The sequence below is a fragment of the Trinickia symbiotica genome (assembly GCF_003028655.1).
GTDB lineage: Bacteria > Pseudomonadota > Gammaproteobacteria > Burkholderiales > Burkholderiaceae > Trinickia > Trinickia symbiotica_A.
Genome location: NZ_PYUC01000026.1, coordinates 1 through 57671, shown reverse-complemented (window position 1 = coordinate 57671; position 57671 = coordinate 1). Strand labels below are relative to the sequence as shown.

The following is a 57671-nucleotide window of genomic DNA, read 5'->3' as shown; positions in this document are numbered from 1 at the left end:
GGTACATTGAAGAGAGCGAGGTCCGGCGGGTTTCCGACCCGGTCCCCGAAGGGGGGCACAGAAACCGCATCTTCATCGGGCTCGCGCCGACGGTTGCCCAACGCACGGCACTGTTCCGCACGGGGAGTTTTGTTATGCAAGCATCGGCGCTCATCGTCGACACCCGCTGAAGAAAAAGCGCCGGCAGGAAGCCTGCCGGCAAAAAAGGTTCCGGCATCCGAGGGTGATGTATCGCCGGAACCAGGCACTAGCTGTAGCGTTTGCAAGCTTCGTCATCAGCGCTGCCATTTTCTCCGCATCGCACCTGCGACCCCATGCGCCCTTTCCGATTGCGCAACTGGGCGGTGTGACAGCATTCATTCGACGTTGTTCGAGTCGTGAAGGGTTGTACATTCATCATCCAGCACTTTCAAGCAGGCTTTGAAAACTGACGTGCCGATCAGGCCGGACTGCAGCAACGTGACCAATCGCTTGCGGCGAGTGTGGGAGGGGTATGAATCGCCGCCCACGATCTGCCAAACGGACGCGATTAGGGCCCGCCGTGCAGCACGTCGGAACATGAGATAGACGACACCTGCAACCGGGCCCGAGCAGATACACGCGAAAGTCCATCCGCTACGTGAAAGCCAAACGCGGTTGGCGGCCAAATGGCGCATGTCGATTGCGATCGACGCTGCGATACCGGCCGCCGCTAGCACCCACACGATCACCATCAGTTCCCGCACAGAATATCCCAAATCCGAATCTGGGATATATGATATCCGAATTTAGAATGTGTGGATGGCCCACCCGATACATGACCGCCGCTACCGTCAACTCGCCGCGCTGCTTATGGAGACGCGCAAGCAGCGTGGGCTGCTACAACAGGATCTTGCCGAGCGCCTAGGACGACCACAGTCTTTCGTCTCGAAGTACGAGAGTGGTGCGCGACGCATTGACGTCATCGAATTGCTCGACATTTTGCGCGCGCTCGAAGCCGATCCGCACGAATTCATCGATCGCATTCGAAACCTGCCGCTTGCGGCACTACCGCGTTAGACTGCCCGATCGATGTGATTTTGCGGCGCGCGGCTCGTGCGAGCTATTGCATGTGCAGCCTACTTAGCACAACAGTTAAAGTGCCCGGTTGTGACGTTTTGTGAATAGCTATATGGCACTAAGAAGCAGTACGCGCGCGTCGACCGCCCGACGGGTCTTCAATCAAGAATTCTGCGCGGTTCTTTGCGTTCGCCAACCACGCGGGAGCACGACCGCGTCCACTCCAAGTTGCACCGGTCTCAGGGTCGCGATACTTCGCCGGCTGCTGCCCTCGGATATAGTTGCCCCGCTTTTTTTCAACGTTTCCGCCAGTCGTCGATACATCCGACGAATTGCCATCAACGAGAAAGCGCGTACGGTTCTTCGCATGCGCAATCCATGAGGGAGCGCGACCGCGTCCAGACCAGGTAGCACCAGTTTTTGGGTTTTGGTATTTCGCCGTAGCAGGAGCCGTCTGCGCAGCAGCCTTCTTACCGGGCCTCCCGCCACGTTTCTTCGCGTCAACGTGAGCCTCGATGTCAGCTAGCGTAACCCCGCCCTTTCGCATGAGTTCGACAATGCGATCGAGCGTCGCCGAGAGTTGCTTTGCTCTGATGGCTTGTGCCTGCTCTTGCAAACGCCTTATCTTTACCTCAATTGCTTCCAATGTTGCCATGACACCCTCCCGATCTTCAAAGATGACACACGATGCTACGAATCTACTTCGAGCCGACCTCCAGGGTTTGAGCATGCGATAGAAGCTCGTTGCGTTTCCGTTTCGAGAGCCTGCCAAAAATCAAAATCAAGCGGGCGAGTTCTTCATCTTCCGCGTAGAGAAACGCAACCGGTACCCGAAGTACTGCCGCGATACGGATAGCAAAGGTGTAATCCGCCTTGTGAACGCCGAGCTCATAGCGATTGATGCGCGTGCTCGCGACAAATGGATCCAGGCCCGCCTCAATCCCAAGCTGCTTCTGCGACAGCCCGGCCTCTAGGCGAGCCTCCTTCAGTCGCGTTCCAAAGATTGAAGGCGGCGCCGCGGACATTCACTGGTAGCCCGTTACAAACAGAACTACGAATATCGTTGCAAAGCGCTCGCTTAGATACTACGACTATCGTAGTATACTCCGATGCGCCGGAAATCCATGGGGATCTCAGCGGGGACACCGGTCGGAGCACTGCCCTGTGGATAATCGGCATCGCCCCCCCAACACCTCGTTCAACAGGGGTTTCCTCAATAGACCGGGGAGCACTCAATGCAAGAGATGCCGGACAAATGGCCGCCGCCCGGCCCCTCCACTGACATGAGCGAACAGGACTACCGCCGGCTGCGGATGCTCAACGAGCATCTGCAACAGGCGGAACAGTGGATTGATCGCCGCAGCAGGAAAATGTTGACCGCCTATGGCCTTGCTGCAGCTCAGTCCCGCCACACCGAGCATCTGGAGGAAGACGTCGCATTGGTCGGGACCATATTGTTCCTGCGGCGGGATGATCAGCCGCGTCTACGTCCGGAAAAACACAACGTTGTAGCACGGATCGATATTCCGATCCTATCCACGGCCGGGCGCGTTGATGAGCCACGCGTCGCCAACGCAAGGATAGTCTGCCCGCCCGCGAACGATCATGCGAACTGGTGTTCACTGTTTGTGAACCTATACGAACAGGCCTTGCAACGGAACCTAACGGAGCTTCTCAGCATAGGCGCATTGTCCATCGACGTCGCGCTTATTCAGCAGCACGTGCGCTCCTGGTAACGGCGTCCACTTGGTCCGTGCATCGGCGACGAACTTTTGCACTGCCTGTGCGGTCCTGAGATGAGAATATGAATCGCCACGGCGACTGCTCCTTGCGTTCGTCTAACGGACGTCTATCTTGATTAAGAGATAGCGAATGCATCGCGCCGAAAGTTGACGCTTTTTGGGCAAATGGCATAGAACCGTAATACACATCGAAGGAGAGAAAAAGATGGTGCTACTGAAGGTAGCCATCACCGTAGGTATCCTGCTTGCTATCGCCAGAGGCATCCGGCAATTTGATCGCCACTGTCGGCAGCGGTTTGGTCGCAACATTCTCACGGTACGAGGGTTCTGGCTCGCGGCCGTCGCGATCAATTTTCTTTGGTGGGGATACTACGCGTGGGTGACCGCGCCACTCCACCACGTACCGGCCTATGGAGGACTTATTCTCGTCACTCTAGGCATTGGGACAGTGGCGAACCTGATACACGAAAACGTTCGAGGCACGAACGTTACATACGGCGTCGGTGGGACATCACTCCAGCTTGTGCTGTTTTTCCCAGTGGCGCTCTACGGCGTACCACTGCTGGCCATCGCCTTCGTTTTCCTGCTCTTCGCAACGTACAAAAGCGTGCCCGCTTGGCTTGCTGATCGCTAGACTCTCACCGCGCGCGGGTCTACTGCGTCGAACCAGCACGTTCCTTCATCAACGATAGTCTCGGCGGCCGATTCGGTCGCGTATAGCCTACGCCCGCTTTCCCCTCATTGCCGCTCGACGTCCGGAGGCAAGCCACATAGCTGCTCGGCGCGCGAGGGCATCCCGCGATCTCCGCGTGCTAGCGCCTTTTCGGGTTGTGGTGCAGGACTGGGGCCGTCCCTCTGAATCGGCATAGCGCGTACAAAGTCCGTAATGTCGATAGCCATGGCTCGGTCCGCCCTCAGCGGCGACTCCGCCATTGCTTGCGCCACTTCGCGCCACGCGGCAAGTGCACAATCGTGAGCTCTGCATTCTGCCTGCCGCTGCTTTTCGCTGCTTGTGGCGTGCCAGTACATCGGCGCTTCACCGCGTGCGAGCATCTGCGCGACACTTTGCTCCGGGTACCGCTGGCTGACGCCGCGCGTCAGTCTAGGGGTCGCATTTGCATCGACGCCATGCTCACGGAGTTGTTCAGCAAATCGCTCGCGCCAGCGCCGTATGTCTTCCTTTCGAGGATTGAGTCGTCGTCCGTCGGGGCCGCGCACCTGCACGCTCAGATGTACATGTGGGTGAGCTTCGTCGTCATGGGCTGCGAAGACGTACGCACGTCCATCTCCGAACTCGAGGGCCGCAAAGCCTCGGGCGGCGTCCCGCACTGCCTGCCGATTCGTTCCCGGCGGCATCGATAGAAGGATGTTGAATACCTCGCGGCGATGACTCGTCTCCGGTATTCCCCACCCGCCCAACTGCCAGCTACGCGCTAGCTCGCGGACGGCGTCCGCGCCTGCGATTCTGTCTCCGTTCTGATCTTCGAGCTCCACCTGCCCGTTGCGCGAGATATAGCGCATGTGCCGACGTACCGCACCCATGCCTTGCGCGCTCGACGCCTTGTTGGTGATTTTTACCATCACTTCAGGGGAGCGCCGTAGCGTCCGCGCCACGCGATCACGCATCCGCGCTGCCTCATCACGAATTGCTGAGCGCGAGAGCCGCTGTGCCCGGGCATGCCAGAACGGCTCTGTGAACAGACGATCACCCCAGTTCAGAAGCATCGCGTCAATGTAGGTCTTCGGATAGGACATATTACCGGCTCCATCTATCCAGGTTGGCACGGATCACAGCCGCGACAGCGTGCATATGTACGTCGATCTGTTGCCGGACGGCCGCGATGTCCGGTCGATCATCGTGCACCAGACGCCCGGCGCCTCGGTTACGCCCGAGTTGCGCGAGCCAGCGGTTGATTGTCGCCAGGTGCTGGTTCGAGTCTGACAGCAAGCGCAGCTCGTTTTCGCCGAGCTGTGGCGCCTGCGTCAGATGAGCACGGATCAACGCGGCAATCCAGCGATTACTGGTCAAGCCCGAAGCGGCAGCCCGTTGCTCTACCGCTTGAAGCTCGGTGCGCGTCAACCTGACTTCGATTCGCGCGTGTGGGTCTTGGACGGTCCCCGGTGGCATCGCAGCCTCGACGTCCAGATCGCTATGCACGCCGCCGGAATCCAGCGCGACCGCGATCAACTGCCGCACGCCCTCGCCCGCTGTCACGCCGCGGTGCATACACCACGCCTCCCATTCCCGACGCGTTCCGACCAGTTCAACGCACAGACGCTCCCGGATACGCATTTGCCGAAGCCCTTCTATCGTGCCGGCAGCGAAGGCTCGGCGGCCGCGCGCTCAATCTCGCGTGAAAGCGTGCGCTCCGGGGTGGAACGCGTGCGCCGGTCACGCTCAGACGGGGCCTTTGGATCGAAAACCCTCGGGCGCGGAAGCTGAACGCCATCCTCGCCGAACGCGTCGAGCATTGCTTCTGCACGCTGCCGGACGCGCGAGATCGACCGCGCACTGAATCCCTGCTCCCGCATGGCTCCGGTCAGTACAGCGAGGTGCAGCACTTTATCTTCGTCCGATACCGTGGAGCGAAGACGTTCCTGCCCGCGGTCCTGCGATGGCGATTCGATTGGCGCACTCGAGCGCCCGGATGCATCCTCGGGCTGCACCGTGGATCGAGTCGACGACCGCGTGCGGTCGATGACATCCACCTGCCAGGTGTTGCGATACACATCTTTTTCCTCCTCGCCCACCATCACGCCGCGGGCATCGACGACCGGCACTTTGACCGTCACGAGCCTTCGGCCGAGATTTTCAAGCGTCACTTCCTGGCCGGGCTGCGCTCGTGACTCCCGCACGGCGCGCGCGAGATCGACGCCCCAAACGATATGCTCGTCGCCCCTCGCATCGCGAAACACTACGTAGTACGAGTCGCTTCGCGCGGGATTGTTCTGATACGGGGCTCGGCCATGCTCACGCAATTCACCGGAATAACTGCGCGGTGCTTCCTGCTCGTCATTAGCGGCCTGTTGCGGTACGACCTGATCAGCACCGCGTTGAGCGAATGGTCGCGAAATGCCCCCGGCGACAGAAACCACTTCATCGCTTTTCGCCGCCTGCATCGGCGGCCTCCCGCCGTCTGCATGCGCAGAAGCTTGCGCCCGCGCCATCGATGCATCAGCCTCAATGCGGTTATTCAGCCGCGTTTGTCGCGCGTCGGCGAGACGTGCGAGATCAGCAGCCTTCGGCTCGTAGCCACCCACGTCGATACCGAGCACAGTTGCCCGCAGCCATACTTCGCTGCGGAATGCCTCGTTACCGGACACACGGATGCGCTGCCACGACTTGGCCGCCGCCATATCGACCATCGATTCGACCACGTCCGGACGGTTGTGCTCGGTGACGAGGTACGCCCCAAGGTCCTCGAACGCCAGCTGATACGGCGCATCTTTCATGAAATACTGGTTGCCCGCGCGCAGGTACCGCTTGCGGACACGCTCGGGCGGCTGCTCCACCGGCAGACGCTGCGAGTCGGTGGGGCCCCGCGGCTCATTCATGACCGCACGCGAATCGGGATCGAGTCTTCGAGCATCTTGCGGACTAGCCATGTCGCGCAGGCGCGCCCGAGCCGAGTCGAACTCGCGTCGGCGCCGTGCCGCCACATCGCTCAACGCGGCCGCGTCAAAGCGACCGGCACGGCTTTCATCGGTTGCGAGCCCCGCTAACGGGGAACCGCCTGGGACATCCTGCTCGATCAGGTTGATCACCGGATCGGCAGCAATTGAGGTCTCAGCCATCGTCTGACTCCTTTCTGACCGGTACGGATCGCCGGCGATACTTCCTTCATCTATCGGGTCCTGAAGGATCTTGGGACGCCCCCTTTTCCTTGGACTGCTCCAGCGCCGCCGCGCGGGCTTCGCGTACACGCGCCCACGACCTCGCCTGCAACTGATCGAGCATCACCTCCAGGTTAGGGCTGTAGTTCAGCTCGCGCGCCGACTTCTTCAGCGAGCCCACGGTGCGTTGCAACAACTCGCGGGCGCGATCCCACGGATAGACTTTAGGACGATCACCGTCATATCCGATCTGCAACTCAGCCCCATTGAGGCGTGCGTTTTCATCCATCCAACGCAACCGCTCGGAGACGAATTGCATTTGAGCCTTCGGGTGAAAGACGACGCTGCGCGTCGCGACCTCCTGGATCACGTAGTGCTCTGTGTTGAACACTTCTCCGCGGTACGGCCCTCCGTTCTCACGTGGCGCCGCCACGCGCAACGGTGCACCAAAGCGATATTCAGCTTGCGCCCGTACCTCGTCAGGCACATCCGACACTGCGAACAACGGCTCGCCAACTGCCGCACGGGTTGGCGCAGTTGGTCTTTCATGGGCCGGCGTGGCAGCGATAGGTTCGGCGGTGACTGATCCCTCCGCGACGGTCGGAGATTCCGGCGCCGCCGCTTGCTTTGAGGCACCGCGCTTCGGCGCACGACGGCGCGAAGCGTCCTCGGCCTCGTTCACCAGCTTTGCTTTCACATTGCCCATGACTTGCTCCTTTAGTTCGTGCGCCTCGGCACCGGTCGCGAGCTCTTCTGCCGCCGCATCCGCCGCTGGCTCGGTGCCCGTTCGCGTTTGGTCGATAGTGCGAAATGCAATGTCGCGCAGGCGTTCCCTGACATATGCAAATCCGGAGAGGACCGCCATGTCGTTGAAATCAGTGGGTGTCTTGTCGTCAATCCGGGCATCGCTTGCGAATATAGGCAGCGCCAGACGTGCGTGCGATTCTTGAGCCGCCTGTCTCGCCTTAGCTTCCCCAGGGCCGAGGTCGCCCAGGACAACGAGTTCCGCGTCGGGATAGCGGTCTCGCAGAATGGCGCTCACCTGTGGAAGTGTTCCGCTCGAAAGTGTCGCGAGCGCCATCCACTCCGTCGCGCGGTACGCGGACAGAACCGTGGCCATACCTTCGCCGATCAGAATTGGTGTGGTCGGCTGATCAGTTGTCGGTAGCAGGCCGGCGCTCCAGTAGCCCCCCTTCTTGAGGCCTCCCGCCAGTGACGACTTTCGGCCGTGCTCGTCGATCAGCTCGAGCGTCGAGATCGCTTCGCCGATCCAGAACGGCACCACCAGCACACGACCCGCGAGCGGCAGCTCTTCGCTCGTCGGTGTATAACCCAGCAACGCATGCAACTCCGGGGCCTCCAGCTCGCGCAACGTCGAGACGGGGGCGAGCTGTTTGCGGATGAGATATGGGTGTTCGGGACCGACGGGCCGAGCCCATTGCCAGACGGCTTGCGCCTCGCGCGCCACTGCCGCGTGTCGCGCCCGTTGCTGCGCTTCCTCGCGCGTGCGGCGCACCACGGTATCGGCGTTTGGCAGAAGCGCTGTCGCCATCCGGTCCGGATACTGCGTGCGCGTCAGGTCGAAGCCGTGCTGCCGGGCAAGCCAGAACAGCGACGCAAGCGTCTTGCCGCCCGCTTCGTTCGCGGATCGCCAAGTGGTACGCGCGGCGCGCTCGTTATAGTTGCTGGCCGTGCGGCTCCATTCGTCCCAGATCTCAAAGCCCGCATCGCCCAAGCCGTTCTTGAGTGCAAACGCCATATCGACCCACGTACCGTAGTCGTCCGCGGGAATGACCGCGAGCGCGGCGCGCACGCGCGCGGTCTCATCGAAGTAGGCCGCACTCATTGTCGTGCTCCTGCTGCCGACACCGCATCCGACGCGCCACGCACTGATCTGTGTTTCGCTCTGGAAGGACTCGCGAATGTCAGCTCTGCCACGTCAAGATCTGCGACCGAAAGCCGACGCGTCGCCCGCCGGACGCGCTCTGCAGGAACACCGAGGAGCATGAAGTGCTGCTCTACATAAGCGGTCACGTCATCCTCGCTCAGATCGTTCAGCGACGCCGGCAGATTCCGCGGATCCCAGCCCTGCAGGACTTCGAGGTATTCAGCCGGCACATCAAGTAGCCTTGCGCCTTCTGTATCGACTTCCTCCGGCTGCAACTCACGCAGCCGTCGCTCGGCTTGCGCTGTAAAGCGTACGAGGTCCATGGTCGGTACAGACGGCGCCGCGCACACGCGCGAGGCGAATACCGGATCGCGCCAGTAGCAGATCTTGTCGGCCAGGATGGGCTTCGTATTCTCGAGCACGATGATCTCCTTATCGCGGCCGAGCTCCTTTAGCTCCTGCGGCAGCAGCAAAGGCCGACGCTGCTCCGACAGGCTTTCAGACGCGCCGCCGCGGCCACCGAACATCCCGCTTGGGCGGCTGATGCTGCGCGAATGGCCGGTAAGCGTGCCGAGCATCTCGGAATAGTCGTTCGCGTCCTTCTGCTCGCGCGGCGCGTACAAGATTTGCATTGCGTGATTTGTGATGAAAGTGCGCGAATCGGCCCGGCCGTAGACGGATTCCAACTGCGCAATCGACTGGACGATCGAAAGCAGCCGCAGGTTGTAGCCCGCCATGTAGGCGACCGCTCGCGCGATGATCTGAATCTTGCCGATCGCCGTCATCTCATCGAGCAGCAACAGGCACTGGAAGTGCAACGTCGGATCCGCATCTGGCAACTGCTTCGTGTTCAGATTGACCAGTTGAGAAAACATGAGATTCACGAGCAGCGCCGCCTCGGACAGGTGGTCCGGTGTGATGCCGATATAGATGGACATGCGCCGTCGGCGCACGTCGCGCAAATCGAAGTCATTGGCGCTCGTCGCCGCGTCGACAATCGGGTTGGCCCAGATCGTAAGCGGCGCATTGAACGTCGCCAGAATGCTGGCCAGCACCTTGTCGTCGTTTGACAGGAAGCGATTCAGTGCATCGACGCAAGCGCCACTCAGGAGCCCGCGATGCTGCACAAGCGCGAGCTGCAGGTAAGCCTTGACTGGCATCCCATTTCCTGATGACTGCCTGAGCACCTCGCCCATGGTGACGGGATAGTCAGGAATCGATGTCCCGTTACCTGCTCTTCGGGCGTCGCGCCACTCGCACAACAGCAGCGCTATCCCGAGGAAAAGATTGCGCGCCTGGTCTTTCCAGAAGTCATCATGCCCGCCGGGCGGATACAGTGCGTAGCCGATCGCAAGAATGTCGCCCATGCGGAAGAGCCCGTCCGAAATTGCCGACAGTGGGTTGTATCGATGTGTGCGGCCATCTTCGGCGAACGGATCGAACAGATACACTTCTTGCCCATGCGCGCGACGGAACCCCGCCGTCAGAACGTAGTTTTCGCGCTTGATATCGAGCACAACGACCGAATCGGGGTAGCTGAGCAGGTTCGGAATGACAATGCCCACGCCCTTACCCGAACGCGCTGGCGCGGCGAGCAAGACAAACTGCTGTCCGGCGAAGCGCAGGTATCGCCCCCGCCATAGGCCGACGACGATCGCGGGCGCGCTCGCATCCATCCGCCCGCTCATAGCAACCCCGCCGCGCGGATTTCGGCTCCGGTCGCAAACCGGGCGCGGCCATAAAGACGCCGGCGCCCGGTACGCTCCCACAAGGCGTACAGCCCCATTGCGGGACCGCCCACGCCGACCAGTACGCCAAGGAGCGCCGCACCCGCCAGCCGATTCCCTCCGCGAGGCATCAGACCGTCACGCCAGGCAAGCAGCGCGTCAAGCCAACCCGCAAGTCCTCCATGCAGAGGGTTGATCTGCAACGTCATGTACAGAAAAAACGATGCGAGCCACAACGACGCCAATCCGCCAGCGGCGACCATCAGTAGTGCGAGGACCGTAACCACCGCTACTCGCAGGTGATCAGCGACTGGACTGGCGACTTCGGGCGGAATGCGAAAGCGATCATCCGTGTCCATCGCGACCTCACACGATCGCCGTGCGCAGCTTGCGCACCGGATCGAACCAGATTTCCGTCATCGCCCAGCGCTTGCCGACTTGCTCTCCAGCTTCGTCGAATATGGAACGCGCCTCCATGTGCGCCACGACATCGATGGCCAGAAAGAGCAGGCGCTTGAGCGCTGCATCGTCGTATGCGGCAGCCTCAGGATGCTCCTTTGCCATCAGCGCGAAGCGCTCGACCGCGACCGTCGCGTTCGGGGCGTGATAACTCGTAATCGAGCCAGCATGGCCCGTCGTGAGCAGTTTCAAAAAGTCATAAGCTTCCGCGCCGCGCAGCTCGGCTAGCAGCACCCGGTCGGGCCGCATACGCATGGCGCTCGCGATGAGGTCGGCCGGCGCCACTTGTGCCTGGCCATGGCCGCCCTTGCTATACGTCAGATGAACACAATTCTCGATGTGCGGCAGGAAGAGCTCGCGGACGTCCTGAATCGTCACGATCCGCTCGCTTATGGGAATGGACCGGCAAAGGGTTTTCATGAAGCTGGTTTTGCCTGAACCGGTATTGCCCATGATTACGATGTTCAGCCGCTCCCGAACGGCCAACTCAAAGAACCCGCAGCGGTCACGTGCCTGCAAATATCCAACAAGCCGGCGATCGTGCGAACGCAATGCCGGCAACGCCGCGTCGAGGCCGTCGGGCTGGCGCCATACCGTTTCGTCAAAGAGCCCCTCGTTGCGATAGTCGTCAAGCGTCTTTTCGCGCGCCGACGGACGGCGGATCGTAATCGAGACGGTGCGCGGTGGTACGACTGGCGGCACGACGACCTGGATACGGGCGTCGCCGGGCAATAGCGCGGACAGCACCGGATGCTGTGCCGATATCTCCTGATTCGTCAGTGTGGCGACGGCCACCGCGAACGACATCAGGCGGTCATAATCCAGGTCTGCGTAGTCGAAGCTATGCCATCCGCGATGCGTCTCCGTCAACACACGCTGTGGCTGGTTAATGACGAGCTCCGTCACATCAGCGTCGTCGAGCAACGGCGCAAATGGCCGCATGAGTTCGTGCACAGACGCATCGTCCGGAAGCCGCGCGACCGTGGCATCGGGCACCGAGTTCGGCATGTTCGGATCGGCAATCATTGCGCGCCCTCCGGCTGCAGCGCATAGACCGATTCGAAGTCGATATCGCGCGCGAGCACGATCGTGAATTCGGCTCCCTGGTTCTGCGTGAGGGTTGGTGGGATGTTGATGGTGCTGCTCAGCACGCGCGTAGCCATGTCGTTGCCTTGCTGCTGCGTATTCTCGTAGACGACGGAGCCGTTGCTGTCGCCACCGCGCGTAGCGAGATACCCGATGGCGTCCTGCGTCATGCCGAGCAGCATCGCCGCACCGATACGCTGCCTCCAGTGGTTGTCCACGTAACCATCGATCCCCATGCGACCGAGCGCATCGGCTGCGGGCGAGTCGATCTCGACGGTCACACCATGGGGAGTCTTAATGCGCGCCGCCAGAATGAACGCGCGCTTTTGCCCCGGCGACAGATTGGAGCGGTACTGGCTATTGATCTGCGAGCCACGTTCGATCAGCACCACCTTTCCGTCGTCGGAATAGACGTTCTTCGTCACCGTGCAGGTGGACAGTCCCGCCTCAGTCGAATCGAAAGCGGTATCGCCTACGCAGTCAATCTTTGCGCCCTGAGCCAGAGTCAGGTTGCGGTTACCGAGCGTGCCTGCGACTACGCGCGGTGTGGGCGTCGGTGCGAGGGCCTGCGCAAGCGAACCCGTTTCATTCTGGTCAGGGGAACCTGCTTTTCCTCCGGACGACCACGACCGCATCGACGAAGCCGTTCCTGCGCCGCTGCCAGCAGCATCTCGCGCTGCCACGCTGCCTTGATCGTTGGCGGAGGACGTCCCACCCGTTACGAGCAGCGGCGCATCGTAGTAGCTGCGCACGGGCGCTGCGGGCATGACCGGAACCGGCAAGCGATTCGCTACGGGCGCGGATGCCACGGTCGCGGCACTCGCTAGAACCGGCATCGAAGCCGAGTTGGCAGGTGATGAAGGAACGTCCTTGAATAGCCGTCCCTGGGTTGGCGTTTGTGCTATCGCGTCGCGGCGCGCCTTCGCCTGTGCGTCGTGACGTGCAAGATACGCGTGAACGGTCCAAACTGCTCCAGTGCCGGCTACGAGGATGATGAGAACTGGTGTCAACCACCAGGCGCGTGGCCGGGCGCTGCGGTATTGGCCGAGCGCCGGCATACCACGGTCCCCGACCAGTTGCGACGTTTGACTAGCGTCAGGATCGTCCGCACGCGGGCCACGCTGGGCAGGCTCGTCCGGTCCGACTGCGTTGCGACGCCCGTCCTGACTCAGTGGATCATTCATCGCCGTGGCTCCGCAAAACGCGCATTACTCCGTCAACGGCGGTGCCGTCACGCGGCGGCACGCCGTCCATGTCGTAGGCGTCGTTCCAGATACCGACGACCTCGTCGCCCAGTCTCAGCACGAAGCGCTTCGCCACCTCGTGAACAACGATGGTGTCGCCATCCATGTGCTTATCGACCGTGCTCTCGGTGCCGTCATCGGCAACCCGAAAGATCGCCGGAATGCGCCGGTTCGCGGGAATACGGATATAGGTGAAGCGGCCGTCGTCCCACGCTGCCGTCGGCGCGATATCGTCCGAATGCCGCATGACCTGCATGGAATATCGGGAATTGCGTATCACGGGCGACTGCTGAAGGCGCTGAACGACGAGCACGTTATCCGTCTCGGCGCGCGACTGCGCCTTCAGTGCGTCCGGGTATACGAACGTCACCCGGTATATCTCCTCGTCGTTACCGAACTTCGTCTTCAGCGGCAGCACGATCAAATCGAAGCTGTAGCTGCGCTTATCGGTCCTGATTTCAAGGTTCGAGTCGTGCGCGGCTAACTGCGGCTTGAGATAAACGTCGTTATCGCCCTTGTTGGCAACGACCTGCCAGCCACCACGGTCGCCCGGTGCGACGACAACGATGTGCTCTCGCGGATCAAGGGCGATGTGTGTCGCAAATCCGCGCTGCGCGATGATGCGCACGACAGCGTCGGGCTCGTACACGACCTGACGCACCCGCGAATCGCCGGACCAGCCCGGCACCGTATAGGCGCAGACAACAGGGCTACCGATCATCAGCAGACAGCAAGCGATCACAGAAGCGCGCTTCATGGTGCACCTCCCGCAGTGGCCGACGCCGCCGCCGGCGTGTACTCTGGATCGCGGCTGTAGGCCGTCACCTTGAAGCCAAGCGGATTCGCAACCGCAACGCTCTCGCGGGTGAACATGGGTGGCCGATACCTGTAAGCCAGCGTGATCACGAAGCGCTGAGGCGTTTCCGCGTTCGCCTGGCCATTCTTGAACATCGTGCGTTCGATATGCACGACCGCGTGCCCTGGTTCGTCGGGTGGCAATGTCGTGGACATGATCCGAACGCGCCCTTCGGTGTTCGCGCCGAGCTGCCGGTCGAGCGCGTCCGGGCCGCTGTAGATCGCGCGGTAATCGCGTGCGACCACGTCATCGCTCATCGCGAGCACGTCGTCGTAGTCCATCTGCAGCAGTCCCCAGTTGTAGCGTTCGCGCTCGCGCACATACGCCTCAACCCAATGCTTGTCCTCGATTTCCCTCGTATGTACGTGGCGTGCGTCAAGCACATCGATAACCTGCGATTCGCCTGTCAGGCGATCAACCTCGATCGGCAGCGGCACGACACGGTAGAACGGCACCATGACTGCCAACGCGGTTACGCTCAGCGTTGCTACACCCGCAGCGGCGTAAGCGACGTGCCAGGCTCGCCGCTCGGATCGCTCCTGCAGATGCGTGAGCGACGCCTCGATGTCGAGCACGCGACTGTAGTCGTCGGGGGCACTCATCGTCCGCCTCCGATTACCGCGTCGGGCCTCGCAGATGACGCGGCCGCTGAAGAATCCAGTGACACACGGTTGATCGGCACCCGATGCAAACCCTCAGGCAGGACGGGTTTCGGTGGGCCCGAAGTGCATCCGCTGACGGCAATGACGAAACTGATCGAAAGCAGCGCCCGAAGATGTCCAAGCATCGCCGTCTCCTCAGTTCCCGAACGAGGCCGGGACCATCTGATCCTGCAATCTGGCGGTATTGCCGGCTCGACTGAGGACCAGTTCGCTCTGCTGCTCGGCGACGAGCTTGTCTTCCGTATCGGCGAGCATCCTGAAGAGCTGTAGCTTCGTCATTTCGTTACCGACTGCAGTACTCTCGGCCTGGATACGCGCCTGCAGTTCTGCCACGCCTTTCGGGTCCTGCGTTGCATCGATCTGTTGCATCAGGCTCTGGATCTGGTCTAGCTCCTGCAACTCCGTTTGATAAGCCTGCAGACCGAATGCTTTGTCCTGGAACGGCTTGTTCAGCATGCGCTGGCACACCCGTTGGTCGACGCCCACCTGGTCCCCGCAGTCGTATGCCTCGCTGGCCGAGCGCAACGCCTGGGCACTTCCCGTCAGGCCGGCGTAACCTCCGTTCTGGACCGCCGTATAGACGCTTTGCCAGTTCGCGGGCAGCGAGTTCGCGATCACCGGGTTACTAAGCAACGCGCCAAAGCCGCGCGTGCCGACCGTCGACTGGTAGATCTGGATCTCCTGCTGGACTTCCTGCTCCAACTGCGCGACCGTCGCAATAGCCTGAGCGACGTTCTCCGCGTCAAATACCGGGATGCCCTGTGCATGCCCATTCGAGGAAAGCACCGCCGACACAATGGCAGCGCTCGCTACCCTAAACTGTCCTGTCATGATCACCACCTCACTTCAACTGCTGTGTTGCCCGAGATTTGCGCGCGCAACGCGCTCGTACGCTGGCACGGCTCCACCGCCTGAGGTCCCCGATCCGCCGCGTGGCCCGCCTCCCGAACCCGTGCGGTCGCGGATCGTGCCACCGGAACGCGGCCCCTTTCCCCCGCCGGTGAGCGCTCGTGCAAGGGCAGCGGTGACCCGACGCGATGCGACACCTGCGACGAACGCTCCGAAGCCGGATAGCGTTGCGCCTCCGGATAGGCCTGCAGCAACAGACGGCAACTGCCAGCCGACCATCGCCAGAAAAATCGCTGTTGCAAACATGCCGAGCGCGGCGCCCCACGCGGCCGACGCCTCGAGCGCTGCCTGGCCTGCCGCCACGAGCGCCGCTGCATTCGCGCCGGGCGGCGATGTCGTCACCTGAAACGGCGCGAGTTCCGCCGAAAACGCCGTCAGGGCCATGCCAAGGAACGCAGCCACGAGGATCTGCAGGAGGGCATAGTTCGCGACCTTGGCGGTCCACGCCTCGAAGAAGCGCGCCGTCGGGGCGAATGCCGCGCAGGCGATGAAGACCGGGCCGATGCCCAGCACAAGATCGAGCAACATCCGCCCCATGACAACTTCGAAGGCAAGTACGATCAAAAATATCGAACCGCCCAGCGATGCCACGAAGCCGCACACGATGTCGCCAATCCCCGCCACGATTCCGGCGAGACTCAGCCCCTCGTGGGTCGCCTTAACCGAATATGCGTCGAGAACGAGATCGACCTGCTGGTCATAGCAGTCGAGCGTCTGATAGATGGTCGTGGCGCTAGTCGCCGTAATGCTGTCGCCACTGACGGGACCGCATCCCGGATTACCCCCGCCGGTCGTGTTCGCTGCGTTCTGGATCGTCTGGGCAAGTCCGGCTGTGGCACCATTGACCGCAGTCACCACCTGCTGCTGGTAAACGCCGCCGGTTAATGCGAACGCAAGAATCGCGGCGACCTTCAGGCCTCGCCACGCAAACGCCGGAACCGCCTCGTGCGCCTCCCCGCGCACGATAGCAAGGCCATAGGCCAGCACCCAGATAGTGACGCCCGTGGTCACGGCCGGAACGAGCGCGCCGGACAATGCGGAAGACACGTTCGTCACGTAGGTCGACATGCCGTTCTCGAGTGTGCCGCCGATGGCAGTAAAGAGTCCGCTCATCGCGCACTCCTCGCCTGCGCGCTGCGCCGCTTCGCCAACTGTTCGTGGAAAACTGGCAACCACACGCCCGGATCATCGCCCACCCGCGCGCGGATCCCATCGAGCAGTTCCACGTTGTCCGTTGTACCCGACAGCACATCGAGGACATCTCCCAGCCCGGAGAGATCGAGCTTTCCAATGGCCGCGCGATGCCCTTGCTTGACGAGGAACATGCGGCTGTTCTCGCCGAGACTGCGCACGATGTTGAATTCGGCCTCGGTGAGCTTGAAGCCATGCACATAATCGTCGAAGTCCGCGCGCGGATTCGGTAGGAAAAAGAACGTGGCGCTCTGCTCGACGAGCGCTCGCGCAATGTCACTACGCAACACGTCAGATGGCGATTGGGTATCGAATATGCCAAGCCCGTTCTGCTTGCGGATCGTCTTCTGCTTGTTTTTTGCGAAGTCGGTGAATACTGGATCGTCAAGCCGCTTCCAGAATTCAGTCATCACGTAGACAAAGCGCCGGCCGTCGATGAGATTCTCGGTAAGGTGCAAGAGGTACATCGTGACCGGGGTCGAAACTTCAGCGTCATCGAGCAGTTCGGTGTCGTCGAATCCGAATAGACGCGCACGCGAAAAATCAATGCGATCACTCAAGTTGTCGAGTACCCAGCCGAGCCGGCCGCCTGCGCACCATTTGGCGAGCCGCGCGTGCAGGCTGTTTTCACCGACATTCGGGAGGAGTTGCCTGACCATCGATAGACGCCGCATCGGCTTCGCCATGCGCGCGACCTCGCGCACGGCTCGTGAGATGACCATCTCGTCGTTGGCGGGCAGCGGTACGCCGGTGCCCACAAGCTTTCGTACAAGGCGTTCCCAGAAGTCCAGCACCGACTCGCTCGGCTCCAGTTGAAACGGGTTGAGGCCAGTTGGCTCACCGCGCCGGAGCACGGTGTATGTGCCACCCATCGCGCGAATTGCAATCTCGGTGCCGCGATCCTTGTCGTACAGTACGGCGGTCACGTTATACTTCATCGCCATCGCAAGCAGGAACAACTCAAGCACCGTCTTGCCGGCGCCGGCCTGACCGATGATTTGCGTGTTGGCGAGCGCCTTCTCATCGAGCGAGTCGAGTTTTTCCGGGGTGACGTGGAAATTCAAATAGAGTGGCTGGCCACTGGGCGTCTTGACGATGGTGATCGCCTCACCCCACGGATTACCATCGCGCTTGCCGGTGGCGAAGTTGTGCAGGCTGGAAAGCCCGCAGAAGTTGCGTGACGTCAGCTTCGCCTCGCGTGGGCGATAGCGCCAATTGCCGGGCAATTGCGCAAACCACGCGGCATCGGCAACAAGATCTATCAGCGCCGTCTGGAAACCGGCATCGGCCAGTTGGGTGCGCGCCTTCGCCACGTTCGCCGATACTGCGTTCAGCGTATCGCCGAGCACCGCAAGCGAGTAGTGGTACTCGCCCAGTACGAAATCGCCATTAACCAGATCGTCGAGCGCCTGATCCATCGCCTCGACTTGTGACACGGCGACATCCTCACCCGCGATCAGCTGATTGCGCTGCCGCTCGAGTGCCTCTTTTGCGCTCGGTTTGTCGAGGATCGTAAAGCTCTGCGTTTCGATGTACTCAAAGTCCCCATAGAGCAGACCGTTGAGCATGCCCGGCTCGGTGTCTTCCGGGTAGTCTTTCAGATCGAGCATCGCCGCATAACGAGTCTCACCGGGCATGCGGATCTCGAGCTTTTCGGCGCCGACAAAGAGGCGCGCCGTGGGCAACGCTTCCCTTATCGGCCCCGATGGGACGGGCTGCGTCTCCCACGTTGCATTGACGAGATAACCCAGCAGCTCGAGTGCGGAGGAATACCGGCGCGGGCGCGTCGCATACGGACTGCGCTTACGGAAGACGCTGAGCGCCACCGGATCGTACGGTGTCAGCGCTGCGTCGACCTGCTCAGCGAGTTCGCCTATGACCTTGAGCGCTTCATACTGGTCGCGCCGAATATCGTCGAGCGTGCGACGTGCCGCCCGACTGAACACGCGACCCAGCCGGGTTCGGCTCGGCCGGTAGACGAGCGTCAGATACAGCTCATCGGCCATCATCCGGTAGCCAGCAAAACTCGCGTAGTAGCGGATGGCGAGGTCCTGGCAAAAGCTGTTCGCGTACGGACTGATGAAGTGATCCGAGACGCGGCGACGCAAGCGATGCGACCAGAGCGACGCGTGGCCACCAGGCAGTCCGCGCACGAGCTGGTTGAAGCCATCATGCCGCACGAGGATGTCCGCCGCATCGGCCGCCTCGAAAGCAATGCCCGCGATCTTCCAAATCTGGAGATAATCGCCTTCGCGCGTCTTGATGACGTGATCTGTCACATGCGTTGAGTAGGGAATGTAGTCGGCAACCGGGACTTCGCGATTCGCGATGGCGGCAAGTTGCTGCGCGGCTGTCATGTCACACCCTCCTCTTGAGGCGGACAGGAACGTATGAATGGGTTCCCCAAAACTGGCGGTTGCGCTGTTGAAGCCGCATACGGAGTCTCAGCGCATACTGAGCGAGTCGTTGATCGTCGCGGCGCGTCATTACACGCATTGTTATGTACACCGGTCCAATGAGAAAGACGATCGCGACGCCCAATGGGGGACTTACGAGCAACGCCCAGATGGCCGGAATCAGCATGCCGCCGCCGGCGATCAGAAACGGCACGAGCGGCACGCCCCATAGCATCGCGGGACGGGTACAGCCCTTGAAGACGGGATCCTTGAGCGAAGTCATGATTTGACAGCCTGGTTTCAGCCCGCCGGGATCAGCATGCCGGCGATTACCGTCGCACAGCCAACGAAAAGGCCACCGATGAACACGTTCGCGATGTCACCGAAGCGTGCGTGCTGGAACATCATCCTGAAGCCCGCCCATATGATCGAAATGGAGCAGGTCACGCCGCCGACGCCCAGCAACGTGGTCTGGATAGTGCTCAACAGCGTGTTCACCTGCGAAAGCTGAGCCCACGCGGGCGATGTCACGAGCAGCGCAGGAATCACCAGCAAGATGGCTCTCGCAATGCGCCGGCTAAGATCGGACCGACACGAGGACGCCTGGTGGCGCCATGCCTTGAGTCGCTTTTCGGGATTCATCGATTGCTCCCACTTACCTGCTATTTCGATTACCGTCACTTGTCCTGACGCGCTAAAAGACCACTGCGGTTTCAACGTGCTCGCCGCCCTGCTCAACCGGCGACGCGTCGCTTCGGCCCGTTCGTCGCGGCGGATCCGTCGCGCTCTTGGGCCGAATTGGCCCGCGCGACATATCGGAGTTCAGAGGTACGACGGGGATCGGCGCAATGGCCGGCACCGCGTCGGGCGAGACTCGAATCGGCAGTCGCGCGTTATCCATGACGCGCTGCACGTAACCGGTGCGATAACCGGTCGAGAAGTCGCCGGTTGCATAGCAGGACAGTCCTGCACGAAGCGCGAGTTGCGGCTCGGCGTACTCATGACGCGCTGAGGCAAAGCAACCCTGGAGAATCGCCGCGCCAGCCGCGAGGTTGCGGCAAGGATCGAACGAATCACGCGCGGTCAACCCATATCTGGACCAATTGGCGCGGCTGACCTGTGCGAGCCCAACGCTGTAACGCCAGCCGGCGGCCTCCAAGGCACGCGCGGTAGCCGTTGCTTCAGCTTCGCTTGACGGCTGCCGTATGAGGCGTCCATGCACGACACCTATCGCATAAGGATTGAATCCCGACTCGGTGCGTACCACCGCCGCCATGGTGATCGGCGAAATCTGCGGGGCACACTGAGATGCGAGGGCCAGGAAGTCGAGCGGCATGATCAGTGCCCTCCGCCGGGTCCGCTCTCCTCTTGCTCAATGAGCTTGAGGAAGAGAGCCGCAGATTGCGTCGGGTCGTAGGGCACCTGCGTGCTGCCCGGACCGTAGAATTCGGTAATCGCCGGGCCGCGCCCGCCGATGTCCCACCAGACACGCGTGTAAAGCTGGTTGTCGATCTCGACGTTGATCGCGCCGTCCGCGCGGCACAACAATTCACTTTGCTCGGGACCGCCCCAGTACAGGAACTCTTCGCGGCAATATCCGCCGCTTGCGAACGTGTTACTCGCGGACGTGCCACGTGATCCACCGGTGCCAAAGTCGCAGGTCGGAAACGGATCACCGTGACGCAACGCGCGCCAGAGCCGCTCCATCGGTGGCACGCACTCGCCGTACTGTTCGGGGCCACCGGGATTCGAGAGGCAAAGAATGACCTGACAGCCCCAGTCGTCAGCGCGTGCGCCCTCTGACATGCACACAGCCATCGAGGCGGAGACCGTCGCGCCGATCAATGCATGGCTCAAGACCACCCAGATCCTCGGAATGCGAACGTCTTTGCAACTTGCCAGACTCGTCTTCATGATCCGTCTCCCATCGATAGCCACCGATGTACCTAGACGGACGCCGAAGAAAAAGGAACCCGCGGCGCCGGGGAGGCTGACCGCGAGTTCAAGGGGGATCGGAGACAACGACAGAAACCACGAGGGCTGGGTGAATTGAGGCTGTCGTCGCCGCGCATACACGTCGGTAAATCGGGGCCGCTAACGCGTACTCGGTCGTGCTGTTGAATCTCGACCGGAACAGATTGTCAGGGTCTCTTAGTTAATTTCGTTTCGCCGACAACAGGCCCGCCAGCGCGTCCTTCGCTGACGCGAGCTCAAGCTCGTATCGACGCCATGGGCAGCGCGGGATCTTCAGTCTTCGGCAGATGACCTCCCGGCCGGCGCGCCACAGATAGGCCATGCGCAGCAATTCCTTATGGCGCGGTGCCAGCCGCTGCCAGGCCTGCTCGACGAGCGCCGCGTCTACCGGGTCGTAGTGACCACGGTTCGCACTGGCCCAGTTGTCCAATCGCGCATCGACAGAAATAGCTGCCTGTTGTTCAGTCATCGACCGCCTCCTGGTCGTTCGAACATGCACGGTATCCGGAGGGATCTTCTAGGAAGTTTTCGATATCGGTGGCGCGCCAGCCGACGGCACGGTCCCCGAGGCGGATGGGGCGCGGAAATGTGCCCTCCTGCATTCTTTGGTATATCGTCGAACGCTTCAGTCCAACTTCGTTCTCAACCTGGGCACGCCGCAAGATAGCGCCCGCGGCCCGCAACTGTACTGGCATGTTCGACCTCCGACTGCTTTATCCGAACAAATTGCTGCATGGGTCCAATTAAAGCAGTGCAGTGGCCTGACGGGCAATTCCGTCATGCCGTCGGAACATCCCGTCGGAGAACGACTATCAGCGGTGACGGCCATCGGATTCGCTGGCAGAATCCGGCCTAATTGCCGCGGCGAACGTCTGGGCGCTTCGCGAAGCTTCGCCATTAGCTTGGCCTTTGAGGCCCAGCTTGTCGTCAATGGCACGTGCAACGGTGGAGGATTTGGGGGGCCGCTCAGGGTCCCATTCAGTCCAGTGCTCTCGCATTACGTCAAAAAGTGCCTCGAGCGTACGTGTCAAGTGAGGAACATGCACAACCACGCCTCCGGCGGGATGTTCGTCAGCGCACGCGTAGGCAGAATCGGATCTTCGTCCATCGACCTTTGGTTGTGTACCCGCGTCAGATAAAAACGACCGGTCGAGCTTGCGCTCAAGATGCGACGCCCAGACGTGATGCATCAGCACAGTGCGAGCAAGGGCAAGTTCGAGCAATTTAATGCGACGATCGCGCTTTCGAAGGCGTTCATTGAGGCGCATAATGAGCGCCTTGACCTCCTCAGTTTGTCGAGGCGAATGGCTCGCACAATGTTGCGCATTGGCTTCGTACAAATTTGGGTCCGGCCGGTCATCGGTCGATTCAGACATGCTTGCTGCTCTCCAGCTTCGGGCGAGATAGGCACATAGGCTGCGTCGTATGCCTCGACGCGACCGCCCGACATGCTGCCGTTTGCCCTTTGATGGCCCACCAATATCTGATTTTCTAACGAATTTATTCAATACATTTTGTTCGCGCAAGTTGTAATCGACCGCCTTCAAGTTATCTTTCCGCCGACAAGGAAAACTAACGGGCCGTCCGTGGACTTCGCTTGCAAAACTACAACTCAGTGGCTGACGCTGCTATTTCATGCAGCAAGGCCATTGCCTCGCCAGCTCGTTGGACCGGGACGAGGAGATGATCGTGGCAATATCCGGCGATCACGTTGCATGGAATCTCGGCTTCCGCCAGTTTGCGGCTGATGACAGCGACAAGTCCAATGGCCTCCAAGCTTGAGTGAACTGTCAGCGTTATGAGACGGGCATCGAACGTAAAGGAAAGGTTGCGGCCCTCGGCATCCGAGCGTTCCACGACGGCCGTCAGCCCTTCTCGCTCGCGCATGGTGCAAAGGGTCCGCAGACCGGCCGGTACCAGGAAATCAGGAAAGAAGCAATAGACGTAGACGGCCTCAGCCATATACGGATTGAGCGTCGCACACAGTCTGATCAGGTCTTTCTCGCCCAACGTTCCTCTCCATAATTGTTCGTACCGTTACGCTAACCGACCAAAATGTTACGCGATCTTGTAAGTGGCTCCCGATGAAAGTCAAGTGCTCAAGGGTTAGCCGGCGGCAGTACTTGCCTCTGCCGCGATTCACGACATCGACGCTCATTGGATTAAAACATGACGCGCCTGACGCATCACCACGTCGCTGATCGTCTGTGCGTTGGGCGGCGCCGACTTCCAGTGATGCCAATAGAGGTTAACCGACACTCTATTGTTCGGCGCCAGCGCCACGAGATCGCCGGACCGAATCAATGGACCGATCTGCAAAGTCGGAACGAGGCCATATCCGACGCCTGCCAGGATGGCGGCCAGGAGGGCGTCTGGCGACGGGAAGTAATGCGTGGCATAGCCGGTCACCGGAAAGCCAAGCAACTGCTCCAGAAACGTCGCATGCAATGCATCCTTCCGGTTGAACAATACAGCGGGAGCAGCAAGAATGTCTCGCAGCGTCAGCCCATGAAGAAAGTTCGACCGAGCGAAGGACGGTGTAGCAACGCACTCATATTCCATCGCTCCGATCGGCTCGGCAATGAATCCGATCGGAGCGGCGCGCGCCGTCGAAACGCACCCCATGGCCTCGCCGCGCGCCAGGACTGCGAATGTGTGATCTTGGTCATCAACGATCACTTCGAGCGCTACGTTCTCTTTCGCGATGGCGCAGGCGACCGGTCCGAACCACGTGGCCAGGGAATCGGCGTTGATGGCAATACCCAGCCTCGCTCGGCTTCCGGAACCCGGTTTTATTCGTTCAAGAGTGTCGGCCTCCAGAAGCTTTTGCTTCTGGACGTGCTCAAGCAGCCTCTCGCCCGACGGAGTTAGCATCATGCCTTTACGAACAAGTAAGGGCGTCCCGAATGTTTCCTCGAGCGAGATGATCCTTTGTGAAACGGCAGCTCTGGAGATTTTCAATATGCTTGCCGCCCGAGCATAGTTCCCGGTTTCGACGACGACAGCAAAGGTCTGGAGCTGGTGGGGATCGAAGTTCATGACGCTCGACAATGTGCTGTCCCAACTTTGGATGAGCGGATCCTGGGATCAAGTGAACCGCCAGAAATGGATGAGCATAATCTGCAGTGCCTCATCTGACTTGCAAAGGCTAACGCCATAAGACAGCAGCCGATCGCGCGCCCCCCTCGAATGGAGCCTTGAATCCTGCTGTCGCTCGCCCATCGGCAAGCCTACGAAGCCACGGAAATGTCGTGCTGCGAACACTGAAGACAACAAGTCTAGCGACACAGCATTGCCCAATAGAAATCCACAGCAGTGCGGTGAGTTATAGTGCTCAAGAGCCCGTCGTTCGCATTGCCGGGCGGTCCCGATCTGGGGGAAAAATGCGCCAGGAACCGTCCTGGTGACGAAAGAAGAACAGCGATACAGGGCCTCCTGCTCTCACTGTTTCGACGCACACATAGCATTGGCGTCGGGACCGCCCCCTTCTGAACTCTGTGACGCGAATACCCTTCTGGGGATCCGGAGCGAGCCAATCCTCAACTATCAAACGCAACGAGCTTCGTCCAGTAGCCATTGACCTTCTCTTCGTAGGAACTCGTACCACCGTTCTGCCTGATCCGCGGCAATTGTCGGACTGCACGGATCGAAGTTTCCAACTTCCAATTCCGGACACTAGGTTAGCGGGAAGGCATCCCTCATGCATGCCGCTGTCCATAAATCAACGCCGCTCAAATTTTCGCAGCGGCTCAGCGACGGCTCGATTGTTTCCTAAGATCAAGGCTCAGTTGCCGCCCGCCTGCACTATGTCTCCTGTTCGCCAGGTGGAATGAGCAACCACGACGGGAGGTTATCGATGAGTCATCGCGCCGTAATTCACGATCAGGATGTCATCCGCTCCGCGTTCCGGGATTGGAGCAACGCTTATCAGGAGATGACGTCTCGTGACCTGTTCAGGGTAACAGTCGACCTCGTCTTTGACTGGTCGAGCATCGCCGTGGCGATGGTGCTTTTGCATCGGTTTGGCTGGTGGTCGTGCCCGGCAACAATCGTTTGGGTCGGAAACCGGCAGCGCGCGCTGGGAAACCTTCTCCACGACGCCGCGCACCGGAACCTCGCACGATCGACCCGGATTAATGACGCAATCGCGCGGCTCTTCATTGCGCCCGCGCTGTTCAATAGCCTTGCCGTCTATCGTGAGCAACACGCACGTCATCATGCATGGCTCGGTGATTCGAACGCCGATCCCGACTTTATCGCCGTCCATCAGCAGCAAGGTCATACCTGGCGAAGGCCGTTTCGCACGCTACTCCTGACGCCAGCCGCATGGTCAAGCTCGGCGTTCGGTCATCTACATCAGCCGAAAATCAGTTGGTCGCGGCGAACGGGGATAGCGGGATGGTGGACAGTACTCTTATGTGTCACGGCACTTGCACTGGGCCTTCATGCGGCGACGCTGTTCTTTGGAGTGTGGATGCTGGCCAGAGCCACTGTCTTTCACGCAATCACCACGTTTCGCGAGCTCTGTGACCACTTTGGCCGACGCCCCAGCGGCATCTTTAATTACACACGCGACGTCTGCTCACACGGCATATGGCGATGGATCATTCATCCGCACAATAATGGGTACCATCTGACGCATCACCTGATGCCCTCGGTTCCCTACCATCGGCTGGCCAACGCCCAGCGCCAGCTTTTGCAGTTGCCGACTTTCAGTCGAGCCGCCAGAGTATGTAATTCATACTTTCGCGGTCCGGACGCGGTGGTCCGCGAATGGGAACATTCCATCGGGGAGCAACGATGACTCAGCGCAGGCTAGGTGCCATCCGTGTGGGCGCACTTTTGGTGTCGGCGAGCTATGGTGTCGCGTTCCTGCTTGGCTCGGGAGAGATGGCAATCCATTCCGGGATGGCAGGTAGTCTTTATGCGATCGTAACGGCTCTGGGCATGCTCGCGCTCGCGGTGGCCGCACCTGCTCTCTGGCGGGGGCGCGAACCGATTTGGAATGTATTCGGTCAGCGCTACGGACCCGCAGTCCGCAAGCTGGTGGCGTTCCTGTCACTCTTCTGGATGACCGGGGTCCTCGCGGCCCAAATCCATGGCGGCATCGCCGTGCTCAAGACGTGCGGACTTCCGGCAACCCACGCGCTAGCGTTAATTGCGATAGGGCTGCTGGTGATGTCTGCCATTGAACTGGAATTGGCAGCGATGCTTTTCGCGTTCTGCCTCCTGGGGACCAACCTTGCCCTCCTGCATGTATTATTCGAGTCGAACGGCTTGGCTCTGTACGTGCATGCGTGGCCATCCTTCATCCGCGACGTGCGCGTCGCGCCTCGGGCTGAGACGCTGGTCACCATCGCCGCGATCATATTTCTCGTCGTCACAGGGTCCGACTATCAACAGTTCGTGATCGCGGCACGTCGCCCCGCAGATGCTTCGCTGGGCTGCGGGCTTGCGGGTGCTTTCCTCCTGGCTACCGGATTTCTTCCAGCCGCAACGGTCGTCGCAGCGCTTCGTGCTGGAAAACTGTCCGGCGTAACTGACGCCGCCAGCGCCATTCCCTCGATCTTGCTACAGACCGGCGAGCCGACAGGGCTGCTATGCATTGGCGCCATCCTTCTCGCTGCGCTTGGCTCGGGAACCGCAGTCGTCCGTGCGATGAACTGCGCACTGGAGGACCTGCATCCCACGAGCAGTGGACACGGCCACGCGTGGAGAATGCTGATCATTTTAATCGGTTGCACTACCGCAACTGACGGTGAGGCTATCGTCTCAACCATCGTGGCGCTTAACATTGTCTATGTTTCGGCCGTCGGATTACTGTTTATCCTGCATGAAGCCGGGTTTTGCGTGACACCGCGCTGTGCATCTATGATGCTGCTCTCTGGAGCCACGACATCCCTGCTCGTCATAGCGCTCCACTGGACGGGCATCGACAAATTGACCGGCTGGCTCCCTCTTCCAGCGGGGCTTGCTGCATCCGCTTGCCCTCTTTGTGTACGGCAAATCACACTCTTTCGCCGTCGCGTCCGATACATGAGGATCGCGCAACGGCGTCTTTGCCCATCGGAGCCGGCTGGATCAGACTCCGCCGGGCGCCATGAACGATCAGGGCGTTGAGCTTCGCCAGCGGTTCGGGTTCCGACTCCCTGTGGTGCCAATAAAGATCGACCATCAGGTCGTGCTCCGGGGCAAGAACGACTAGCTTGCCGTGGCCAATCAGTGGCTCCGCCTGCATTGCGGGCACCAGTCCATAACCGAGACCGTCGAGAATCGCGTTGAGCAACGATATTGGTGCCGGAAAATAGTGTTTGACGTACCTACCTACTGCCACCCCAAAGCGCGACTCGAGGAAGGTATCGTGCAAGGTGTCCTTTCTGTCAAATAGTACGGCTGGCGCCTTTAGCACATTCGCCAGAGCCATACCTCCAGCAAAATGCTTGCAGGCAAATTCCGGCGTGGCGACACATTGATAGCGCATCTGCCCGACTGGCTCGGCCAAAAACCCATCGACTGGTCTGTGCTGCGTCGACAAACATCCCCTCACGTCACCACGGGCCAACATTTTGAGCGTGTGTTCCTGATCGTCAACGACAATCTCGAGAGTCACATGGTGCCTTGCAAGCTCCCGCGCGACCGGCTCGAACCAAGTTGCAAGGGAATCGGCGTTCACGGCTAGGGCAAGTGCGGTCGTCGCCACCGTGTCCGGCATCACCCGCCGCAGTAATGCGTCCTCCTGTAGCCGTACAGATATGAGATACCGCAAAACGTCCTCTCCAGCTTTCGTGAGAGCAACCGTTGGCTCGCGGATCAGCAATAATGTTCCAATCGATTGCTCGAGTGCCTTGATCCGTCTGGTGACCGCTCCAGAAGAAATATTGAGGCTGGCTGCGGCCTTCCGAAAACTGCGATGCTCTACCACCGCGGCGAACGTCTCTAGTTGGAGCATGTTCAACATCGCGCCCTCTCGAAAGGCTATGTGGATGCGTGCGCCGATGCCACCCACGTCAACGGCACGCGAGAGCGTACCCGCACCAGGTGGTTTTCAGCAGCGGCGTAACCCGCCACGCGGCACGCGCCGGGGGCCGCGTGTCAGCGCAGCAGTTGCGCCAGTGCGGCGCGGTAATCCGCATATGCGGCGGCTTGATCTCGATGGCAGCGTTCACGCACCACGCATTCGCCGCCCGTGTAGACGTCGCGCACCGGAGTGTCACCGTGCTCTGCGAACACTGCGCCGGAGAGCCACGCGTCGCTCTCGTGCTCGGCAAGCGCCGGATGATCTGGATCGAGAACTAGCCAGTCGGCGCGGCAACCTTCGCGAAGCGCGCCGATGCGTCGCCCGCTCGCCTGCGCGCCACCGGCGAGCGAGGCATTGAACAGGCGATCCGCGGCGTAGGGCCGCGTATCGCTCGCGAGCACGTTGCGCACACGATTTGCCAGCCGCTGCCCGTATTCGAGCAGGCGCAGCTCCGCACGCCAGTCGACCGAGGCATGGCTGTCGGAACCAATGCCGATCACGCCGCCGTGCGCGAGATAGTCGACGGCCGGGAATATGCCATCGCCGAGATTTGCCTCCGTCGTCAGGCACAGCCCCGCGACCGCCCCGCTCCGCGCGAGCGCGGCGGTTTCGATCGCATCAGCATGCGTCGCGTGCACGAGGCACCAGCGGGCGCCGACATCGAAGCGGTCGAGCAGCCACTGCACGGGCCGCACGCCGTGCGCGCGCACGCAATCGTCGACTTCGGCCGTCTGCTCGGCGACGTGGATATGCACGGGCGCGTCATCTGGCAGGCAGTCGAGCAGCGCACGCAGACCCGCCTCTGACACCGCGCGCGGCGAATGCGGCGCGACGCCGTAGCGGAGCGCGCCGTGTTCGGGCTCCGCTTGGCGCAGCGCATCAAGCAGCCCGAGCAATCCGTCGGGCGTATTGATGAAGCGACGCTGATCATCGTGCGGCGGTTTGTTGCCGAACCCGCTGAACTGATAAGCGACCGGCAGCATCGTGATCCCAATCCCCGCGTCGCGAGCCGCGCCGACGACGCGTGCGCCAAGTTCCTCGATCCGCGGATAGCGCGAGCCGTCCTGCGCGTGATGCATGTAGTGGAATTCGCACACCGACGTGTAGCCGCACTTCAGCATCTCGACATACAGCCAGCGCGCGATCGCCGCGAGCGCGTCCGGCGTGATCTTCAGCGCGAAGCGGTACATCAGGTCGCGCCAGCTCCAAAAGCTTTCGGAAGCATTCGCGCGGTATTCGGTGAGTCCAGCCATCGCGCGCTGGAACGCGTGCGAATGCAGGTTTGGAACGCCGGGCAGCACCGGGCCCGCCGCACGCGCGGCGCAGGCCGGTGCATCTGTGTCGGGCGTCACTTCGGTGAGGGAGCCTGCGACGTCCCAGCGCAGCAGCACGTTGCGCCGCCAGCCATCCGGCAGGTAGGCATGGTCCGCGAACAGCATCGTGTCGGTCATCGTCAGTCCTATCATCCGCCCGGTCAACCGCCGTCATGTTCAGCGGACAAGCATCGGCAGCTTCAAGCCGGCCTCGAGGGCCGTCTGCCGCGCGAGTTCGTAGCCAGCGTCCGCGTGACGCATCACGCCCGTCGCGGGATCGTTGAACAGCACGCGGCCAAGGCGTTCATGCGCCGCGTCCGAGCCATCGGCGACGATCACGACGCCCGAGTGCTGCGAGAAGCCCATCCCGACGCCGCCGCCATGATGCAGCGACACCCACGACGCGCCGCCTGCCGTGTTCAGCAGCGCGTTGAGCAGCGGCCAGTCGCTGACCGCATCCGAGCCGTCCTTCATCGCTTCCGTTTCGCGATTCGGGCTCGCGACGGAGCCGGTATCGAGGTGATCGCGTCCGATCACGATCGGCGCTTTCAGTTCGCCGTTCTTGACCATCTCATTGAACGCCTGGCCCAGCCGATACCGATCCATCACGCCGACCCAGCAGATACGCGCCGGCAAGCCCTGGAATCCGATGCGCTCGCGCGCCATGTCGAGCCAGTTGTGCAGGTGCGGATCGTCCGGGATCAGTTCCTTGACCTTCGCATCCGTCTTGTAGATGTCCTCGGGATCGCCCGATAGCGCAACCCAGCGGAACGGCCCCTTGCCTTCGCAGAAGAGCGGGCGGATGTAGGCCGGCACAAAGCCCGGGAAGTCGAATGCGTTCTCGACGCCCATTTCCAGCGCCATCTGGCGAATGTTGTTCCCGTAGTCGAGCGTCGCCGCGCCGCGTTCCTGCAGAGTCAGCATCGCACGCACCTGAACGGCCATCGACTGCTTCGCGGCCTTGACAATGCTCTGCGAAGCAACCTTCTGCGCCTCGCGCCATTGCGCGACGGTCCAGCCTTGCGGCAGGTAGCCGTTGATCGGATCATGTGCGCTAGTCTGGTCCGTCACGCAGTCTGGCGTGATGCCGCGCTTGACGAGTTCCGTGAACACGTCGGCCGCGTTGGCGAGCAGGCCAATCGACACGGGCTTGCCCGTGCGCTTCGCTTCCTCGATCATGCCGAGCGCCTCATCGAGAGTCGTTGCCTTCTTGTCGACGTAGCGGGTCTTCAGGCGGAAGTCGATGCGTGTCTCGTCGCATTCGACCGCGATCATCGAGAAGCCAGCCATCGTCGCCGCGAGCGGCTGCGCGCCGCCCATTCCGCCGAGGCCACCCGTCAAAATCCAACGGCCCGACGGATCGCCGTTGAAGTGCTCGTTCGCGACCGCGAAGAACGTTTCATAGGTGCCCTGCACGATACCCTGGCTACCGATGTAGATCCAGCTACCAGCCGTCATCTGGCCGTACATCATCAGGCCCTTGCGGTCGAGCTCATGGAAGTGATCCCAGTTCGCCCAGTGGGGCACCAAGTTCGAGTTCGCAAGCAGCACGCGCGGCGCATCCTTGTGCGTGCGGAACACACCGACCGGCTTGCCGGACTGAATCAGCAGCGTCTCGTCCTCTTCGAGATTCTTCAGCGATGCGAGGATCTGGTCGAAGCAATTCCAGTTACGCGCCGCGCGGCCAATGCCGCCGTAGACGACCAGCGCATGCGGATGCTCGGCTACTTCCGGGTCCAGGTTGTTCTGTATCATCCGATACGCGGCTTCCGCGATCCAGGTCTTGCAGGTCTTCTTGCTGCCGCGCGGCGCGCGGATCGTACGTGTCGGATCTAGCCGGGGATCGATGTGTTTTGGATGGTTCATGACGACTGCTCTCGAAGCAAAAGAAAATCAATAGCGAACCAGAAATGTGCAGAGAAGCGATAACGGCTTCCCAGATAGCACAGCCACCGAGGCGACGGCGCCATGCGGCCACGAGCGCGAACGGACAAGGAGGCTCGCCTCGACTTCGTACACGCGCAGCTGGCCGCACCGCACCTGCGTCGGTGCGGCCGCTTTGATCCGGTACTCGACCCGCTGCAAGTGAGCCACGCGCCTGCGAATGAAACAGCTTTCGCGCAGGGCAACTGCGTCTTCTCTCGGCGAGCGACTTGATCGGCGCGAATCGCCGCCAGTCCCAGCATGCGGCCGAACTTGAACCCGCGTGCCAAGTCGTTCTCGGACGGCACGTGGTCGCCCTCCGCCCCCTCGCCCGTGCGAATGCGGGCCAGGACGAAATCCAAGATCTCAGACCGGTGCGCTCCTCGGCTTACTGTTCCGATGCGAACGAGAGCGGGCTGATCTTCGCGAACGCGCGCTCACCGACGAGCTTCGCGATTACCGCGATATCCGGCGCGAAATAATGGTCAATCTCATAGTGCGCGACCTTCCCACGGATCGTTTCCATCACTTGTGCGAGCTTCGGGCTCGTCTTGTGCGGCGCGCGCAGATCGACGCCTTGCGCGGCGGCGAGCAACTCGATCGCTAGGATGTGCTTCGTGTTCTCCGCGATGTCGGCAAGCTTCCGCGCAGCGAAGGTCGCCATCGATACGTGGTCCTCCTGGTTGGCCGAAGTTGGAAGCGAATCGACCGAGGCTGGGTGCGCAAGCGTCTTGTTCTCCGAGGCAAGCGCGGCCGCCGTCACGTGCGCGATCATGAAGCCCGAGTTGACGCCGCCATCCTTGACGAGGAACGGCGGCAGGCCCGAAAGCGTCGCGTCGATGAGCAGCGCGATCCGCCGCTCGGCGAGCGCGCCGATCTCCGCGGCCGCGAGCGCGAGATTGTCGGCGGCGAACGCAACGGGCTCCGCATGGAAGTTGCCGCCCGAGAGCACTTCGCCCGTATCGGGGAAAATCAGCGGGTTGTCGGAAACGGCATTCGCTTCGACGAGCAACACGTCGGCCGCGTAACGCATCTGATCAAGACAGGCGCCCATCACCTGCGGCTGACAGCGCAGACTGTACGGGTCCTGAACCTTGCCGCAGTCGCGATGCGAGAGATTGATGCCCGAGCCTTCGAGCAACGCGCGATAAGCGGCCGCCGCGTCGATCTGTCCGCGATGACCGCGCAACTCGTGAATGCGCGCATCGAACGGCTTGACGGAGCCGGCCGCGGCATCCACCGACAGCGCACCGGCCACGAGCGCCGTGCGAAAGAGGTCTTCGATTGCGAAGAGGTTGTAAAGCGCAAGCGCCGTCGACGCCTGCGTGCCATTCAGCAGCGCGAGGCCCTCCTTCGCTTGCAGCGTCAGCGGCGCGAGGCCTGCGACGCGCAAACCGTCGATCGCGCTCGCGCGCTCGCCGCGGATGAACACGTCGCCGACGCCGAGCAGCACGGCAGACATGTGCGCGAGCGGCGCAAGGTCGCCCGATGCGCCGACCGAGCCCTTCACCGGGATCATCGGCAACACATCCGCGTTGAACAGTTTTATCAGCGCGTCCATCACTTCGCGCCGGATACCTGAATGACCGCGGCCGAGACTCGACAGCTTAAGTGCCATCAGCAGGCGCACCGACGAGGACGCCATTGGCTCGCCGACGCCGACTGCATGCGACAGCACGAGGTTCTTCTGCAGTAGCTCGAGCTGGTCGTCCGCAATGTGCGTGCTGGCCAAGCGGCCAAAGCCGGTATTGATGCCGTAGGCCGGCTCACCCTTTGCGGCGATGTCTGCAACGGCCTTCGCGCCCGTATCAATCGCAACAAAGCTATTAGGGTCGATTTGCAGCGAGCCCCTATCGCGCGCGATATCACGCAGTTGAGCAAGGGTCAGCTTTCCCGGAGTCAGTTTCACAATGGTTAACCTCGAATGAATTTGTTCGACACTATACCGGAATGAAATTATCCATTCAATACCTCCGTTGACGCTGAGCTAGACGGTGCAGACGCCAGGCAAGTACTGGCGCTGGCGATCAAGCTTTAACGGGCCCAACACGGTAGGCATCGATGCCAGCATGCCGCACAGCCCGCTTGTTGCGAGCCCGAGAGAATTGTTTTATTCTTATAACGTCATCTCGACATGAATTCTTTCATACAAGAGGGTTTTTACCTATGTCATCCACCGATCTGCTCGAATTCCACGCGCCGAGCATCGACGTGAAGTTTCGGGTTGAGTTGCTCGCAGACCAGAATCCGGACGTTGTAGGCCAAGTTCTTCACCAACTGCCCCTGGACAGCGTACTCGGCCACGTGGTCATCTCTGGCGAAGCCATCTGGCTGCCAACGAAGATCGTGCATCTGGGGAAAAGCAACATGGTTAAGCGCTCGCCCGGCGCCGTCTATTTGTATGCCCCCGGACAAACCATTTGCCTCACCTACGGAAGCATCACCGAGAGCGCGCTCGTCAACAAGTTCGGCCAAGTGCTCGACAGCGACCTCCCCCTCTTGGCCAGGCTCGGTCAGCATGTTTGGGAGCAAACCGTTGCCGAGCCCCGCAAGAACCTTGTCAACATCACTATCCGGAGGGCTCAGTAATGTCGAGCATCGAGAAATTCAAAGGCAACTGGCGCGAAGCGAAAGCCGAGATTGACCGTCAGGTCGAGCGCGTATGGCTGGCCGAGCCAGAGGAAATTCAGAAGATCCGCTGGGGCATCATCGACAGCGGTGCTGGCAGTGGTCAGCAATCGTTCAGCGTTTTGGTCCATCTCGAGGCGTATCTCATGCTCGTCGGTGCGGACGTGATGTATCGCTTCCTCAAGGTTTCGCAATACCCGGACGTGGAATTGCCCACGCTCGTAAAAATGACGCGCGAGTTCCTCACTGGTACGTTCAACGTCTTCGAGTTCATGACCGATCTTGGGCTCACAAACATGCATCAGATCGGGCAAATGTACAGCGATGCACTCGATACCCTGGAAACGAAAGAGGAATACGTTCAGCTGACCGGCGCCATGATGACGTATGTCGTCCGCATGCACCGCTGGATCCACTTCATCTTTCCGTGGAATCTCGGCGTCGCGTTCCCGCATCGTAAGCCGAACGAAGTCGCCTCAATCGCCGCTGTAGTCGCGGCGGCATAACAGATCGCATCGGTTCTGCGCGCCGGCACCTCCGGCGCGCAAAAGCACTTCGCTGGCAATTCCTCGTTCACTCCGTGACTTCCGCTGCCCGATCTACCACCCCGGTTCGGCCTTCTCGATACTTGATGAAGTGGTACTTCCGTTCCATAGCGGCACATCTTTTCGGGTAAGATTCTGCTCAGACATCTGACGAATCCTTGTAGAAGTTCCGGAGAACTGAATTGCCTCGCGTAAGCCGCGCCGAACTCACCCGATCCGCGAAGTCGTCGCCTCAAAATACGGCGGGCTCCACGTCTTTGCGGTCGGAGCTCGAGCGGAGGCTTGAGGGTCAACGCTTGACGCCCGCCCATCGCCGTATCGTTCAAATTATTGTCGACCATGCGTCGGACATCGGCTTTCTGACGAGCATGGAACTGGCCGAACTTGCCAACGTCAGTCAGCCATCCGTCTCGCGCTTTGCCGTTGCTCTTGGATTCGACGGATTCCTGGAAATGCGGCGCGAACTGCGTTCTTACTCGGAGCCCGCGTTGGCCGCTCCAGTGGAGGGCGGCAATAAGTATCAGCTTGCCGCCGTAGCCGAGGCTCGGAATGTTGCCGAACTCGTCGAAGAGCTCGGGGATGCGGAGCGGATTCGAGCTTTCGGCAAAGCCCTCGCCAACTCGAAGCCGCTGCCCGTTCTTGGTATTCGCGCTGCCGCGGGCCTTGCCACACAATTCGGCTATTTTGCATCCAAGGTGCATCCAGACATTCGCACCATTGTCCATGGTGGATCATTCGCCGAAGACCAGCTGGAACAAGCGCGCGACGCTGGCGCTAATTGGATGCTTGCCTTCGCCATGCCGCTGTATCCGCGGGAAACCATCCACGCACTGCAGTACGCGAAACAGATCGGCTTGAAGATCGCAGTAGTTTCTGACACCGCGTTCCGCGCGCAAGGGGAAATCGCTGACCAATTGCTTACGGCGCGAATTCATTCAAGACTTGTATTTGATTCATGCGCTGCCGGAACTGTGCTCGTTTCGGTACTGCTGGATGCCATGTGCGACGCAATGCCAGAGCGCGCTGAAGCTCGACTTGAGGCGGGCGACAGGTCTTCGCTAAAACGAAAAGTGTTTATCCGCTAATAAGCCGCAATCACGGGGCGGGCGGACCTGAGCCATCTGATTCAAAAGTTCGCGCTACGGGAACCAGAACCAACCCTCTGGGAGATGGCAACGACCGCGTTCAAGTACAAGGTCGCTGCCGCAGCGGAGGCGGCGGCGCCGCTTGCCTGGTTCTCAGGGACGCCCACTGCAATATGGTTAATGGCCCCAAACTTGACGCAGGACGCGAAGGTAATTTTCGCCCAACACTCCGCGGATGTCAGAGTGTTTCCAGCCTCGACGAAGCAGAGCGTTGGTGATCCCAATGAGATCAGCGTGACGGCGAATGTTGTCTGGATAGGGATCGTAACGATCTGTATGCCCAACCCCGAACACCTCAGGGTTGGTTTCCCGCCAGAACCTCAGGCTCGATTCCGCCGGCGTTTCGTCGGAAGCAAGCCAAGTCGAACACACGTCTGAGCCAATGCCAAGGTGCTGTGGTCCCACCAACTCAGCAACATGCTCCATATGAATGGCCACGTCATCGAATGTGGTAGGTTTAATCTCGTTTGTCCTCGGGTCCCTCTTTAAAAAGCTCGAAGCGAGGCAAATCCCAATCAATCCACCCGTAGACGCGATGCCCTTGATTTGGTCATCTCGAAGATTACGTGGGCTATTACAAATAGCATCGGCATTGGCGTGCGTTGCGAGAATCGGTGCGGCGGCGTTGGCAATCGCAGAATCACGCGTAGGGTTCGCGCAGTGAGAAATGTCGACTGCTACTTTTGCCCTCTCCAATTCCGATAAAACTTTAAGACCAAATCTCGTCAACGGTCCCTGTACTCGCTCACAGCAACCGCTGCCGACGAGGTTCTGGTCGTTGTATGTCAATTGAATTACCTTAACGCCAGCTTCTGCAAACTCCCAAATCATATCCAAATCGTTGCCGATCGGCGCCACGTCCTGAAAGCCAAATGCAACTGCGCATAAACCTTTCTCACGCGCAGCCAGCATGGCTTCTACGCTAGAAGCGAAACAAAGGGCATCCGAATTCTCGCGAACGATTTTCTTGTATTTTGTGATCCGGTCTCGTGCCTGATGTCGGTCGTGGGGGTAGTGCGCTACCGTGACGATCCCAGCGTTAAGGCCGCCGTCAGCCGCCTCGCGCATGCTTTCGGGATTGTCAAGCGATCCCCATAGCATAAGCCCATCAATGAAAAATGCGTCTGCGTGCAAACGCCTGGCATCCTCACTCGTAGGCAGTGAGGAAGGGCCTCGTCCAATGCCTGAGTGTTCTTTAGCGGTCATAGATTTCTCCTACGCATGATCGACGTGTCCATCATGCGGGTCATGTAGTAGGCTAGCGTGCTTCGCTCCGGTATTAGCGGGTTAGAACACTAGGATTTGTTAGAGAGTTGTTCGACCACATGCCAGTCGACCTCGACTCCGAGACCTGGCCCAGCGGGCACCTCGATATTTCCGTCTCGGTACACAATTTCCGTTGACAGGACATCGGAGCTCATCATCAGTGGTCCGGGTAAAGCAGCCCCGTAAGACATGTCCTTAAGTGCGGACGCCGTCTGGAGATACGCAGCCGTCCCCAGCCCGGTATCCATCATGCAGCCCATGTAATATGGCAGACCCGCCGCATCCGCGACCGAAGCGCTTTGTAGTGTTCCCAATATGCCTCCGGCCTTTGCCAACTTCAGCGCAATCATGTCCGCTGAAGCGCTGCGAATGATGTTGATGACGTCGTTGGCATTCATTGCCGATTCGTCCGCCATAATGGCAACACGGCCCTGTTGCTTCAGACGCGCCATCCCGGCCAGGTCACCTTTCGGCAAGGGTTGCTCAAGGACCGTCACCCCCAAATCCTGAAGCCTTGGCAGCGCCCAGTTTGCGGTCATCTCGTTCCAGCCCTGATTGGCATCGAGCCGGATCTGGAAGTTCTCCGGAACGTTGCGCATCAGCGTGCGAACCCGCTCGAGATCGGCTGCGGCATCAACGTGGCCAACCTTCACCTTGAAGCGAGAAATTCCAAACCGCTGGTTGACCCCCTGCGCCTCTTCGATTTCCTGTTCAACGACGCCCGATGCCAACGACCAGACCATCGGCACACTCGGACGCCGCCGACCGCCCATCAGTTGTGCAGCAGGTACTCCAAGCGCCTGGCCGGCGACATCAAAGCACGCCATCTCAATCGCTGCGCGAGCGAAGGGATTGCCACGCACGGCTTTGCTCATGACGGCGGCAATGTCCGAGCATTGAAGCGGATCCCGTCCGATGACCGCGGCAGCGAGGTATTCTTCGATCACCGCACGTACAGAGCTGACAGACTCTTCACTCCACACGGGCCCGCCGGGAATCGAGGCTTCCCCTGCCCCAATCAATCCCTCGTCCGTTTGCAACCGGACGATGACGGAATGAGCACCGTAAAGCGGCCCGGAACTCAGAGTATGATTCCGTCGGTACGGAATGCGGATTTCAAATGTTTCGATAGCAGCAATCTTCATAGTTGCAGTCACCTCAATAATTTTGTGACCCTAAGGACGGCCGCATAGGTCTGAGCCTCGAGGGCCTAGAACATGGCGCCGCATCGTTTCGAGTAACGCCTCACGATTCATGTCCGCAAGGAGCTTGACCATATCGAAGTGCTCTTGCGCGGATCGAGCAAGCATCACGGACGTATTGTTCTCTCGCTGGACTGCCACCGGAATTCGGTCGCGCAGGTCAAAAATCATCTTGACCAGCTCGTCATTAGGGCAGTGACGAAGTAGCCGATGATGAAATGCCCTATTGCAGTCCTCCTGCTCTGCGGCAGTGCCCGAAGCGACGGCGTCGGAAAACGCCTGTGCCAACTGATTAAGAACGAAGATTTCGTCGGCATCCGCTTTCCCAATGACGGATTCGACTGCAGAGGCCTCTAGAATCGCCCGAATCTGCCGAACCTTCTGCAGTCGCTCCTGCGTGAAGACCTGGACCCGGTAACCACGGTTAGGAATAGATTCCACCACGTCTCGTTCGACCAGGTGTTCCAACGCTTGCCGCACATCAAGACGCGAATGGCCATATGCTTGCTCAAGCTCCACCTGCTTGAGCCACGCGCCTGCTCCAAGACGACCCGAGCTAACATCGCGCTCGATCATGTCCGCCAGCTCGCGAATCCGGAATCGCGCTCCACGTTGTCCGTTGCTTGGTAACTTGCTCATACTTCTACGTGTGTGAAAGAGCGGTCATAGTGACATGTTCGGTTTTGCTGAAGCCGATTCATCCGGGGGTATTGCGCTAGTGAGGAAATCCGGTGCGGCGACAGGAAAACATAGGCAAGGCCCGAAGCTATTGCGCCGGGGTCACATCCATGTGGAACGTCTGCTCGGAAAGCCTCTTGATGGTACCGTCAGCCTTGGCCGCACGGATAGCTTGATCGAACATGGCTTTCAACTGCGTGTCGCCCTTGCGCAGGCCCACAGCAGATCCCTTCCCGATCACGCCACCCTGGAAGCATGGACCTGCCAGCACCATGTTTTCATTGCCTGGCTTCGCGGCAGTTCCCTGGAGCGAATCCTTTGAACCAAGCACCGCGTCCACTCGCCCGGCTAGCAAATCCAGGTCACGGGGCTCCTGCGACTTGTACTGTCGGACCGTGACTCCCTTGAGATAGGTCTTTCCAAACTCGACTGACGTGCCGGCAGCTAGCGTGCCTACCACTTTTCCCGAAAGCGCAGCCCTCACTTCAGAAAGTGCTTTCTCGGACGCCGACGCATCGCCCAGTGGAATTATTTTGTCCTCCAGCGGCAGTTTTTTCGCGACCTCACTACCCTTCAACGTTGCGAACACATAACAGAGCGATGCGTATGGGACCGAGAATGCAATTGCCTCTTCGCGCTTCGGCGTAACCGCCAGATCATCGATGATTGCATCATACTTTCCGGCGTTCAGCGCCGGGATCATGCTGTCGAAAGACTGCGCCGTAATCGTGCACTTGACGTGCATCCGATCACAAAGATTGCGAGCCAGATCGATCTCAAAACCGGCGAGCGTCCCATCGGGCTTGGTGTAGTTCCATGGTACGAATCCGCCTTCCGTGACAATTCGGACTTCCTTGGGAGGGGTTTGCGCAATAGCTTGTCCGAACAACCCCAAAGCGACGATGGCGGCGGCCGTCATAGCGAGGAGGATTGAGTGCGAGTGGTGTTTCCTCAAATTTTTCATTTTCCTATCCTGCAAAGTCGTTGATAACGGAACAGCAACGGCTATCCAGCCAAAAACTGCTGAAGTCGCACGGAACGGCCGGAACCGAACACTTCATCGGGGGTTCCTTCTTCCTGGATGGTCCCGCGATCCACGAACACCACGCGGCTCGAGACCTCGCGGGCAAACCCCATTTCGTGAGTGACAATTAGCATCGTTCGGCCTTCCTCTGCCAGCCGGCGCATCACTCGCAGGACCTCACCAACAAGTTCCGGGTCTAACGCTGACGTCGGTTCATCGAATAGCATCAGCGAAGGATGCATCGCAAGCGCACGAGCTATCGCCACGCGCTGCTGCTGACCGCCGGACAGGTGCGCTGGGTAGAAGTTGTCCCGATTCGATATTCCGACTTTTTCAAGAAGTTCACGGGCCTCCTCGATGCATTCCTTGCGCGGTCGACCTTGTACATGGATGGGCGCCTCGATAACGTTCTCGAGCACCGTCATATGAGACCACAGGTTGAAGCTCTGAAACACCATGCCAACACTTGCACGGATGCGGTCGATCTGCCTATGGTCGAAATGCCGCTGTCCCTCCGGGTGGGCGTTCGACAGCTTAATTCGCTCACCGGCAACCACCACTTCGCCCGCATCAGGAACCTCCAGCATGTTGATACAGCGAAGCAGAGTGGATTTGCCTGAACCAGATGAGCCAAGTATCGAAATGACTTCGCCTTCGCTCGCTTCAAGCGAAATACCCTTAAGTATCTCGATCTTTCCGTATTGTTTCCTGATATCCGTGAGTTGCACAGCCTTCGGACAAGGCCGATTAATGGAGTTCATACCGTCTTTCCCTCAAGAAGTGAATCTTGTTCAATCACCGGAGCCCGCAAGTGAGGGCTGAGACGATGCTCAATCCGTCGAACGGTCCGAGTCAGGAGGTAACTAATGACAAGGTAGATGATCCCTGCCGACATGTAGGCCTCGATCGGACGATACGTTTCATTAGCAATGGACGATGCGATACCGGTTACATCCATGAGCGTTACAAGCGATGCCAACGACGTGGCTTTCACCATGACGATGATTTCATTGCCGTACGCCGGCAATGCTTGTCTGATCGCGATCGGGACAATGATCCGGCGCAGCAGTAGGGCTCCTGACATTCCGCACGCACGCGCCGCTTCGAGCTCGCCTCTACGGACAGCCTGCAACCCGCCACGAATAATTTCGCTTGCGTAAGGAGAATCGTTGATGACTAGGGCTACGAGAGCACACCAATACGGCTCACGCAGGAAGGGCCATAAAAAACTCTCCCGAATGGCATTGAATTGACTCAAGCCGTAATAGATCATGAAGATCAGCACCAGCAATGGCACACTTCTAAACAGCTGCACGTAGAACCAAGCAAAAGCCCGAACAGGCGCCGATGGCGACATGCGCAGCAAGGCAATGATGAAGCCGAGTAGTCCGCCGAGAACCACACTGATGGCAGCGAGCCCAACCGTGAGCGGAATGCCAGGTAGCAGTTGAATAAACGTCTGATAGATGAAGGTCAGGTCCATTACGCCCTCGCTGCCACGTTGCGTGAGTAATGACGTTCGAATCGCTGAATAGCGAGAGTCGATACGGTGCACAGGGCAAAATAGATGAGTGCAGCCGCGGCATAAAAGTCGAATGGCAGGCGTGTGGATCCGGAACCGACCTCAGTCTGTCGCATCAGTTCTGCTAGACCGGTCACGGAAAGAAGCGACGACTCCTTCAATGCACTGAGCCAGATGTTGCCCATTCCGGGCAGCGCATAACGCAGCGTGAGCGGGGCGACTATTCTTCGAAAACGCAACCCACGCCTCATCCCGCAGGCGCGCGCCGCCTCAATTTCTCCCTTGTTGACCGCGTTGAAGCCGCCCCGTAGCACTTCGGTGCTTTGAGCTCCCGAGATGACGCCGATCGCGATTGTCCCCGCAAGGAATCCGGGAAAGTTGACGAAGCCCGTTGATCCGAGGAGTGGCTTCAACCACGTCAGTACCGCGCTTCCACCAAAATAGATGATGTAAATTATTAGCAAGTCGGGTAGTCCGCGGACGACAGTGGTGTATGCGTCAGCGATGTCGGCAAGGGGTCTGCGCCTCGCCACCTTTGCCCACGCGCCGAGCGTTCCGAGGACGATGCCAAGCAGCATTCCACTTGTGGCAACGGCCACAGTAACGGCCGCCCCACCGAGCAAAGTGAGACCCCAGCCTTTCGGCCCGAATCCAATGACCTGTATGAAGTTGATCTGATTCACGATCACTAAGTCCTAATAGACGTCCGAGCTTCGCAATCAGGGCCGCCATAGTTGAGGACGACGGCCCCCGAGCGTTACAGCAACGAAGGGTCGAGCCCGTAGATGTCTACGGCAGCGGCCTTCGAGATTCGCTCCTCCTTCAAGTCGCGAAGCACGAGCTCCCGAGCCCGCCGCTTGGGGTCTCCATAACCGCCTCCGCCAGCCGCGACCATCCCGATCGACTGGCCGGGCTGCAGCACGCTCTTGCGCCTTTCGAGGGGTGGCGCATTCTTCGGCATTTCCACCCGCGCCGGGCTGCCACCGTGCCCGCCGAAGATGCCATACGGCGAGAGGCGGCTATTTGTACCGCCGGCGGAAATCGTCGCCACGTGATCGAGAATCCGCACTCTGCGTCTCATCGTCATTCCGCCTCTGTGCTCGCCTGCGCCGCCGGAGTCCTGCACCAGTTCGTAGCACTCCACCATGACCGGGTGCTCGGTTTCCAATGCCTCAATGGGCAGGTTTGCCGTATTGGTCGTATTGACTTGAACTCCGTCAAGCCCATCTTTATGTGCACGGGCGCCCATCCCTCCACCCTGCATCTCGTTGTAGACGTAGAAGCGCCCGGTGCGCGGATGGGTTCCGCTAGTCGTCAGTAGAATCCCGCCAGTGGACGCAGCCACCACGCGTTCGGGCAGCACAGGGGCCAAGGCTGCGAAGATCATGTCGACGAGACGCATGGCGATGTCCGTGCGGCTGTAGACGGCAGCAGGAGGCGTGGAATTCAGGACGCTTCCCGCAGGTGCCGAAATGTGAATCGGGCGGTGGAAGCCCGAATTGGCCGGTATGTCAGGGTCGACAAGGGCTTTGACGGCGAAGAAGACCGTTGCTTGGAGCGCGGTGAAAACCATGTTGATGGGCGCCCGTACCTGCGTGGGCGCATCCGGAAAATCGACGAACAGCTCGTCGCCTCGCACGGTAACGCGAACCTTCAGATTGAGAATGTCGTCGATGAGATTGGTATCGAATTCATGCTGAAACTCGTACACGCCATCCGCAATCTGCGCAATGCCGGCTCTGGTTCGCCGTTCCGTGTAGTTGAGAATCTCTGCTGAAGCCTCTTCCACTATGTCGCTGCCATAGCGTTCACACAAATCCTGGATGCGCTGCACACCGAGGCGATTCGCTGCCATCTGTGCCCGAAAGTCGCTCTTGCGCTCGTGAGGCACCTGGCAGTTCAGCAGGATGAGATCCATCACATCATTTTGAAGCACCCCCTCCTTATACAGTCTCACGGGTGGGATGCGGAGGCCTTCCTGAAAGATATGCGCGTGACCGCGGTCAACAAAATCCGAGTGATGCGCCAGATTTGCGACCCAGCCCACCAGTTGCTCTCTGAAGAACACGGGCTCCATGAGCACGATGTCGTTCAGGTGCGTGCCGCCCCCCGTGTAGGCGTCATTGCCGATGAATACATCGCCGGGTCGAATCGATGAGATGTCGTGTTGCTCGAGCACGTATCCCGCGATGCCAAGCAGCGAACCCAGATGGATGGGAATATGTTCAGCTTGCGCAATCGTGTTCCCGGTCCTGTCGAAGAGTGCCGTAGAGCAATCCTGTCGTTCCTTGATGTTCGTGGAGTATGCTGCGCGGATAACCGCCTTACCCATCTCCTCGGCAATAGTCGACAACGCGCTTCCAATCACTGCGACAGTGATCGGATCGAGCTTCGAGGATCTCACGTTAGCCAATGTGACGGTGGCCGATTCGCTAAAGTTCATGAACGCTCCTCGATAATCAGGTTGAGGAAGGAGTCTACGCAGGCGGTCTGGCCGGGAAGGACCAATGTCGTCGAATCCATTTGATTGATAATTGCTGGCCCATCGAGCGCGTGCCCAGGTCCTAGTGTTTCGCGGTCGTACAGCGGACAATCAGTGAAGCCTCCCGCCTCAGGAATCCATACCCTGCGAGTGCCAACCATTGCGTCGGCCGCCCGCGTAGCGGCGTTAGGCTGAGGCCGAAACTCCGCCTTTTTAACTCGCCCAACAGCATTGACACGCAACGTCGTGATTTGGACGGGTTCGCCGTCGGCAACATAGCCATATGCGAGTTCGTGTGCGTCTTCGAACGCTTTCCGAAGCTCTTCAATTGCGTGCGCGTCAAACTTGCCTCCGGGACAGGGCACAGTCAATTCGTATCCCTGACCACCGTAGCGCATGTCCACGGTGCGAGTGACGACTCTGTGCTCGCTCTCGATCTTCTCTTCCTCGAACCACTGCGAAATGTGACGCTCCAGCTCTTCGAACCCTTGCGCCAGACTGGCACCGCTTGCGGTGTCAAGTGGTAGAAGGCGGGTCAACGACGTCGAGGTACGCAAGTCAGTCAAAAGAAGGCCGAGCGCACACATGATTCCGGGGTATTTTGGAATGACGATTTTGGGCATGTCGAGCGCCCGCGCGAGTCTGGACGCGTGAATCGGCCCTGCGCCTCCGAAACCGAACATTGCGTAATCGCGCGGATCATGGCCTCGCTCCACTGAAACCACACGAATCGCCTTGGCCATATTGGCGATGACGACACTGATGATTCCTTGTGCGGTCTCCATGACGCCGAGTCCAAGGCGTTCGCCAAGTTTGCCGATCGCTTCCTTTGCCTTAGCCTGATTGACGGGCAAGCGTCCGTCGAGCAGCGCGACCGGATTCAAAACCTGAAGTACGACGTTCGCGTCAGTCACCGTCGGCTCATCGTCGTTGCCGCGCTCGAAGCAGATCGGACCCGGGTCCGCGGCAGCGCTCCGAGGGCCAACCTTGAGCAGGCCACCGGCGTCAACGTACGCAATGGAACCGCCGCCTGCACCGACCGTATGGATATCGAGCATCGGGAGCTTGAGCGGGTGTCCATGGACAACCGCTTGATTCGACATGATCGGCGCACCATGCTTGATAAGCGAAACGTCTGTCGATGTCCCGCCCATATCGAACGTAATCAGGTTCGGGAATCCAGCAGCTTCCGCGATAGCCAGAGTCCCCATGACGCCTGCAGCCGGCCCCGAAAGGACTGTGCGCGCCGGAAAACGCTGCGCTGACTCGGACGAGATGATGCCGCCGTTCGACTGCGTAAGATGCACGGGCGACCGGACACCAATTTCGCAAAGACGTGGCTTGAGCCGCTGCAGATAATGCTTGATGATCGGACCGAGGTAGGCGTTGACGACCGTAGTCGAGAACCGCTCGTACTCGCGGAATTCGCGAGCCACTTCGTGTGAAACGGTGACGTAGGCTCCGGGAATCTCCTCCTCGATAATTCTTCGTGCCCGCAGTTCGTGCTCTGGATTGACGTAGCTGAACAGAAAGCACACGGCGATCGACCGGATGCCTTCCTCGCCGAGCCTTCGTGCGGCAGCACGGACCGCATCTTCGTTGAGTTCCGTGAGTATCTTGCCATCGAAGAGCGTACGCTCCGGAACTTCGAGCCGTCGGTCACGCGAGACGATAGGCTTCGGCTTTTCGGTCTGCAAGTCGTACAGCGCGTCACGTTTTTGACGGCGCAGTTCCAGCACGTCGCGAAACCCCGATGTCGTGATGAGGCCCGTCTCGGCGCCGCGACCAACGATCAGGGCATTGGTCGCAACCGTCGTGCCGTGACCAAAATAGTGGACTTCGGCGTCTCGGCCCGACCTTCTGCACACTTCTCGCAGACCCTGCTCAACCGCATTGGCAATGCCGAGCGATGGATCCTGCGGAGTGCTGCTCACTTTCCAGACAAAGATGTCGCCCTGGCCTTCATCGAACATACAAATGTCGGTGAAAGTCCCACCTGAGTCCACGCCGACGCGCAAGCGCAGGCGGTCATCGTTTGAACTGAGCATTACGAATGCGCTCCGTAAAAAATACGTGATAGTCGTAGTTCACGAATGGCGTCCAAATTGGCGCCAATATTGTTACAAAAAAACTCAGCAGTCTAGTCGCGGTCTCCCTGAGATCCGGGCCGAGCTCTGCGGAGTCGGCAAACCCGCGCAACGGTGACCACCGCGCGTGCACCGCTTTATCGACTTGGGGCTGCAGCGGCATTCTGATTTTCCTTCGAAGCGAGTTGCTGGCCGATGGTCGGCCGGCGTGCTGCCTTTTATTAAACAGATGAATCAGAGTTCTCCTCGATCGTCGCGACAGCAGGAAGTCATTTCCGTGCTGCGCTACCGACGGGTTCGCGAGGCCACAGATCGAAAGCTTAATTCCACTCTATGGTTTAAAGCATAAATTTATTCATTCAGACTCGGAAGAGAGTTAACCCTGAGGCGATCGCCGACGCAGTGCATCCAGACGAGTCTGCGGATAAACGAGGAGAAGGTAGCGCACCCTCGAGCCATGAGCGGACCGCGGTAGACTCGTGCGACAGCAGAAGCCGCGGAACCGCCACGCGCACGTGCCGCGTTTCCCAAGGGCCTTTAGCTGTGCCCTCTTTCTTTGGGCTGCCCGGTCTTCCGGGCAGCCCTGCGCTGAGCGTTCGGCTCTTTGCAACGCAACTCAGCCGTTTTGGGGCGGATGTAAAGTTGCATAGACTGCGCAATCGCGAAAACGGCGCCTTCATGCTGGTCTTATTTCCGCCGCATCTATGAATCACCATTTAGAATCGGTGACGCATTCCGAGAAATACCAGTGTCTGGCTTGCGCTGCCAGCCGCAGGGTATGAATCAGCGATCACTGCTTGCGCTTTCCCTGCACCATTTTGACCGGATGCGTGTCCATACGAAATGGATGCGTACACATCAGTTCGTTTGGATAACAGGTAGTCCGCCGCTACTGTTGCTTGGTTGTAGGTAGCCGACGAATCTCCATGAGATTTCATAATGTCATAGCCTATCTGTGTTACGACGAAGGGGGTGATTTTCCAGACGGCGTACACGGAGACATTGTTGTACCGCTCTGCGTTCCGGAACTTCGAGTAGGCATCGCGGAGATATTCAGAGTAGCTATAATATCCGCCGAGCGTCACGGAGCCGATTGAATATTTTGCGCCGATCCGCGCGATGTTGATCGCCTTCGCGGAAGCGTAAGCGCTGTTAACCGGGCTAAAAAACAAGCTTCCGAATGTGGATGTGCCACGGGTCGATACAGTAGGATTCCCCTCGTCTGCATGCAAATAGCCACCTGCCAACGCAAGCGGGCCAGCGGTGTACGACAACGCTGCGCTGTACGACTGACCCGATCCCACGGAACCGGCTATGCCGCCGAGCGCGTAGGTAGCCGCCGCCTGAAAGCCGGACCAAACGGGACTCTGCCACTTTACAACGTTGTTAATGCGTGCGTTCGTGTCGGCGTTGTCCACATCCCCTGGGGCGGTGAAGTAGTAAAGGTAGTAATTCGGCTGAGTGGGGAATACGAGATCCGTCAGCGCATCGTAATTGCGTCCGAGTAGGATCGCTCCGTAGTTGTCTGACTTGATGCCCACAAAGGCCAAGCGACCAAACTCCGCTCCGCCCTGCTTGAATTTTCCGTTGTTGATATCGAAGCCATTCTCCAACTGAAATACCGCTCGAAGCCCGCCGCCCAGGTCCTCTACCCCTTTAAAGCCCCACTTGTTTGTCCCAATTTGCCCTCCCTGGAGGCTCCACTGCTGGCTCTTCCCTCCTGTGTTGTGAACGTACTGAATCGAATTGTCTAGCGATCCATAGAGCGTTACGGAGCCTTGGGAAAACGCTGGAGCGCAGGCACCGAGGAATCCGACAGCCGCGAAAATTGTCTTACCACGAATCATTTCGACCTCCTAAGTATTTTTGTAACAGCCAACTTTGCACGGCGTCGCGAGACCGTCAGGAAAATGTAACCTCATGGCGCATGCGCTCCGGCGTACAGCTGTGCGCCGACGGCCACGATAGTAACAATACATAAATAAAACTCAAGCATGAAATTATTCATGCTTGAGTTCGGGCAGTGGTAGGTGCAGCCGGAGGGCGTTCGCCACAGCCCTCTTCGATCGTAAGCGCCCGGCGAAGGGATCCGCGGGCGTCCTCGCTGCTAGTCAAACGGCGGCAGTCGCCCCGCGATCCGGTGGAAGCGCGGCGATGTCGTCGGCGCGCCCCGGAGCGACCCAATCGAGCATGTCTTTCAGGTAGGCGGAGGGATTATTGAGCTCAGTCTTCCAGCAATCTCCGCGATGAGAGTCTGATCGACTTCTGCTTGCCTCATTCGCGAAGCCACCAGGCACGCCTGGGAGCGTAGGATGACTCCATCTTCAAGCACTTTCAGATGATTCGCCATCAGGGTCGCTCTCGTCGTCGTAATGTCTACGATTGCGTCGGCGGAGCCTGCTGCAGGAGCGCCTTCCGTGGCCCCGAGACTCTCGACGATCCGATAGGCTTGCATGCCATGCACACCGGAGAAAAAGTGTTGAGTTAGCCGCCGATATTTCGTCGCGATCCTGAGCCGTCGGCCGTGGCGTTGATGGAAATCCGCTGCGACATCGTCAAGGTCGGCCATCGTCATGACGTCCAGCCAAGCCTCCGGAACAGCAACAACGACATCAGTCCTTCCAAAGCCAAGCCGTGCGACGATCTCCATTCTTGCCTTCCAGTCATCACGGCTTTCGAACAAGAGATCTTCGCCAGTAATGCCTAGATGGACCGCGCCACATGCCACCTTGACCGCGATTTCGGAGGCCTTGAAGAGAAACACCTCAACCTCGTCCCTACCAATGAGGCGAGTCTGGTATTTGCGTGGGTCAGGCTGCCAAACCGGCAGTCCTGCTTTCGCGAGGGCATCCATAGTCTGGTCGTTGAGTCGCCCTTTGGAAGGCAATGCAAGTGAAATTCTCATTGCATCCTCTCCCGGCACTGGTCGATTTCGGTAAGCAAGACAGAGAAGCCAACAGCTGGAATGGGTTGTGGAGCTCCGAGCAGGGTGGCCAAACGATCATATCGCCCGCCGCTGGCCAACGGTCTGTCGTTTCCGGGTACCTGGATCTCGAAGACGAGGCCCGTATAGTGATCGAGAGGTCGACCGAACGATGCATCCCACGTCACTTCTTGCAAAGGTACAGCTTGTTTGTCGATCACCTCCGCACGTTTAACGAAGTTGTCGAACGCTACTCCCAACGTCAATCCTGCCGACTTCGCGAAGCGAGCTACTTCGTCAGGTGCTCTCTGGAGAGGAACACGGATCGAAAGAAAAATCTTCAACACATCAAAAGTAGCCTGCGGCACTCGAGCGCTGGCGAGTTCTATCGTTTCAGTAAGGCGTGTTGCGATCTCCTCCGGCGGGCGCCCGGCAGTGGGTGACACGCTCCCGAGTGACATGATGTCCTTGATATAGGCCGTTAATGCGTCTGAGTGTCCTCGTGCGAGGAAAGTCTTAAGCGCCTCATCGATGTACCTCTCCGGCATTGGAGCTGCGAGCTTCGCAAACATCGCTTCAAGTCGGACAGGCGCGCCGAACGCCCGTATCAACCGCTTTTGCCAGCGGCCTGGGACTTCGAGTGCAGCAAGCACCGCTTTGAAAATCGCTTGGTCACCAATGATCGTCGCATAGTCGTGACCAAACAGTGTGCCTTCGAGCAAGGCATATGCATCCGCGATCGAGCGTGCATCGGCGGTCGCGGCATCCGGATCGCCGATGTCCACTAGGCCGGCCTGCAGCAAACCATCGCGGCTTGCCGGACGCTTGCTGAAAGTTTCACCGAAATAGGCGTAGCGCCGCGGGATCGTCGCTCCGCATCGCAAGTGCTCCAGGCATACAGGTATCGTGAAATCCGGTCTCAAGCAGAGTGTCTCGTGGATGTCGCTCTCAGTCAGAAAGAAGTAGTACCGCTGCCCCTCACCCATAACGTCAATGAATGGGTCTGCAGGCTGAACGGTTGCTACTTCGACAAGCTCGGCACCGCGGCTCGCGAAAAGCTGGCGGATAGTTGGAGCGATGGCAGCATATTGAGCAGGCATTGGTATGTTTCCAGTAGCTTTGATTGCGGCTGAGGAAATTTCCGTATTGTCTTTCCTGACGGATTCTCAAAATCGAGCAGTCAACTCCGTGCTGGGCCGAGTCTTGCGACGACGTCTCCAGCATGGTGCTGTGTCGCAATAGCAAGCATGGACCGCGCCAAGCACAAGTTTCCTTAAATCAATGTCCTCAATGCATCAATGTCAAAAATTCGACATAGTCAGTCGTCCATCTAACGAATTCCCTGATCAGACATCAGCGGAAGGCATCACAAGGAGCTCCCTGCGATGCCCCGCAGCCAAATTCTTGGTCGCAGTTGATCCCGTCCCTCCGGATTCGATATCGCACTAACTTTGATGAATCAAAATTCCTCAACGCTAGTGTGATGTGCTGCAACTAAGCATGCTATGCGGGACGACCATATCCGGTGACTTACGCGTTGTCTGGTTTGTCCGAATTGTCGAATCAATGACGTCAAATAATTGACAAAATCCCGAACGCCCGCTCGACTGAATCATCTAGTAACACCAAGGAATAAGCCTCACCGGCAATTCTTTGGTGTCTGGCGCAACATTTGCGTCTGCACAGTCACAAATGCGGTTGAATCGATGTTTTGACGATTGGCCATTGCAATCCTTCAAATTGCCTGAACACCAACGATAACTCAATGTTCGTCGACCAGAAATCCCTTATTGCGCCCCTAGTCGTCGCGTGCGCGATGTTCATGGAAAGCGTTGACGCGAACGTGGTCGTTACAGCTTTGCCAGCTATGGCGCACGACTTCGGACACAATTCGGTGACGCTAGAAATCGCGGTGACAAGCTATGTGCTCGGTCTCGGCGTCTTCATCCCTGTATGCGGCTGGCTCGCCGACCGCTTCGGCGCGCGCACAGTGTTTCGCAGCGCAATTGGCATATTCATGGCGAGCTCACTGCTTTGCGCGGCGTCGAATTCGCTCGCCGCCTTCACGTTCGCGCGTTTCGTGCAAGGCGTAGGCGGCGCGATGATGGTGCCAGTCGGTCGGATCATCTTCTTGCGCATGGTGCACAAAGCCGATGTCATTCGATCGATGAATCGTCTGAGTATGCTCTCGATGTTCGGCCCCGCGGCAGGCCCGTTGCTCGGCGGCTTCATTACAACATATCTGCACTGGCGCCTGACCTTCTTCGTTAATTTGCCGATCGGCGTTCTCTGCATGTACCTGACGGACAAGCATATCCCCAACATAAGCGTGCGGCACCCTGGACCACTAGACTGGATCGGCTTTTCCCTTTCGGCGGCGAGCATCGTTCTGTTTCTCCTTGGGCTGTCGCTAATCGGCGGCGAACTCGTTTCCAACCGCGACGCGCTTAGCATGTGCGCGATCGGCGCCGCGCTTCTCGTCATCTATGCCGCGTATGCACAGCGCACGAGGATGCCGCTGCTGGATCTTCGCTTCTTCAGAATAGCAACGTTTCAGGCAAGCGTGCTCGGCGGATCGCTGTTTCGCATCGGCCTTGGCGCGTTACCGTTTCTGTTGCCATTGATGCTGCAAGAAGGGCACGGCATGAGCGCGTTTCAATCCGGCCTGATCACATGTGCATCCGCGTTCGGTAGCATATTCACGTGCACGGTAGTCTCCCGAGTGCTGCGTCGCTACGGTTTTCGCTCGGTGCTGGTGGTAAATGCCATGCTGTCTGGCGTTTCTATGGCGGCATGTGGACTGCTTTTTCCTGGCATGCCGACGTGGATCATCTGGGCCGTTGTGCTTCTTAGTGGCTTTTTTCCGGCGCTTCAATTCACGAGTCTGAACTCGCTGGCCTATGCGGACATCGCGAGCCGCGATGTCGGGCGCGCAACGAGCCTCGCCAGTCTCATGCAGAAGATGTCACTCGGTCTCGGCGTGCCGGTCGGCGGTATGGCACTACAGGCTTCGAGGTTGGCGCACGGGCATGTAGTCGTCACATCGTCGGATTTCTGGCCCGCATTCCTGATGGCGGGATTGTGCTCGTTCGCGTCGATTCCCCTCGCGCTGCGTCTGCCGCATCACGCTGGGGAAGAAATCTCGCGCGGCAGCCGCAGCTGACGCACGCGTGGTTCCTCACGACTTAGATCGCCTGACGGACCTGCCAATCGGTTGCGACGATAAGTCATGCCGAAAGACGTCTGCACGTGCATCATTGCGTGCGATAGACGCTGCGACTGAGACGCTCAGTCTTGAGCGTGCTGAAGAGGCTATCCATCCAGCGTTGTCCCAACAATCACCGCGGCGGCTCATGCTGCAAGTGCAGTCCACAGCAGCCATTTCCATGGCGCCGCCGCGCTCGGACTGCACCCAACGGCGCCACACGCTGTGATCAACACCCAGTTCCCGCGCGATACGCGTCACCACGGCGCCTGGCTCGTTACATAGCCTGACCGCTTCGCGCTTGAACTCGTCGGTGAAATGTCTTCTTGTGCTCATTCTCGTTTCTCCGGACTACATCATGCCGTGTGATGTGTCCGGTAAACTGGGGGAAGGCCAGTCCTCCGCTACCACGCTCAGCCGGCTGCTTCACCATGAGTGCTTCTTACCAGCCCTCAGGCATCGTTTTGGTAAGGCTCATTAGCTCGAGACCGCGTCGCTCTCGCTGTCAAGGCCCGCACCGGAAATGCCTTATCCGCGGAACGGATGATTTCCGCAAGTCCATGAATTTTTACGTCATCTTTGCCAAGGCCTAACCCACGAGAGGCGCACATGCAAAACTTCGTTAGCAACGCCGAATGGCTCAAGGGGTGCTCCGGAGAGCCAAGAGGATGCGAGACCAGCCGCCGAAACTCACTATCTGAACCGCGAACGACCACTTCTGCGGCATAGAGTGTGTCAGGCAAGCTCTCATCGACGTGACAAAAAACTCTTTCAGCCAGTGTCAGCACCTCTGTATCGGGAAAATGCACCAGAAAATCATCAAGTGACACGGCTCCGCGCAACCAAGCAAGAGCCGCCACATAGGGAGCACTAAAGCGTGCGGCAATGATATTTTGCGGTCGACGCCTCGACTCGACGGGATCAACAACGCGAGCATATGAAAGTTTAGGCAAACCGATATCGATTCGGGAGATATCGGAACGGTTAATTTCGGACTGTGATCGCAAGGACAACACGGCATCAATCACCCCGTGCGTGAAACGGCAGGTCGGGTATGGTTTGATGCTTGCACCTATGATCTCGTACCTAGTCCCAAGGTCATCGACCAACGACTCCAGCGTGAAGTCGCGAACATAGAGCGGTAGAAATCCGGCCGGTCGATCCAATGCGCCTCGCGGAGCGCTCATCCCGCGCTTGACAAGGTCGACGGCACTAACGCCAGCCTGAGCGCCCCAGCCAGCCTGCAAAAACTTGGAGCCAGTGCCATCCTGTTCGGCAAGCAGATGTCCAGCCGCAAAACTGGTCGCCAGACCCAACGATTGCTCGACGTCATCCGCAGAAAGCTTGTCAATAACCGCAGCCGCGCCGACAGCTCCAAAGATGCCGCACAACGTGGTGAAATGCCAACTCGGCTCGAGAGCCCAGTTGCGGCGCGACCGGCAACAACGGGTCAGCCGGCAGGCGACTTCATAACCGACGACAATCGCCGTCAATAATTCTCCAAGCGTCGCGTTCGCTCTCTCTGCAGCAGCGAAAGCCGCAGGAATGACACAAACTGACGGGTGCAATCCCGCCATGTCGTGACCGTCCTCAAATTCCAGCGCGTGCGCGGCCGTGCCATTCGCTAATGCCGCGAGCGGCGCGGCAGCAAGAATATCAGTTCCAAGCACTGTACAGGATTGCGACGATTCATACTCAGAAACATACCCCTGCGAAACGCGGGCAGACGATTCGGCTGAACCACCTATCATGACGCCAACGCCGTCGAGTAAGTGTCGACGCGCCGCGCAGATGGCCTCTTCAGGCAGTTCCGTTTCTCTAGCGGTTGCAATGAATCTCGCCAAGATCGTCGTGACGGACAGTTTTACGTTCGCTTCAAGTTCAGGTGTCATTATCTGGATCTCATTGGTCAAAGCATTTATGTTTCGCTATTCCGCACATGTTTCAGATCACATAGGCTCTCGGCTTGAGGGCGGCTATCGCAATTCCGCTAGGCGTGTTAATGCAGTGAATGGTTTCAAATGATAAGCGCCAGTGCAAATAGGCTGTTTAACACGGTACGTATATTGATTCGTGTACACCAGGTCGGACCGGCTGGTTAGCATTCGCGGGAATGACGCCAGCGATTGGACTGTGCGGTGCGTCGCCTGTCTTGCAGATGACTAGTGCCTCTTTGTTAAGGACAAGGATTGGCGGAATTACAGGTAGTGACGCCTTTTTCGATCCCCCAGCGCTTTATCAATCGCGCCATCTCTCCGGTCGCGTTCATTCTGTCAATTGAAGCCTGTACTGCGTTTTTCAGGGCGACATTTCCCTTCGGAATCGCAATGGAAATCGTTTTCGGGGGCACCGGTACGCCACCTATCGAGAATCGACCATGTGACCGCGACATGTAGTAGTTCATGACCACCGTATCAGTGGCAAGAGCGTCGACCCTTCCGAGGCTCAGATCCTGGAAGGCGACTGCATTCGTTCCCAGTTCAACAATGTCGATCGGAGGCTTTCCAATTGCCTTCAAATCGTCGCTGATATTGTGCAACGCCTTGGCATTATTGCTGCCGAGAAGTACAGCAACCCGTCTCCCCGAAAGGTCTTCGAACCGGGCCAAGTGTTTCGGGTTACCGGTTGGAACCAGCAGGCCCGAGCCAAACCTCCAGTAGTCCACAAACTCATACCGCTGCATGCGCTCCGGCGTTCTACCGATACTGGCGACCGCCAGGTCGCACTTTCCGGTGTCCAGAGCTGCAAAAAGACCGGAGAACTGATAGTTGTCGATCTTTGCTGCAACCTCCATCGATGAAGCAATATAATTCATCATGTCAACGGCGGCGCCCTTCGGCGTCACGCCATCGTCCGCGATTCCCTCCGCTGGCGGATTCTCAAGATCCGAACAGAATGTCAAGACCTTCTTCGCCTTGATCGATGCGGGTGCCTCAACCGAGGCTCCCGCTACCGCCCATGATTGAGCACTCAGCAACACCGCAGTAGCGACAACAAAACCTTTGATCCGACGCATATTTACTCCTAAATGTGTTAGCGCTTTTTGCTTCGTTTTCCCCACAGGCGCATTCGACCGCTCGATAGCCGTTCGCCGCTTTTGACGACGTCGACAGATGTTTCTCGCCCCGGCACCGTCACGACTGTTCCTCAGGTTGCCCGGTGTTACTTGGAATGGCACCGGCCAGGTGCAGCCGCCCTTCTTTCGCGGGCACCGACCTCAGGAGGATCGGTAAAAACCTACCCCTCCGCGGAAGGCGTGTGGTGAGGCCCAACAACCCCTCGCTGGTTCGAACGCGTCCAGGCTTGTTTAGGAAACTAGCGTCAGAACTTATGCGGGATGCCGACGCGCACATCGCCCTGCGCACTAGCCAGCGACGGCGTTGTGTACCAGCCCAGTTCTGGATTAACCCCTGACGAAGCCTTCACGAAATCGCCCGATAGATACACTGTGGTACGTTTGGACAACGAGTACTGAACGCCTGCCGAGACCTGATTCCACGTATGTCCCTGGAGGGTATCGTGCTGATAGCCTGCGGCCACCAACCACGCCGGAGTCAGTTGATACGTCGCCCCGCCTTCATAGACATGCATATACGACGTCATATTCTTGTGGCCAAGCTCGGTATTGGTGAAGTCGGCCATCACGGTCAGCTTGCCGATCTGGTAACTGCCACCGATCGCGAAAATCTTGTACGTATCGAGCACGAAGTTCGAGACAAGATCAGTCTCCACGTCGCGCGATACGGTCGCCACGGTCTGACCGAAGAAGACTGGCGTACAGACGCGATTATAAGGATCGACGGTGTATCCGGGCAGGGAGGCATATGCGACACCAAGACGCACCGGGGCGTTGGCATAGTTTCTGCAATGAAGCTTTTATAGTCGCATACACAGCGCGAAACGATGCACATACGTGATGCCATCGTCGATCAATCCGTACAACGTCACCGTACCGTCTGCCTGGGCATCGCCGACTGCCGAAGTCAATCCGCCAAATGCAAGCATCAATGCAACCTGCTTTTTCATCGCGACAATCCGTTATCATTTAGTATTCCTAATTATTACCAGAATCGGTGGATGAATTTCCGCATCGACACGGTGCACTCTTGTGGAACTGCGCCGCTCAGCTACGTTGACGGCAGCTTATGTTCTTCAAAAAAAAAGTACAATGCGTTTTTTGTTATTGAGCAAAAAACCTAGGGCATGTCCTGATCTGTCCTGTCGAGGTTGATCACGGATGGCCGCCCGCGCGCGGGTAGGCCGCCAACGTTGCGGCAGCTCCTCGCACATCAGTTGCGAAGAGCAACGCCTGAACGAAGGGCGCAGTCGTCCCGGCCGTCGGCTTACGCCGCTCCGAAGCTGTACGCTTCGCACTATGTTATTGAACGTGCGAGAAACGAATGGACGTCCAGTCATTTGTTGAGCAAGTCAGTGCGAGGACGATGCGCGGCATCGCGTTTGAGGTTGCGGAACTGATCCGCAGTGGCGCTATCCCGATCGTCACTCAGTTACCGCAAGAGGCGTGGCGTTCTGACTGATGCGCTCGCGGAGCGAGGGACAACGGTGTCGGGGCAAGATGCATTGTGAATCTGGCTTCCTGTATCCGACCAGCAATACGCTTTGGTAACGCTCGCTTCACGCGGGATTGCCGTTCGGCCAGGTTCACGGTTCCAGGTCACACCGAGACCGCATATCCGTGTCGCCACGAGCTTCGGGATGGACCAGGTAGATACGATTGCCGACGCTCTGGCGCAGGCAATCGGCGCACTCGACGGCCCGATCTTGCGCGGATGACGACTGGCGTTAGCGCCGGTGTAAAAGCGACGCTAAACGACGACGCAAGGTTGAGCGAATTGCTCAAGCACAAAGGGGCCGCGCGGGCCCCTTTGTTGTTTGCGCCATCGATCAGAACGGCGGCTCGATACGCCTCGGGCGAAACCGAGCTCGCGAGCAGCTAGTCGTTCTTGCGATTCCCATCCCGACAGTACACGATCCTCGTCTTCTCAGGATGCACCTCTCTAGGTCACAGGCCTTGGGACGCGCAAGCACCAATTCCTTTGCGTCGAGTTTATACACGACCTGCCGGAAGGCGAAATCTGAAGTAAAGCTCAATGTTTCAACGTGCCTAGTAACAGCGCGAGAGTTGCGCGCATGGCAGACGCCGCAGCCATGCAGGACTCTGCACTTTCAAGAACTGCCAGTGGGTCCCGAAACAAGTTGGATTAGTCACCATTATTACGGATACCATTGACGGGCCCTGCATCAATTTCTTCTGTTAGGCCCCGGTCCATTCAGATTGTTTTGTAGCGCTTGCTCCGAGGCATCGCCTAAGTATTTGGACATGTCGCATGTCCGACATTGTCAAATATGCAACATGGCGGATTGCCGTTACGAGGTGGCCTTGCAGCAATGCTTGGTTGGCGCGATCCCTGCTTATACTTGCCGCGCTGGACAGTACGGGCCGTCTATAGTTTCAGCCCCGAGCGGTTCGCTTCAGACATTTTGATCGATGCGTAGCCGATGCCACGTACATTATCCATTTTATTGCTCGGTATATGACATGTCCCAGAAGCAAAGAACGTTGAAAGAATTCGTGGCCGAGCTCAAGGCATTGACCGATGGCATGATGACCGTAGAGCCCAAAGAGATTGCCGATTTGCGCCTTGGCGAGATGGAAATCCCTGCCGGCAGCTACGGTCAATAC

General features: G+C 59.2%; 54 protein-coding genes and 2 pseudogenes. 9 read left to right on the top strand and 47 right to left on the bottom strand.

Annotation, left to right across the window (positions count from 1 at the left end; all coding sequences use genetic code 11):
• Positions 1-356 precede the first annotated feature (356 nt).
• Complete coding sequence (locus tag C9I57_RS30890; protein WP_223258755.1) at positions 357-725, bottom strand: hypothetical protein; 369 nt, start codon at positions 723-725, stop codon at positions 357-359.
• 55 nt (positions 726-780) lie between these two features.
• Between C9I57_RS30890 and C9I57_RS30885 the strand changes: the two genes are divergently transcribed.
• Positions 781-1038 (top strand): helix-turn-helix domain-containing protein, encoded by a 258-nt coding sequence (locus C9I57_RS30885; RefSeq protein WP_102607300.1) that lies wholly within the window; start codon positions 781-783, stop codon positions 1036-1038.
• 118 nt (positions 1039-1156) lie between these two features.
• Here C9I57_RS30885 and C9I57_RS33655 read toward each other — a convergent pair whose 3' ends face one another.
• Complete coding sequence (locus C9I57_RS33655) at positions 1157-1693, bottom strand: H-NS family nucleoid-associated regulatory protein (RefSeq protein WP_107154307.1); 537 nt, start codon at positions 1691-1693, stop codon at positions 1157-1159.
• A gap of 43 nt (positions 1694-1736) precedes the next feature.
• Positions 1737-2063 (bottom strand): helix-turn-helix domain-containing protein, encoded by a 327-nt coding sequence (locus C9I57_RS30875; protein ID WP_102607302.1) that lies wholly within the window; start codon positions 2061-2063, stop codon positions 1737-1739.
• A gap of 210 nt (positions 2064-2273) precedes the next feature.
• Here C9I57_RS30875 and C9I57_RS30870 point away from each other — a divergent pair, with 210 nt between their 5' ends.
• Positions 2274-2774 carry a hypothetical protein gene (locus tag C9I57_RS30870; protein WP_107154306.1) on the top strand — a complete coding sequence of 167 codons (501 nt, stop codon included), beginning with the start codon at positions 2274-2276 and terminating at the stop codon, positions 2772-2774.
• Between the two features lie 211 nt (positions 2775-2985).
• Positions 2986-3414 carry a hypothetical protein gene (locus tag C9I57_RS30865; protein ID WP_102607304.1) on the top strand — a complete coding sequence of 143 codons (429 nt, stop codon included), beginning with the start codon at positions 2986-2988 and terminating at the stop codon, positions 3412-3414.
• 104 nt (positions 3415-3518) lie between these two features.
• Here C9I57_RS30865 and C9I57_RS30860 read toward each other — a convergent pair whose 3' ends face one another.
• The 22 genes from C9I57_RS30860 to C9I57_RS30750 form a co-directional block, all read right to left on the bottom strand.
• Entirely contained in the window at positions 3519-4535 is a 1017-nt protein-coding gene (locus tag C9I57_RS30860; protein WP_107154305.1) for a relaxase/mobilization nuclease domain-containing protein, read from the bottom strand.
• A gap of 1 nt (position 4536) precedes the next feature.
• Positions 4537-5007 (bottom strand): plasmid stabilization protein, encoded by a 471-nt coding sequence (locus C9I57_RS30855; protein WP_308836381.1) that lies wholly within the window; start codon positions 5005-5007, stop codon positions 4537-4539.
• Positions 5008-5087: 80 nt separating this feature from the next.
• Complete coding sequence (locus C9I57_RS30850) at positions 5088-6575, bottom strand: LPD7 domain-containing protein (RefSeq protein ID WP_107154303.1); 1488 nt, start codon at positions 6573-6575, stop codon at positions 5088-5090.
• Between the two features lie 46 nt (positions 6576-6621).
• Entirely contained in the window at positions 6622-8460 is a 1839-nt protein-coding gene (locus C9I57_RS30845; RefSeq protein WP_107154302.1) for a PriCT-2 domain-containing protein, read from the bottom strand.
• Positions 8457-10178 carry a type IV secretory system conjugative DNA transfer family protein gene (locus C9I57_RS30840; protein ID WP_258187915.1) on the bottom strand — a complete coding sequence of 574 codons (1722 nt, stop codon included), beginning with the start codon at positions 10176-10178 and terminating at the stop codon, positions 8457-8459. Before C9I57_RS30840 ends, C9I57_RS30845 begins: the two co-directional genes overlap by 4 nt.
• 8 nt (positions 10179-10186) lie before the next feature.
• Entirely contained in the window at positions 10187-10588 is a 402-nt protein-coding gene (locus tag C9I57_RS30835) for a hypothetical protein (RefSeq protein ID WP_107154300.1), read from the bottom strand.
• 7 nt (positions 10589-10595) lie between these two features.
• Positions 10596-11714: a P-type DNA transfer ATPase VirB11 gene (gene virB11, locus C9I57_RS30830; protein WP_107154299.1), complete on the bottom strand. Its 1119-nt coding sequence runs from the start codon at positions 11712-11714 to the stop codon at positions 10596-10598.
• Positions 11711-12958, bottom strand: a complete 1248-nt coding sequence (gene virB10 / locus C9I57_RS30825; RefSeq protein ID WP_440130263.1) for a type IV secretion system protein VirB10 — start codon at positions 12956-12958, stop codon at positions 11711-11713. Before virB10 ends, virB11 begins: the two co-directional genes overlap by 4 nt.
• On the bottom strand, positions 12951-13775 hold the full coding sequence (locus C9I57_RS30820; RefSeq protein WP_107154298.1) for a TrbG/VirB9 family P-type conjugative transfer protein: 825 nt from the start codon (positions 13773-13775) through the stop codon (positions 12951-12953). The genes virB10 and C9I57_RS30820 overlap by 8 nt, the downstream gene beginning before the upstream one ends.
• Positions 13772-14476, bottom strand: a complete 705-nt coding sequence (locus C9I57_RS30815) for a virB8 family protein (protein ID WP_107154297.1) — start codon at positions 14474-14476, stop codon at positions 13772-13774. The genes C9I57_RS30820 and C9I57_RS30815 overlap by 4 nt, the downstream gene beginning before the upstream one ends.
• Positions 14477-14671: 195 nt before the next feature.
• Positions 14672-15367: a P-type DNA transfer protein VirB5 gene (gene virB5 / locus C9I57_RS30805; RefSeq protein ID WP_107154318.1), complete on the bottom strand. Its 696-nt coding sequence runs from the start codon at positions 15365-15367 to the stop codon at positions 14672-14674.
• A gap of 15 nt (positions 15368-15382) precedes the next feature.
• A complete protein-coding gene (locus C9I57_RS30800) occupies positions 15383-16558 on the bottom strand; it encodes a type IV secretion system protein (protein WP_107154295.1) in 1176 nt (391 codons plus the stop codon).
• Positions 16555-18993, bottom strand: a complete 2439-nt coding sequence (locus C9I57_RS30795; RefSeq protein ID WP_107154294.1) for a VirB4 family type IV secretion/conjugal transfer ATPase — start codon at positions 18991-18993, stop codon at positions 16555-16557. Before C9I57_RS30795 ends, C9I57_RS30800 begins: the two co-directional genes overlap by 4 nt.
• 1 nt (position 18994) lies before the next feature.
• On the bottom strand, positions 18995-19315 hold the full coding sequence (locus tag C9I57_RS30790; protein WP_107154293.1) for a type IV secretion system protein VirB3: 321 nt from the start codon (positions 19313-19315) through the stop codon (positions 18995-18997).
• Between the two features lie 17 nt (positions 19316-19332).
• Positions 19333-19602: a TrbC/VirB2 family protein gene (locus tag C9I57_RS30785; RefSeq protein WP_440130264.1), complete on the bottom strand. Its 270-nt coding sequence runs from the start codon at positions 19600-19602 to the stop codon at positions 19333-19335.
• 124 nt (positions 19603-19726) lie between these two features.
• Positions 19727-20368, bottom strand: coding sequence for a lytic transglycosylase domain-containing protein (locus C9I57_RS30780; RefSeq protein WP_181322016.1), 642 nt, complete (start codon positions 20366-20368; stop codon positions 19727-19729).
• Between the two features lie 2 nt (positions 20369-20370).
• A complete protein-coding gene (locus tag C9I57_RS30775; RefSeq protein ID WP_440130262.1) occupies positions 20371-20946 on the bottom strand; it encodes a hypothetical protein in 576 nt (191 codons plus the stop codon).
• Between the two features lie 241 nt (positions 20947-21187).
• On the bottom strand, positions 21188-21475 hold the full coding sequence (locus C9I57_RS30770; protein ID WP_107154290.1) for a hypothetical protein: 288 nt from the start codon (positions 21473-21475) through the stop codon (positions 21188-21190).
• The gene (locus C9I57_RS30765; protein WP_107154289.1) at positions 21468-21701 is read right to left on the bottom strand and encodes a helix-turn-helix transcriptional regulator; all 234 of its coding nucleotides are present in this window, start codon (positions 21699-21701) and stop codon (positions 21468-21470) included. The genes C9I57_RS30770 and C9I57_RS30765 overlap by 8 nt, the downstream gene beginning before the upstream one ends.
• Positions 21702-21818: 117 nt before the next feature.
• Positions 21819-22382: a hypothetical protein gene (locus C9I57_RS30760; protein WP_107154288.1), complete on the bottom strand. Its 564-nt coding sequence runs from the start codon at positions 22380-22382 to the stop codon at positions 21819-21821.
• Between the two features lie 229 nt (positions 22383-22611).
• Positions 22612-23016, bottom strand: coding sequence for an ACT domain-containing protein (locus C9I57_RS30755; RefSeq protein WP_107154287.1), 405 nt, complete (start codon positions 23014-23016; stop codon positions 22612-22614).
• A 144-nt stretch (positions 23017-23160) separates the two neighbouring features.
• Positions 23161-24045 carry an HTH-type transcriptional regulator ArgP gene (locus C9I57_RS30750; RefSeq protein ID WP_107154286.1) on the bottom strand — a complete coding sequence of 295 codons (885 nt, stop codon included), beginning with the start codon at positions 24043-24045 and terminating at the stop codon, positions 23161-23163.
• Positions 24046-24862: 817 nt separating this feature from the next.
• On the opposite strand from C9I57_RS30750, the gene C9I57_RS30740 reads away from it, so the two are divergent.
• Positions 24863-25810, top strand: coding sequence for a fatty acid desaturase family protein (locus C9I57_RS30740; RefSeq protein ID WP_107154317.1), 948 nt, complete (start codon positions 24863-24865; stop codon positions 25808-25810).
• Positions 25780-27126, top strand: a complete 1347-nt coding sequence (locus tag C9I57_RS30735; RefSeq protein WP_258187914.1) for a sodium:solute symporter — start codon at positions 25780-25782, stop codon at positions 27124-27126. The genes C9I57_RS30740 and C9I57_RS30735 overlap by 31 nt, the downstream gene beginning before the upstream one ends.
• On the opposite strand, the gene C9I57_RS30730 is transcribed toward C9I57_RS30735, so the two are convergent.
• From C9I57_RS30730 to hutH, 4 genes are all read right to left on the bottom strand, one after another.
• The gene (locus C9I57_RS30730) at positions 27014-27964 is read right to left on the bottom strand and encodes an HTH-type transcriptional regulator ArgP (RefSeq protein ID WP_107154284.1); all 951 of its coding nucleotides are present in this window, start codon (positions 27962-27964) and stop codon (positions 27014-27016) included. The genes C9I57_RS30735 and C9I57_RS30730 overlap by 113 nt on opposite strands.
• Positions 27965-28098: 134 nt before the next feature.
• Entirely contained in the window at positions 28099-29475 is a 1377-nt protein-coding gene (locus C9I57_RS30725) for a formimidoylglutamate deiminase (protein WP_107154316.1), read from the bottom strand.
• A gap of 39 nt (positions 29476-29514) precedes the next feature.
• Positions 29515-31203, bottom strand: a complete 1689-nt coding sequence (gene hutU / locus C9I57_RS30720; protein ID WP_107154283.1) for a urocanate hydratase — start codon at positions 31201-31203, stop codon at positions 29515-29517.
• Positions 31204-31648: 445 nt separating this feature from the next.
• Positions 31649-33172 (bottom strand): histidine ammonia-lyase, encoded by a 1524-nt coding sequence (gene hutH, locus C9I57_RS30710; protein WP_107154282.1) that lies wholly within the window; start codon positions 33170-33172, stop codon positions 31649-31651.
• A 254-nt stretch (positions 33173-33426) separates the two neighbouring features.
• Between hutH and C9I57_RS30705 the strand changes: the two genes are divergently transcribed.
• From C9I57_RS30705 to C9I57_RS30695, 3 genes are all read left to right on the top strand, one after another.
• Positions 33427-33849 carry a hypothetical protein gene (locus C9I57_RS30705; protein WP_107154281.1) on the top strand — a complete coding sequence of 141 codons (423 nt, stop codon included), beginning with the start codon at positions 33427-33429 and terminating at the stop codon, positions 33847-33849.
• Entirely contained in the window at positions 33849-34394 is a 546-nt protein-coding gene (locus tag C9I57_RS30700) for a hypothetical protein (protein ID WP_102607390.1), read from the top strand. Before C9I57_RS30705 ends, C9I57_RS30700 begins: the two co-directional genes overlap by 1 nt.
• A gap of 335 nt (positions 34395-34729) precedes the next feature.
• On the top strand, positions 34730-35518 hold the full coding sequence (locus C9I57_RS30695) for a MurR/RpiR family transcriptional regulator (RefSeq protein WP_199189659.1): 789 nt from the start codon (positions 34730-34732) through the stop codon (positions 35516-35518).
• A 177-nt stretch (positions 35519-35695) separates the two neighbouring features.
• Here the strand turns inward: C9I57_RS30695 and C9I57_RS30690 are convergent, their stop codons facing one another.
• The 12 genes from C9I57_RS30690 to C9I57_RS30635 all read right to left on the bottom strand — a co-directional run bounded on the left by C9I57_RS30690 (position 35696) and on the right by C9I57_RS30635 (position 49862).
• On the bottom strand, positions 35696-36784 hold the full coding sequence (locus C9I57_RS30690) for a dipeptidase (RefSeq protein ID WP_107154280.1): 1089 nt from the start codon (positions 36782-36784) through the stop codon (positions 35696-35698).
• A gap of 89 nt (positions 36785-36873) precedes the next feature.
• Positions 36874-37989 carry a muconate/chloromuconate family cycloisomerase gene (locus tag C9I57_RS30685; RefSeq protein WP_107154279.1) on the bottom strand — a complete coding sequence of 372 codons (1116 nt, stop codon included), beginning with the start codon at positions 37987-37989 and terminating at the stop codon, positions 36874-36876.
• Between the two features lie 30 nt (positions 37990-38019).
• Positions 38020-38685, bottom strand: coding sequence for a GntR family transcriptional regulator (locus C9I57_RS30680; RefSeq protein WP_102607386.1), 666 nt, complete (start codon positions 38683-38685; stop codon positions 38020-38022).
• 127 nt (positions 38686-38812) lie between these two features.
• On the bottom strand, positions 38813-39688 hold the full coding sequence (locus tag C9I57_RS30675; RefSeq protein WP_107154278.1) for a transporter substrate-binding domain-containing protein: 876 nt from the start codon (positions 39686-39688) through the stop codon (positions 38813-38815).
• A gap of 41 nt (positions 39689-39729) precedes the next feature.
• Positions 39730-40500, bottom strand: a complete 771-nt coding sequence (locus tag C9I57_RS30670; protein ID WP_399279034.1) for an ABC transporter ATP-binding protein — start codon at positions 40498-40500, stop codon at positions 39730-39732.
• A gap of 5 nt (positions 40501-40505) precedes the next feature.
• Positions 40506-41231 carry an ABC transporter permease gene (locus tag C9I57_RS30665; protein ID WP_107154277.1) on the bottom strand — a complete coding sequence of 242 codons (726 nt, stop codon included), beginning with the start codon at positions 41229-41231 and terminating at the stop codon, positions 40506-40508.
• On the bottom strand, positions 41231-41953 hold the full coding sequence (locus C9I57_RS30660) for an ABC transporter permease (protein WP_107154315.1): 723 nt from the start codon (positions 41951-41953) through the stop codon (positions 41231-41233). The genes C9I57_RS30665 and C9I57_RS30660 overlap by 1 nt, the downstream gene beginning before the upstream one ends.
• Before the next feature lie 74 nt (positions 41954-42027).
• Complete coding sequence (locus tag C9I57_RS30655; protein WP_107154276.1) at positions 42028-43713, bottom strand: hydantoinase B/oxoprolinase family protein; 1686 nt, start codon at positions 43711-43713, stop codon at positions 42028-42030.
• Entirely contained in the window at positions 43710-45800 is a 2091-nt protein-coding gene (locus C9I57_RS30650) for a hydantoinase/oxoprolinase family protein (protein WP_107154275.1), read from the bottom strand. Before C9I57_RS30650 ends, C9I57_RS30655 begins: the two co-directional genes overlap by 4 nt.
• A gap of 755 nt (positions 45801-46555) precedes the next feature.
• The gene (locus tag C9I57_RS30645) at positions 46556-47686 is read right to left on the bottom strand and encodes a porin (RefSeq protein ID WP_107154274.1); all 1131 of its coding nucleotides are present in this window, start codon (positions 47684-47686) and stop codon (positions 46556-46558) included.
• 350 nt (positions 47687-48036) lie between these two features.
• Positions 48037-48744, bottom strand: a complete 708-nt coding sequence (hisG, locus tag C9I57_RS30640; protein ID WP_107154273.1) for an ATP phosphoribosyltransferase — start codon at positions 48742-48744, stop codon at positions 48037-48039.
• A complete protein-coding gene (locus C9I57_RS30635; RefSeq protein ID WP_107154272.1) occupies positions 48741-49862 on the bottom strand; it encodes an ATP phosphoribosyltransferase regulatory subunit in 1122 nt (373 codons plus the stop codon). Before C9I57_RS30635 ends, hisG begins: the two co-directional genes overlap by 4 nt.
• A 665-nt stretch (positions 49863-50527) precedes the next feature.
• On the opposite strand from C9I57_RS30635, the gene C9I57_RS30630 reads away from it, so the two are divergent.
• Positions 50528-51925 (top strand): MFS transporter, encoded by a 1398-nt coding sequence (locus C9I57_RS30630; RefSeq protein ID WP_107154271.1) that lies wholly within the window; start codon positions 50528-50530, stop codon positions 51923-51925.
• A 72-nt stretch (positions 51926-51997) separates the two neighbouring features.
• On the opposite strand, the pseudogene C9I57_RS33885 reads toward C9I57_RS30630, so the two are convergent.
• The 6 genes and pseudogenes from C9I57_RS33885 to C9I57_RS33535 all read right to left on the bottom strand — a co-directional run.
• A pseudogene (locus tag C9I57_RS33885) lies at positions 51998-52126 on the bottom strand (IS3 family transposase); the annotation flags it as partial.
• Between the two features lie 27 nt (positions 52127-52153).
• A pseudogene (locus C9I57_RS33880) lies at positions 52154-52303 on the bottom strand (transposase); the annotation flags it as partial.
• A 116-nt stretch (positions 52304-52419) separates the two neighbouring features.
• On the bottom strand, positions 52420-53859 hold the full coding sequence (locus C9I57_RS30620) for an MmgE/PrpD family protein (RefSeq protein ID WP_107154269.1): 1440 nt from the start codon (positions 53857-53859) through the stop codon (positions 52420-52422).
• A 284-nt stretch (positions 53860-54143) separates the two neighbouring features.
• On the bottom strand, positions 54144-54983 hold the full coding sequence (locus tag C9I57_RS30615; RefSeq protein ID WP_107154268.1) for an ABC transporter substrate-binding protein: 840 nt from the start codon (positions 54981-54983) through the stop codon (positions 54144-54146).
• Positions 54984-55288: 305 nt separating this feature from the next.
• The gene (locus C9I57_RS33540) at positions 55289-55699 is read right to left on the bottom strand and encodes a porin (protein WP_440130261.1); all 411 of its coding nucleotides are present in this window, start codon (positions 55697-55699) and stop codon (positions 55289-55291) included.
• Positions 55700-55843: 144 nt separating this feature from the next.
• Positions 55844-55993 carry a hypothetical protein gene (locus tag C9I57_RS33535; protein WP_223258765.1) on the bottom strand — a complete coding sequence of 50 codons (150 nt, stop codon included), beginning with the start codon at positions 55991-55993 and terminating at the stop codon, positions 55844-55846.
• Positions 55994-57671 lie beyond the last annotated feature (1678 nt).

What these genes read in the sequence shown, in the direction of transcription:
- C9I57_RS30690 (WP_107154280.1), bottom strand. Translation starts at nt 36,784, where the DNA reads ATGACCGCTAAAGAACACTCAGGCATTGGACGAGGCCCTTCCTCACTG.
- C9I57_RS30760 (WP_107154288.1), bottom strand. Translation starts at nt 22,382, where the DNA reads ATGTCTGAATCGACCGATGACCGGCCGGACCCAAATTTGTACGAAGCC.
- C9I57_RS30680 (WP_102607386.1), bottom strand. Translation starts at nt 38,685, where the DNA reads ATGAGCAAGTTACCAAGCAACGGACAACGTGGAGCGCGATTCCGGATT.
- C9I57_RS30795 (WP_107154294.1), bottom strand. Translation starts at nt 18,993, where the DNA reads ATGACAGCCGCGCAGCAACTTGCCGCCATCGCGAATCGCGAAGTCCCG.
- C9I57_RS30850 (WP_107154303.1), bottom strand. Translation starts at nt 6,575, where the DNA reads ATGGCTGAGACCTCAATTGCTGCCGATCCGGTGATCAACCTGATCGAG.
- C9I57_RS30655 (WP_107154276.1), bottom strand. Translation starts at nt 43,713, where the DNA reads ATGAACTTTAGCGAATCGGCCACCGTCACATTGGCTAACGTGAGATCC.
- C9I57_RS30650 (WP_107154275.1), bottom strand. Translation starts at nt 45,800, where the DNA reads ATGCTCAGTTCAAACGATGACCGCCTGCGCTTGCGCGTCGGCGTGGAC.
- C9I57_RS30735 (WP_258187914.1), top strand. Translation starts at nt 25,780, where the DNA reads ATGGGAACATTCCATCGGGGAGCAACGATGACTCAGCGCAGGCTAGGT.
- C9I57_RS30790 (WP_107154293.1), bottom strand. Translation starts at nt 19,315, where the DNA reads ATGACTTCGCTCAAGGATCCCGTCTTCAAGGGCTGTACCCGTCCCGCG.
- C9I57_RS30815 (WP_107154297.1), bottom strand. Translation starts at nt 14,476, where the DNA reads ATGAGTGCCCCCGACGACTACAGTCGCGTGCTCGACATCGAGGCGTCG.
- C9I57_RS30725 (WP_107154316.1), bottom strand. Translation starts at nt 29,475, where the DNA reads ATGACCGACACGATGCTGTTCGCGGACCATGCCTACCTGCCGGATGGC.
- C9I57_RS30855 (WP_308836381.1), bottom strand. Translation starts at nt 5,007, where the DNA reads ATGCACCGCGGCGTGACAGCGGGCGAGGGCGTGCGGCAGTTGATCGCG.
- virB10 (WP_440130263.1), bottom strand. Translation starts at nt 12,958, where the DNA reads ATGAATGATCCACTGAGTCAGGACGGGCGTCGCAACGCAGTCGGACCG.
- C9I57_RS30870 (WP_107154306.1), top strand. Translation starts at nt 2,274, where the DNA reads ATGCAAGAGATGCCGGACAAATGGCCGCCGCCCGGCCCCTCCACTGAC.
- C9I57_RS30775 (WP_440130262.1), bottom strand. Translation starts at nt 20,946, where the DNA reads ATGAAGACGAGTCTGGCAAGTTGCAAAGACGTTCGCATTCCGAGGATC.
- C9I57_RS30865 (WP_102607304.1), top strand. Translation starts at nt 2,986, where the DNA reads ATGGTGCTACTGAAGGTAGCCATCACCGTAGGTATCCTGCTTGCTATC.
- virB11 (WP_107154299.1), bottom strand. Translation starts at nt 11,714, where the DNA reads ATGATTGCCGATCCGAACATGCCGAACTCGGTGCCCGATGCCACGGTC.
- C9I57_RS30820 (WP_107154298.1), bottom strand. Translation starts at nt 13,775, where the DNA reads ATGAAGCGCGCTTCTGTGATCGCTTGCTGTCTGCTGATGATCGGTAGC.
- C9I57_RS30705 (WP_107154281.1), top strand. Translation starts at nt 33,427, where the DNA reads ATGTCATCCACCGATCTGCTCGAATTCCACGCGCCGAGCATCGACGTG.
- C9I57_RS30635 (WP_107154272.1), bottom strand. Translation starts at nt 49,862, where the DNA reads ATGCCTGCTCAATATGCTGCCATCGCTCCAACTATCCGCCAGCTTTTC.
- C9I57_RS30665 (WP_107154277.1), bottom strand. Translation starts at nt 41,231, where the DNA reads ATGGACCTGACCTTCATCTATCAGACGTTTATTCAACTGCTACCTGGC.
- C9I57_RS30875 (WP_102607302.1), bottom strand. Translation starts at nt 2,063, where the DNA reads ATGTCCGCGGCGCCGCCTTCAATCTTTGGAACGCGACTGAAGGAGGCT.
- C9I57_RS30835 (WP_107154300.1), bottom strand. Translation starts at nt 10,588, where the DNA reads ATGGACACGGATGATCGCTTTCGCATTCCGCCCGAAGTCGCCAGTCCA.
- C9I57_RS30630 (WP_107154271.1), top strand. Translation starts at nt 50,528, where the DNA reads ATGTTCGTCGACCAGAAATCCCTTATTGCGCCCCTAGTCGTCGCGTGC.
- virB5 (WP_107154318.1), bottom strand. Translation starts at nt 15,367, where the DNA reads ATGACAGGACAGTTTAGGGTAGCGAGCGCTGCCATTGTGTCGGCGGTG.
- C9I57_RS30700 (WP_102607390.1), top strand. Translation starts at nt 33,849, where the DNA reads ATGTCGAGCATCGAGAAATTCAAAGGCAACTGGCGCGAAGCGAAAGCC.
- C9I57_RS30675 (WP_107154278.1), bottom strand. Translation starts at nt 39,688, where the DNA reads ATGAAAAATTTGAGGAAACACCACTCGCACTCAATCCTCCTCGCTATG.
- C9I57_RS33655 (WP_107154307.1), bottom strand. Translation starts at nt 1,693, where the DNA reads ATGGCAACATTGGAAGCAATTGAGGTAAAGATAAGGCGTTTGCAAGAG.
- C9I57_RS30860 (WP_107154305.1), bottom strand. Translation starts at nt 4,535, where the DNA reads ATGTCCTATCCGAAGACCTACATTGACGCGATGCTTCTGAACTGGGGT.
- C9I57_RS30615 (WP_107154268.1), bottom strand. Translation starts at nt 54,983, where the DNA reads ATGCGTCGGATCAAAGGTTTTGTTGTCGCTACTGCGGTGTTGCTGAGT.
- C9I57_RS30780 (WP_181322016.1), bottom strand. Translation starts at nt 20,368, where the DNA reads ATGCCGCTCGACTTCCTGGCCCTCGCATCTCAGTGTGCCCCGCAGATT.
- C9I57_RS30765 (WP_107154289.1), bottom strand. Translation starts at nt 21,701, where the DNA reads ATGCCAGTACAGTTGCGGGCCGCGGGCGCTATCTTGCGGCGTGCCCAG.
- C9I57_RS30685 (WP_107154279.1), bottom strand. Translation starts at nt 37,989, where the DNA reads ATGAAGATTGCTGCTATCGAAACATTTGAAATCCGCATTCCGTACCGA.
- C9I57_RS30645 (WP_107154274.1), bottom strand. Translation starts at nt 47,686, where the DNA reads ATGATTCGTGGTAAGACAATTTTCGCGGCTGTCGGATTCCTCGGTGCC.
- C9I57_RS30800 (WP_107154295.1), bottom strand. Translation starts at nt 16,558, where the DNA reads ATGAGCGGACTCTTTACTGCCATCGGCGGCACACTCGAGAACGGCATG.
- C9I57_RS30620 (WP_107154269.1), bottom strand. Translation starts at nt 53,859, where the DNA reads ATGACACCTGAACTTGAAGCGAACGTAAAACTGTCCGTCACGACGATC.
- C9I57_RS33535 (WP_223258765.1), bottom strand. Translation starts at nt 55,993, where the DNA reads ATGAAAAAGCAGGTTGCATTGATGCTTGCATTTGGCGGATTGACTTCG.
- C9I57_RS30845 (WP_107154302.1), bottom strand. Translation starts at nt 8,460, where the DNA reads ATGAGTGCGGCCTACTTCGATGAGACCGCGCGCGTGCGCGCCGCGCTC.
- C9I57_RS30730 (WP_107154284.1), bottom strand. Translation starts at nt 27,964, where the DNA reads ATGTTGAACATGCTCCAACTAGAGACGTTCGCCGCGGTGGTAGAGCAT.
- C9I57_RS30840 (WP_258187915.1), bottom strand. Translation starts at nt 10,178, where the DNA reads ATGGATGCGAGCGCGCCCGCGATCGTCGTCGGCCTATGGCGGGGGCGA.
- hisG (WP_107154273.1), bottom strand. Translation starts at nt 48,744, where the DNA reads ATGAGAATTTCACTTGCATTGCCTTCCAAAGGGCGACTCAACGACCAG.
- C9I57_RS30740 (WP_107154317.1), top strand. Translation starts at nt 24,863, where the DNA reads ATGAGTCATCGCGCCGTAATTCACGATCAGGATGTCATCCGCTCCGCG.
- C9I57_RS30770 (WP_107154290.1), bottom strand. Translation starts at nt 21,475, where the DNA reads ATGACTGAACAACAGGCAGCTATTTCTGTCGATGCGCGATTGGACAAC.
- C9I57_RS30750 (WP_107154286.1), bottom strand. Translation starts at nt 24,045, where the DNA reads ATGAACTTCGATCCCCACCAGCTCCAGACCTTTGCTGTCGTCGTCGAA.
- C9I57_RS30885 (WP_102607300.1), top strand. Translation starts at nt 781, where the DNA reads ATGGCCCACCCGATACATGACCGCCGCTACCGTCAACTCGCCGCGCTG.
- hutU (WP_107154283.1), bottom strand. Translation starts at nt 31,203, where the DNA reads ATGAACCATCCAAAACACATCGATCCCCGGCTAGATCCGACACGTACG.